The following is a 57,671-nucleotide window of genomic DNA, read 5'->3' as shown; positions in this document are numbered from 1 at the left end:
CAGAGCCGCCGGCATGCCGGTCAGCCGCTGGGTGGCCAGCCTCATCCAGGAAAAGACGCGTACCGAGTGGCCCGAATCGATCAAACAGCTGGCGGGCAGCTGGACCGATTTTCCGGATTTGGAAACGTTGCGTGGCAAGCCGATTCCCGATGCCCGCCGGGAACCACTCTGAATGTACGCCCTGGATACCAATACCCTGATTTACTTCTTCAAGGGGATCGGCAACGTGGCCCGGCGGTTACTGGACACCCCGCCGGCCAGCATCGCCATCCCGGCCGTGGTGCTCTATGAAATCGAAACCGGGATCGCCAAATCGAGCCAGCCGGAAAAACGCCAACAACAACTCGACCCGTTGCTCGACGCCGTCACCCTCCTGCCTTTCGATCGTCTCGCCGCCAGCCAGGCCGCCACCCTTCACGCCCGGCTGGAACAAAGCGGGAGCCCCATCGGCCCGCTGGACACCCTCATCGCCGGCACCGCCCTCGCCAACAACACCATCCTGGTCACCCACAATACCCGGGAATTCAGCCGAATCCCCGATCTGCAGCTGGCAGACTGGTACGAATAAGACAAAGCCGATAGTCGCAGTCAGCAGCTTCTGCCGGATGGCTTTTACAGGAGGCGGTGTCATCGGCGACCGGGTGTGCCATTTTTCCCTGGTCGCGGCTGAAAGCCCCTCCCACAACAAACAGCACTCAGCACTCAGCACTCAGAACTCAGAACTCAGAACTCAGAACTCAGAACTCAGAACTTAGAACTCAGCTTGACCCTGTCCCAATACTGGACTATATTTTTTATATGCACATAGCACACATAGTGAGGTTGCCGATGTCTCAACTCCATTTTTACGTTCCCGATGAGATAGAGAAAAAACTGCGTGAGCAGGCCCGGCAAACCGGCCAGCCGCTGTCGCGCTATCTGGCCAACCTGATCCAGCGACAACTGGCTGACAACACCGACTGGCCTCCGGGTTATTTTGAAACGGTCTATGGGGGCTGGGAAGGTGAAGAGCCTCTGCGCCGAACCACTCAGGGCGATTATGAACAACGTCCGGGACTGGAATGATGGTTCTGCTGGACACCAACGTCTGCATACACTTCCTCAACGGCAACCACCCCCGTATCCTGCAACACTTCCAGTCACACAGTCCCGACGAGATTGCCCTGTGCAGCGTCGTGAAAGCAGAGCTGCTCTATGGCGCGCAACGCAGCGCAAGAGTGGACGCCAATCAACAGCGATTACGCCAGTTCTTTGCTCCCCTGCGCAGCGTTCCCTTCGACGATACCTGTGCCGAACACTATGCCCTGATTCGCGCCGATCTCGCTGCCCAGAGCACCCCCATCGGCCCCAACGACCTCATCATCGCCGCGACAGCCCGCGCCCACAACCTCACCCTGGTCACCCACAACACCGCCGAATTCAGCAGAGTCGCCGGACTAACAACCGAAGACTGGGAACAATAACCCGACAGAACTCTTATATTCTGCCTACTGCCAACTGCGACTGCCTGCTTTCCCACAGCACTCAGCACTCAGCACTCAGCACTCAGCACTCAGCACTCAGCACTCAAGATTATTTCCGTCACACCACAGCAATGCGGGTAAACGGATGATGTTGTATAATCAGATGGAAGTTGATATTTCACAGGTTACACCATGAGCAATCTGGCCTTCCCCTACACATGGAGCAACCCAAACGCCAGCGAGCAGGCGCTTCTGGCCAATGCCCTGTTGCGCCCGCGGTTCGCCGATCTGGTAACTCTCACAAACCGTTTCGGTGAGGAGGCATTGCTTGCAACACTTGAGCGGCTTGGCGCCAATGGTGAGATTCCAAAACCGGTCACCGATGAGCTCAGAGGCATGCTCGCCAATATTTCAAAAGGGATCCATGAGCACCGCCGAACACACGCTCCCCAACCGCAATAGCCTGCCGCCAGCGACCTGGGAGCTCTTTTCACGCCTGAGCCTGGTCGGCGACATCGCCGGCTTCACTCTGGTTGGCGGCACGGCCCTGGCAATCAATGAGCAACACCGCCACAGCGAAGACCTGGACTTCATCACGTCCCACACACGACTCGACCGGCAGGCGATACAAGCCATCGTGGACGAGCTCCACACCCAGGGTTGCACGGTATCACTGCAAGACAACCCGACACAGCGACTGGAGTTCGAGAACGACGGCCTGGACCTTTTCGACTACCACCGCGACTATGTCGTCGATGGCGTCAAACTCAGCTTCTTTACCGCAGACACAGAAACCCGCTGCGCCCTCAAGACGCAAAATTCCACCCAATACGGGCAAATCAGTGTCGCAGACACCTCGACCCTGTTTCGCACCAAAGTGCTCCTGCTAACCAAAAGGGTCACAATGCGGGACATCTTCGACCTGCACTTCCTGCTCATGTACAAGGGTTATACGCTCGACGCTCTGGTTGGCATCCTCAACGAGTGCCATCCTACCTACCCTTACGAGACAGTTCGCTCACGCCTTCTCAAGCAAAGCTTCAGTATCACCGATCCTGGTTTTGATGCACTTGTCGACAAAGATCTCCCTGTCGAGCAACTGACCAAAGATCTTGCCCGGCTTATCGAACAATACGAAGTAGCGCTTACCCAACAACTACTGGAGGATGAGACAAAGTAAACCGCCGCGATATAAACACTATCGCGACCGCAACACCACAGCCGTGCGCGTCAGGCCCCGCCCAAAGGGCATTGCAGGAGCCGAGCCCCTTGACGACCCATCACGACGATCGCACCACCATCAATATTCAAGAAGTCACGGCAGCAAGCCCCTCCCACAAAAGACAGCCCGCAGAACTCAGCACTCAGCACTCAGCACTCAGCACTCAGCACTCAGCACTATTATATTCTGCCAACTGCAAACTGAAGACTGCCAACTTTGTTTATTGCAAACTGATAACTGTCGACTTTTATTACTCCAAAACCAAAAAAACGGCGCCAAGCGCCGCTCATCAATTCAACATTCAAAATTAAAAACTCAAAATTTCAGCCTTCTGTTTGCTCAGCACTCAGAACTCAGAACTCAGAACTTTAATCTATACCCGCTGTACCGGTCCCGGATAACACGCAACCTGATCATCATTGGTCAGCAACAACAGCCCTTCCATCTCGGCCTGCGCAACCAGCAGCCTGTCGAAGGGATCACGGTGAATGGCGGGTAAGTGGCTGACAGCCATCGCATGCGTGCTGGTGATCGGTAATTCAGCATAGTCGTGCTCCACCAGCCCCCGGCGGAGCAACGCTGGATCGACCCGAAAGTCGGATCGACCCAGACCATGTTTGATCACAACTTCCCAGATACTCACTGCACTGAAATACAGTTTGTTCTCGGCTTGATTAATCAGCTCCACCGCCTCAGGTGACAGCCTGTCCGGCTCGCCGGCCGCCCACAACAACAGATGCGTATCAAGCAGCAGATTCATCGTCATCCAGACCGAATTGCGAAAGAATCGCCGCCTCGCCCATGCGATCAAAATCGTCCGGCACCTTAATCTGCCCCGCCAAAAAACCCAGGCGGTTTACCTGGCCCGGCTCGGGCGCATCAATCCGGGTCACCCGGGCGATCGGTTTACCCGCCTTGGCAATAATAAACGGCTTGCCCTGACTCACCCCTTCCAGCAGCTTCGAAAGCTGACTCTTCGCCTCATGAATATTTACAATTTCCATGTGAGTATCACCCAATCAGATTAACTTAGTCTGATTAGTCTAGTTCACTATAACTCAAGGATCAACATTATCTATATTTTTTATATGGTATTTAATCATTCAAAAACACAAAATTGCAGCCTCACTGCCATCATAATACTAAGAATTCAGAACTCAGAACTCAGAACTCAGAACTCAGAACTGTTATTTTCTGCCAACTGCAGACTTTTATTAATACCCAAACAAAAAACGGCGCAAAGCGCCGCTCATCAATTCAACATTCAAAATTAAAAACTCAAAATTCTGGTGTTTCTGCCAACTGCAATCTGCCAACTATGATTTAACAGTGCATAACGCCATCACTTCCCGAATCACTTTACAAGTCAGTTCGATTTCGGCATCCGTCAGCGTCGGATGCACCAGAAACATCAAACTGGTCTCACCCAGTTCTTTGGCCACAGGCAACCGGCTCTCCGGCCGCCAGCCGGTATTGTCGAAGGCTTTTTCCCGATAGATTTCAGAACAGGACCCGGTAAAACAAGGCACGCCCCGTTCGTTAATCGCCTCGATAATGCGATCACGATGCCATCCGGACTGCAGTTTCTCGGGGCGAACGAACACATAGCATTTATACCAGGCATGTTCGATATCCTCCGGAACAGTCGGCACCCGTAACGCGTCACAGGTCCGGGCAGCGTCCAGGATCATTTCAGCATTGCGCTTGCGCGACGTGTGCCAATCACGCATCCGTTTTAACTGAATGCGCCCGATGGCCGCCTGCATTTCCGTCATCCGCCAGTTCGTCCCGAAGGACTCATGCAACCAGCGAAAACCCGGCGGGTGCTCGCGGTGGTAAACTGCGTCATAGCTCTTGCCGTGATCCTTGTAGGCCCAGGCGCGCTTCCAGAGGGTTTCATCATTGGTGGTGAGCATCCCCCCTTCGCCACCGGTGGTCATAATCTTGTCCTGACAAAAAGACCACGCGGCGACATGCCCGAGGGTACCGACCGGCCTGCCCTTGTAGATTGCACCATGAGCCTGCGCGCAATCCTCAATCACAGACAGATCATGGCGATTGGCCAAATCCATAATGCCGTCCATATCGCACGGCCAGCCGGCCAGATGCACACAGATCACAGCGCGCGTGTTCCGCGTCAAAACGCGCTCAATACTCTGTGCGGTGATGTTCTGTGAGTCCCGATCCACTTCCGCAAACACCGGCGTCGCGCCCACGGCCACAATCGCACTGGCCGAGGCGATGAAGGTGCGTGGCGTCACCACCACCTCGTCTCCCGGTCCGATACGCAATGCCTTCAGCGCCAACTCCAGGGCCACCGTGCCGTTGGCCAGAGCAAGCGCATACCGTGCACCACTCCAGTGCGCAAACGCCTGCTCAAAGAGCCGGCCCGCTTCGCCGGTCCAGTAATTAACCCGGTTTGACAGCAGTACCTGCTGTACTGCTTCGGCTTCCTCCTGGGTAAATGAAGGCCAGGGAGAGAATGGTCCGTTTAGCATAGGTAATCTTTTATCAGCCGGTCAGAGTCTGCCAGATATAGCGGATATCGCCTGCCAGACTCCAGTTTTCGATGTATTCACGATTGATTCGGACTTTGTCCGGAAAAATGACCTCACGATTATACGCTTCCGGGTCCGTTTGACGGGCGAGAAGGGTCTCTTCATCGCGATACTTCAACGTCGCCGGACCGGTGATGCCGGGGCGAATCGAAAGCACCACCTTATCCTCATCGGCCAACCTGTCGGCAAAACCCGGCACGTCCGGCCTCGGACCCACAAAGCTCATATCCCCCAAAAGCACATTGATTAGCTGAGGCAGCTCATCAATCTTTGTCTTGCGCAAAATTCGACCAACGCGGGTTATTCGGGGATCGGCGCCCGTCGTCACTGTCGTCTCTACACCGGCCACATTGCGCATGGTGCGGATCTTGATAACGTTAAACAGTCGCCCGTTTCGCCCGACCCGCTGCTGGGTAAAGAAGCCGTTCTGCCGGGTATCAATCGTCGCCGCAATCCAGGCCGGGACAATCAGCCAGAAGGTCAACACCAGGCCGCACGAGGCGCCCAGCAAATCAAAGGCGCGCTTGGTCGCCGCCTGTCGCGTGGACAGTGCCATCAAACGTACCCGTAACGCGCCAGCGTTTGATGGACCAGCCCCTCAAGCCGCTGTAGCGCGTCGTCATTCAGGGCCGCCCGCCCCTTGCCGATACTGTCCGCCCGGACACCCGCGACCGCCTGTTTAACCTGCTCCGAGGGCGACTCAATGCCCAGAAATTCAATAACGCGGGCAAACTCCCTCTCGGGTTCACGGACAAAATCCTCATAGGCGATTTCCAGCCAGCGATCGGTCGGCATGGCCGCAAAGGCGTCGGCCGCCTTATCGACGCAAGCCTGCCACTGCAGGGCGCAAACTTCATCCAGGGGATGTTTTACCAACAACTCATCCATCCCCTCAAGTTGTGGCCCCCAGAAAGCCAGGCGTTCTTCCCGGGAAACAAGCCGATAGAATCGATTCCAGAGATATCGACCGCCGTAGTACGGCAGATCGGAAAGCGGCACAAACCGAGCCTTGCGCATCAGATACGGAATATCCAGCTCCGCTTTCCAGCGTTTCATGGCGGAACCGACCGCATCCAGTCCATCGCGCCGGATAAACAGATATTTGGCCTCAGGGAGCACGGCATCCACAAACGGCACACGCAGTGAATTGGCACAGGTCTTCTCAACAACAAACTCGGCTTGATAGTTGCGGGCCACCCAATCGAACTGGCGACGGATAGAGTTCGTAACAGCAGGCCGGGCCATGTCAGGCGTAAACACATCGGAGTCGTGACGTACGTTGCCGTGGCGCCAGATATAGTTGATCTCGTCGCACGGCCAAGTTGCTACATCCGGCAGAGTACATAAGATTTCACGTAGCATGTTAGTGCCGGAACGGGGGGCACCCACGATCACGACCGGAGTCCAGTCAGGACCAGAGCATATATGCTTTAATTGCCCCATGAATCCAGCAGCTCTTTCCATTGAAACCCCAGCGCCTCATAGGTTCGGTATTGTTTAAGATAATCCAGTCCGGCTCTTCCCAGGGCATCACGTTTATCCTGTGTCAGATCGCGCATTTTAACCACAGCTTTTGCAATTGCCTCGCTGTTTTCTGGAGGCACGTGAAGTCCCGCTCCTGCCTCAGCGATCACGCTGTTCTCCGCGCCCAAGGCATGCACCACTGGTCGAGCGGCTTTAAGGTACTCAAAGACCTTCGTGCTGTCGCTACCAATCGCAAAGGACGGGATATCCAACAAACCGGCATAGGCAACATCAACCACACTAAGGAAAGCGTGCAATTGCGGCTTCGGTATCCAACCCACAAACGTGACATTGTCAAGCCCGGTAGCCTGTTCTCGTAACCACTGCTCGTCTCCACCGCTCCCGGCTAATACGAAATGCACTCTCTGACCACACAGAAGTCTCGCCGCACCCAACAAATACTCCAAGCCATAGACACGACTCAGACTCCCGGCATACCCTACCCTGAACACATCGTCCGACGGCAGGCGCTCACGGATGGAAGAACTTAGCGACTCATGTGCATTATCCGCTTCGAGCGATACTCCATTGGGGATGGCATGAAATTTCCCCTTTGCCAAACCGCGCCGTTCCATAGTTTTACGTGCTTCCTGATTGACCGCCACCACGGCATCAGCACTGCGATATGCGATTCGTTCAGCAAGCATCATCAGCCACACAGCGGGGTTCAGGATCGCGGTACGCCTGGTCTCCAGAATGACATCCGGCCAAAGATCACGACACTCGAAAATGAGAGGAATCTCCCGTTGCTGCGTAAAATGCCGACAGGCCCAGATCCAGTAAGGCGGTGGAGATGAACACACCACAGCATCAACCGGCTCAGGGACGATAGCGTCAAGTCGACGCAGCCGCATAGCGAATTGTGCATAGTTCCACAGCCGCTGTACGCTGGAGCGGTACACCGGCATCTTCAGCCAAATCATCCGTACGCCATCGACATCCTCCACATGCGATTCGCCCTCAATCACAGGCAATTTCGTCAGCTTGTGACTAAATCCCGAACAGACGATAGTAACCCTGAACCCGTGCTCGAGTAGCGACCGAGCAACGTAATACGAACGAAAATTTGGCCCGTGATGGACGGAGCCCGCATTGTGATTAACGATAAGGATATGTCTCATGGCATCACCATCATTGGAAGCTGAACTCAGTTAGCAAAACGCCGGGCTCCCGAATTTCGATTTCCAGAACTGGCAGTGGGGTTTTACACATGTAATAGCGGGACTCCCAACCCATAACCAACTCGCACCGTACAATTGGCACGTCGGCTTTCACGTGCAACATGCTGCCCTCTCCCTCAACTCCATACCCCGAGATGCGCCACTTTCCAGGACGCAGCCGCCAGCGCAGCACGGCAGTTTTGGCAAAGCCGTCAACCTGGTCGCGAACGTGCAACGCTCCGGGACTTAGGGACACGGCCCTATGATGGCGGGCACCGAGCCAGTCACGATAGGCAGCAGCTACCTTCACCGTCTCACCAAGGGTCCTAACGGGCTCTAGATCATCGACTTGCAACCACTCGGCCCGCAAAAACCGTCCCGCGCGCGGCATCTGATCTCGACCGTCAAATTCCACTGTATTGTGAGCTGCGGTAGACGGGAAATAGTCATCCCAAGCCGCATCGCTGTTATAGCTGTAGGAGCCGCCATCACGCAGCCAGTTGACACCATCACACCACAAATCAATGTGCAGTGCATCGGAGTGCCGGGGTCTAAATCGATAGCGTGGGTAATTCAGATAACAGGATACGCCATCAGAACGCATTACCGCATACCCCCCATCATCGAACTGCGCCGAACCACATGCATCAAGTCTCCCATCAGGCTTGGCAATACCAAACATGCGGGCAAGCACATCATGCTTTTTGTCCGCCGGAAAAACCCGTGCAGAACAAAAAAGGTTACTGGCCCATTCTAAATCAGGACGAAAATCCCGATGATCAGCATCTGACAATGGCAATAGCCGTGCACCATCGTTGGCACCAATGTTTGGTGGTTCACCGTTAATCGGATTCACAAAACATACTAACCATCGGGTCGCGGCATCGGCTCGTTTATAAAACCGTTCCGACATCAACGGCAACTTCAAATGTCGTCGCCATGTCTCAGCAGCACACAGGGTACTCAGCGCCAGTCGGTGATAATTCGTTGAATATTGGCTAAAACTGCCATCGGGGGCAAAGAGCGCTCTGACTCGTTCCTCGAGAACACGACGACCTTTAGTTGCCCAACGCCAGGCCCGACGGTCTCCTGCAACGTAGTACAGCCAACTCCCCCCGATAAAAAGTGCTGTTGCTTCGGAAATAGCATGGTTATTCGCTTGACCCAAGGCATAGGACAAGGTAGGTCGTATCCGCAGAAGGTGAAGGCGTACCAAGTCCATGATGCCTTTCGATGGTCGTTCGATCTGCTCTAATAGTAAAGCAGCGAACGCCAAATGAATAACCCGGATAGAAGCCTCCTGCCCACACTTCCAGTTTGGCCCCAGGTAAGGCGGATTGGTTTGCAACCAGTCGGATAACCAGGCGTTCAGTGTCACCGCTGCACCTAAGTCACCATGCTGTAAACGCTGTGCAAGCAGTGTCACCCAGTCGAAACGAGACAGTTCCCAGATCGCCTTGATGTCGCCTATCTCATCAGAAAAATCGGGGATTTCCCACCAGGGACGACCCGGCTCAGGTACACGCACATGAGCCTGAATACTATACAGCCAATCCGGCGGGTCACCTTCCAAGGGTATGTCATGCCATCCGAATATTCGCCAGGGGGGCAGGTCACATAGGGCCACATTCAAACGCAAAGGTTTAATATCGCTCGAGAAGAACGGGCCGTTCGGAATATCGGCTTTTAGTCGGCACACCGAGTGCAGACAAGTGCGCAAGCCCAAACGGTAGACCAAAACCCGCAAGACATTACGAAGACCCAATTGCCTGAGCAATACAGCACGTCTACGTAAAAAACGCATCTTTATAGCACCACTCAACACACCATCAAAGTAACAGTTCAAGAGCAGCCACAATTCGCTCGCCGGTCTTGCCGTCCCATAATGGCGGAATGGTTCCGGATTTCCACTGGCCCGCGAACAGCCGATCCAGCGCGGGCTTGAGCTTGTCAGGAGCGGTGCCGATCAGCTCGTTGGTACCCAGCGTGATCGTCTCGGGCCGTTCGGTCGAATTGCGCAGGGTCATGCAGGGCACCTGCATCACTGTGGCTTCCTCGGTAATCCCGCCCGAATCGGTAATCACGGCTTTGGCGTGTTTGACCAGGTAATTGAATTCCAGATAGGGCTGCGGTTCGACCAGGTGAATATTGTCGGGCAAGTCCAGCACCTCACGGAGGGTTTTCGCGGTCCGGGGATGCACCGGAAACAACACGGGCAACCCTCTGGCGCCCTTGCTGATGGCCGTCAGCAACTTTGCAAAGCCCTGCGCCTCGTCGACATTGGCCGGTCGATGCAGGGTCACAACAAAATACTCCCCGGCCTGTAACGCCATCTCATTCCAGAAGTCAGGCGGCTGCAGGCGATCCATATTGATCAGCAGCGTATCGATCATGGTGTTGCCGACAAAATGAATCCGCTCCTCCCCCACACTGGCATTGCGTAAATTGTTATTGGCAATTTCGCTGGTGGTGAAAAAATGGTTGGTGATCGAGTCGGTCACCATGCGGTTGATCTCCTCGGGCATGCTCCAGTCTCCGGAGCGGATCCCCGCCTCCACGTGCGCCACCGGCACGCACAGTTTTTGCGCCGCTATCGCACAGGCCATGGTGGAGGTCACATCCCCCACCACCAGACAGAGATCACTGCGCTTTTCTAGCAGCAACGCCTCATAGCGCACCATAATAGCGGCGGTCTGCTCCGCCTGGGTCCCGGAACCCACTTCCAGGTTCACATCCGGCTCGGGAATTCCCAGCTGGGCAAAAAAATCGCCCGACATGCGGGCGTCATAGTGCTGGCCGGTATGCACCAGCCGATATCGCAGCGGGCCGCCGGATGCTTCGCGCAAACGCAGTGCCTTGATAATCGGCGCAATCTTCATAAAATTCGGCCGGGCACCAGCGATAATATCAATAATTTTCAAAATATATCCTTTAGAGAAACTTTTATGGTTTTATCAGCGTATTCAACTGAAAATGGGGTCATCCATAGATTACTTCCATCTCCCGGGCCACCAGGGAAAAGGACCTGTCCGTACTGAAAATACTTCATTGACCAGATATCTTTTTTAAACCGGCGCACAACCTGCCAGTTTTCCCCATCCGCCGAGCCCCATACCTCTGCATGACGCGTCGTATTAACTTGACTGGGTTCAACAGCAGTAGAAAAGAAAAGATACTCCCCCACCTTGCACCCATAAAAAACGGAACTTTCAACTGCCGCCAGCTTTTCCACATTTTGCCCTTTGCGATCCATGCGATAAATATAGTTTTTTTCATCAGGCGCATCCGAACCGAAATAAATATACTCATTAGTAAACAAAAGCTGCACAGCTCGAAACCGCTGACTGCCTCCGGCGACTTTTCGCAGCGTACAGAAATCGTCATCCGTGCGCCAGATACCAGCCTCATGGTCCATATCACCCGTAGTCACCCACAGGGTGTTTTCGTATGGGTCATGAAATACCCCATGAACGTGGCGAATACCGGAAAACCGCCAAACATTTTGCCAATGCTTTTCATATTCTCTAAGCTTCCAGATATGCACCGGCGAGCGTTCCGGGTTAGAACGATATTCTCCGTAATAAAATGCATTGTTCGTCGAACAAAGAGAAAGTGGCCTGGAACCATTCAAGCGCCCCAAATTGCTTGTGACCCCGGCCTGAGAATAATAAGTATTTCGATTTGCCACAATCAGCATGCATGAATCTCTAATCGCAAGATGATGCACCCCTTTCCTCAACAGTCTGCAAAAAAGCCTGGAAGACATAATCGCCTTCTCATAATGACTCATGGGCAAGTCAACCACTTGCTTCCATGTAGCTCCGCTGTCTTTGCTCTCAAAAAACAGAGAGCCCCGGGCAGCAAGAATCCTTTCGCCTGAAACAAATACCACACGACCTGGGATCATTACATCGCTCGGCATGTCTGATTAATCCTGAAATTCCGATATAAAATATATGGCCGGGTGGCAAGGGTAATAAGAATCCGTCCAGTCTGTAACCAAAGCCAATTCTTGAGGTTAAGTCGATAATTCCGATGATCTTTTATGTAACCCCCATGGGCAATTGCTTGGCCGCAGCACTTCTCGACAAGCAGAATCTCCCTAGGATGCAGTTCATTTATCCATTTTTGCGTGTTTTTAGTTAGAAGAGGTCCAAGGGTTTCTTTTTTCCAACTCATTTCCTTGTCTGTAACCAATCTTTCAGCGGCCTTATCGAAAGAGAGCATTCTTTTGTCGTAGCCAAGGCCTAGTTTCCGGCACAAATTGAACAGCACTTTTTCAGGAGAAGACAAAAGTTCTTCATAACAAATCTCATGATAGTTGTTGCCGAACAGTTTAGGACCTAGTTTAGTACCGATGGAAAATTGCACCCTATTGGCAAAAACATGCTTCCATACGTGGGATTTTTGGGACCAAGCTGCCTTTTTCTTGGATGCTAGCACGTCCCTGGGATCACGAAACACATGGATTACATGTGTATCAGGCAAGATTTCAGCCAGAAGCGGTAGAAATTCCACAGCCCTTGGGTCCTTGTCTCCAACCCAGTTCATGTCTTGCGCATACGAGAATAGCATCTCTCTGTACACAGCCGCATCAAGGGGACCACCGCTTTCTTGTGCCAGAACAAGAAGGTTTGATGCATCAAGACCAGTCCTGGCAAAATACTCATCTTCTGTCAAGACCTTTGAGGCGGCATGTACTCCATGCTTTTGGTAAATCGTGTTAAGTTGATTGGTGAAAACCATACGCCGAATAAAAGAGGTTTCTGGCAAACAAGACACCTTGGGGTGAGCCGCAAACATGCTTTGCACAAGCGAAGTCCCCGAACGACCAACACCCACAATGAAAAGCTTAGATATGGTCATAAATTAGTGCTTTGCTTCAATGTTATTTCTTCGAACGTCCGCGCATGAACCTCAGCCATATGTTCTATTGTATATTCCTCCTTGGCCTTTGCCTGCAGATCTTTTCCCCATTTTTTCAACAAAGAAGGTTTGGCATGCAGTAATTCTATAAATTGGTCCAATTCTTGGATATCATTGAAAGAGATAAAAGGCTGGCCGGTTTCTTTGGCCAGAAATAACTCAGGGCCATGATAACTATCATTATCAATAACTATACCTTTCCCATGACGAGCAGCATTCATAATCAATAGGCCGACATTTCCCGGGGATACAACTATATCAGCCCAATCAAAATGAGAATCGAGTTCGTGTCCTGTAGTCCTGCCGTAAACCGAAAGTTTACCTGCTTTAGCCAATTGTTTATAACCAGTTAATTTTTCCATGCCGGGCCCAACAATTCGGATTTTCACGTCAGTCCTACGATCAGCAAGCTGTATTAATCGCTCGAGTTTTTTACGTGGTTTATATGTGCCGACAAATAACATTTTTATTTCTTGTTTTTTTTTATCATATTTTCCATGCCTGAATTCAGATTTTGATACCTCGCTATTGTTAAAACTTACCCCTGCAACAGTGCATTCTTTCTGTAGCCGTACCACAACTGCTTTTGTGTGAACGAGACAACAGGCAGAGTGTTTGAATAGTTGTTTTCTAATGACTCTGACAACCCCTGATTCAACCTCGCCAAAGATAAGACCCCACCATACCCATCGCTTCCAATAATACGGACTAATCAGATAGAGGACGATTCTAGACACATGTCTTAAATTGGCACTAACGCATACAATATCCCACCTACGACTACGAATTATCTTAGCAAGGCCGGGTTGCCATACGAGACCAAAATATTTAACAGAACTAATTTCTATATAATTATATCCCACCCTTTGCAGAGGCGGGCTTAAACCGGCAGGATCACAAGGCTGAGCAACAACTGTCAAATCGATATTATTATAGGCACTAAGCTCCCGCAAGAAAGCTTCCCTATAATCAGGCGCGTAATTTAAAATCATCAAAACTTTCATGATAAAATAAACGTAACTTCAATTGTTAATATGTGCAAATCAATTGCTTTGGCAAGAAGGCGAGTCCAGGACATCTACATGGATTCTCTCACCGCAAAGTTAGAGAAGCATGTATGTAATCATATGCTCAGCTCTCCCTCTCACTAACCAGTGGGGTTAAACTTGCAAATTGGTTTCGCTTTTGTATAAAGACAATGAATCAGATATTTTTCGGGTTTAGCTGTGATTTTGTACTAACATTAAACAGCTTAGTATTATAATAAATAGCATGTATCAAAACAAACAACATCATCACATGATGAATTGAAAAAACTCGTGCGACCAGGCTAAATACTAAAAGCATGGAGACAATAGAAATCAGCCCATCTATTAGACTATCAGGATATATTTTTTTGGAAATGAGTCGGAATAAAAAATGAAAAAACATTGAATAAAAAAGCAACGTACCAAATATGCCGACCCCCATTAATAAATCAATGTATGTTGTATGAGAATATGCGCGCATCCCAATCCTATCCTGATATATCGAATAACTCGCATCCAAACCCTTGCCAAAAAAAGTCAGATTATGGCGAAGATAGTCAATTCCTTCATAAATAAGTATGAGGCGAAGTCCTGCGGCGCCGGTATTTTGAATTTTATAGCCTTCGGTCAGAACTTCATTAGCAGTGGAAATATTACGGTCGATTCTATCAGTTAACTTTGATGAGCTATTTATAGTTATAAGAATTAACACAGATATTAATGCTATAATAGAAAAATTCTTGCTGAAAGAAAATAATTGAAGCCTCACCAGTTTACGCGCAGTCCTTATTAAGCCATACATAGCAAGCACGCCTAATATCAATACAAAACCTCGAACAGACCCTACTGCAACAATTGGAGATAAAAAAAGCGGGATCAATAATAACCATTGCTTTTTTTGATTGATCAGCCATCCAAGAAATGAGAAAATTGCTGCAGTACCATAAGTAAATGCCACGGCACTAGATGAAACACCAAGAAATTGGCGCTCAGCTGCAGACCAGTTAAAGAAAAAACCAATCAATACAGCTGAAGCTGCGGTTATTACATAAGTAAGTATAAATTTATTGATCCGATCCACAGATGAGCAGTACAACCAGATACCTGGTAGCACCATAGCAACTGCAGCAACACGTACGGCTCGACTGAATGTAACGTCTGGGTCTATACTCCAGCCAATCGATGCCAAACAAAAGATTGAAAATATTATGTAAAGAACCACATATATACTCAAATGTACTCGCTTTTCGCTTAGAGCAACTAATATGGTAGCATGTGAAAAAAACCATGCTGGCAAATATGAATAAGCGAAATACCGACCATGAAGTAGCATTGGCGCATAAAATATCGACAACATATAAACAACTAATAAAGTGTTTAGAAGCACGTTAGCCTTAATGGCGTGCAAACCATCTGGATATTCTGAATTAGTTGTTATTTCACGGTAAATCAAAATTGCTACTCTCTTCCCTTTATTGCAGATATGAGCTGAGCTGCGGCAACATTCCAGTTTCTATCATCTAAAAACTTTTCCGATTTTTCTGGCTGCCAAGATTTTAATAGCGTCTCTAGCCAATTCTCGTTTTCACATGACGATTTTAAAGGTGAAACACCTCCCAACTCATAACAATCAATCATTTCAGCCAAGAATGTTCCTTCTTCAGTAACAATAGGCTTTCTAATAGAAGCAGATACATACACACTATAAGATACTGACAAATCATCAAGTGCGCGATAAAAAAAATCTATATCATTCTTGAGATACTGTTCTCGAACTGAAATTGTCTCGTCCAATAATACAATATGTTCATGGTTAATAATTTCATTTCGTGCCCACTGAAAACGTTCGTCATGAATTAACCCAATAGCACCAACTACCACAACACCCACAATTACGCCAGCATGATTATAACGGTCTACAAAATTACTGACAGTTAAAAAATGTATACATTTAGTACTTGGTGAACTTACACACAAACCAATATAAACTTTTTTCTCAGGATTATTTAATTCCAATTTGTAACGAAGAGAACGAATTGCATCTTGCACTTTTAAAGTTTCCCTATTTACGGGCAAATCAGATGGCCTGCCAAAACAAGTCCAGTCTATATTTTTAGTATCAGATATTTCTTTTTGTGCATATTTTAGAAGCAACGGATCCGTAACGAATATGCATGTTGCAGCATTTTTTATACATAAACGCCGAATGTTTGTTAACGTCTTATAGTGACACGATGATTCTTTGTCCACATTATGGGCAATCCAGATGACATGCCCACCAAATATTTTAACAAGCAGAATCGTGGCTAACTCGGACAACAACCTAACAATGGTTTTAGGTAATGATGGATAATCATTAAGGTAACGAAATATATAACCATTGATAGGCTTCTTTTTTATAATCATCCATAAAATCAATAATGGAGCTTTAATCGGTGAGCCGGTTATTGCCGTAGTTTCAATTCCATATTCATCAAGTCCTTTAGACCACGCTCTATATTTGGTGTCATTTTTCTGAAAAATATACATTACATGTCACGCAATCACTGGCGCCCACTAGGTTTTAGCAGCGAATCCCATGCCATCATCTGGTTTTTTGAGGCCAACACTTTCATACTCTCTCGAGCGGCCGATCCAAAATTTATTCGCAAATTAACATCCTCAATCAGTTTCTGTATTTTCTCTGCTAGATCTGATGTGTCTCCATTGCGAAATACGAGTCCTGTTACTCCATCCTCAATATGCTCTAATGCTCCAGGTAAACTGTCTGAGACTATACATGGTAGTCCAAACGCCATAGCTTCAAGTAGTGCATTTGGTGTGCCTTCATATGTCGAAGGAAAAACAAATATCCCTGCAGATAGGTAAAATGGGGACGGGTCATCTACGAGACCATGAAAAAGGACCCGATTTTGCAAACTGTGCGTGTAAACGAGTGAATTCAAGTTATTCCGCTCCGGGCCTTCTCCCAGCAAGTCGACAGTCCATCCACCTAGTCCTTCCCCCAGCAGCGCGATAGCTTCAATCAACAGTTCCTGGCCTTTATGTGATTTCAGGCTACTTACATTGAGGATCTTGGTAGACTGCTTTAAGTGAGCGGAAGAATCTGGTACGACTACTGGATTGGGAACATAGGTGAGTTTATGTCCCGGAACATAATCTCGCATATACTCCAATGCTATTTGAGAATTTGCTGTAACAATATCCGCATATCTATAAAGCATTCTACGTAACCAGGGCCAAGGCCAGCCAAAAAGTTGTCGCGAAGGGTCATTACGTTCAGAAATAATGACTCTTTTGCCAGAACCAAAGCATGCTAGTATAGTTCTTATGTTTGTACGAGTTTGGAATGCAAGGATAATTTGTGCATCAGATTGTACTAATGCACTTCGCAACCGTAGAACTCGGGGGATATTATTCAGCAACCCAAAGATTTTGTTACGTGATTTAGCAGTACCACCAAGTACAATACGCTGTGCATTGGAAGGCACCGTATAGAAATCATGTTCAGGACCACGCATCGTAACCAACTGGACTGTTCTACCTTGTTTAATCCAATAATCTACCAGGTGTAATGCGACTCGCTCTGCACCACCTCCGCCGAAGCCGGAATCAAAAACTATGACAATATCAGCCATATATTTCTCATTCTAGATAGCGAGAGGATTCATTACGTTACTTTGTAACAATAACGCGTAAAAACAAGCTTCGTTTTTTTTCGGTTTTTGTAGATCTCGCTCGATAGCATCATGCAGTTGGGATTGATACGTGCCTATTTTGCATTCTCTTTGATCTCCTTTACCAAACCGTCTCGGAATCGTAATAAAACGGCGATGTACTCTATTACAATTTCTTGAACCGAGAGAATAAAGGGTTTTCACCGTATCAGAATCAAAAATTTTGGTTATTTTTGAAACTGTTCTTGGTGTATAGTGTCGGACTCCATGCCAAAGAAATGTCATCTGACATCCAGCAGAAGGCATTAAATGAACTTGAATAACAGGCTTACCAGCGCTATTAATATAATCGGAAATCTGACGAAAAAAAGTTAAATCTTCATCAAAATGTTCCAAGGCACTCTGGGTAATAATTAAATTTGCCGATTGTAAGTACTCAGACATAGAAGACGAATCACCTACAACGAATTTAAACCTATTGTCTTTGGATAATTCACGCCAATCCTTATGGGGCTTAATATCAATTCCAATATATTCAATTAACTTATCCCCCAAGCACTCCTTCAACAAGCTACCATAACGTCCGCTTCCACAACCCACTTCAACTGCGCTCACCTGACTCCCGAGCTCCATTGCTAACTGCTCCCATGGTAGCTGAAGCCAAAAAAAATCACTCATACGTCTTGCGGGTGACGCAATTGAACTTACTTTTTGCCAATTATGGTCAGGATTTTCAAGATCAAATGTCTTGACATTGAGATTTGGATCCAAGTTTCGCTGTGGCATGCTATTGTTGATAATATTATATATCATCCACCGAATTTTCTCTATTTTGCTTAATCCGCGATCTGCGTTAAGGGAGTGCCAAGATGATGATTTACGCATTATAGCCCTTTTTTTAAATCCACAACATATATACTAAATGTGATTCTTGATTTACTACCAACATAGTATTCAAGACACTTATAAACAGATGGGTTATATTGTCTGATGTCATTCACGTTATAAACATGCAGATGCTAGCCAGACAATATATAATTCACTATTCTTTGACGGGTAAGGGAAACAAAATATTATCAGTAGATATCCTAACAGATAATTAAATTATAATTTTTTACGTATTACAGCGAGTGCTCTTACACCAGACAATCCCTGACTCATACTATCGTAAAACTCTATAGATTCTACTGTATTCTCAATTAATTTCTTCTCATCTTCTGTTGCAACCGGAGAATCCCATACACCAGTGCTTCGCAATTTTTCAAGGTAATCGATAGTTTTACCTATAGGATGTAGTTCTTCTACCCAACTCGGCTGAAAATGCAAATCCTCAATAATATAAAACCCTCCAGGCTTGAGCTCAGAAAACAGGAAAGAAAATGTGACTTGCTGATGATAGGATGCATGTAATGCGTCATCAATTACCACATCAAAGCCGCCATCAGAGGATGATATCTTCGCAAGATCTTCCCTGTTACTTTGGTCACCTCTATATATCTTCGTCCATGCACCATGAGCATTAGTAAAGTCCTTATCATCAAACCCATACACATTAGCTGCGGGAAAGTACTTGCTCCACATATCGAGAGAAGGTACAGAAGAAAATTTGTTACCCCCAATAATGTTTTGAACTGAGTGACACAGAAGCCCAATTTCCAGTATACATTTTATTTTTTCCCTTTCTTTGTCAAATAAATCATCATAAATACGAGTATATAAATGCTTTTTCGTACCTTTATCAGATCCTGCACTATCTGATAATACTGTTAATCGATTTTTTCGTAGCTCATCTCTGGCCCATAAATTTATATTTACAAATGACTTTGGAAATAAAAATGCGAATTGTAGAATTTTTAATAACTTTTTAACCATATGTTCTCAGCCTTATACTTTTATATGGAGCCATGTTTTCAATAAACACATCTGATCACAGCTCTTGATGCTCTTTTGTGTAATCCAATAGCCGTTTCAATAACCTAATATGCCCAGCTATTCTTACCTTTTCTGGATAATAGCTATAATCAATTTCGTCTTGCTCAAACCCAGAAACAGAATTCTTAACCACCCACTGCAGGTATTGCCTAACAGCAGAAGTTAAATCCTTCTCATTGTGCGTAAGATTTATCTTATTAATAGCAGCAGAAATATCATTTTCATTGCTCGCTATGAAAACACCCGGGGCACTACGATACGAAGGGTTGCCAAATGCAATTACAGGCGTCCCTCTAGTAAGGGCTTCTATGCCCACAATACCCGTTAAAGTACAAACAGCGACGGCATTATCAATTAATTGAAACGTATCCTCTTCAAGAGGAAGAAGGAAGGTATTCGTTAAGGCATCGATATCAGAATAAAAACCTTTATGCCGGTATCGCTCATCAGTTATATTCGTGAAGGTTGATGGATGCTCTTTCACATACAACCTATATCCTGGAGGTAAAGCGAGAGAAATTGCCCGTATTGCATACCATTGCTGTGAAAAACTCATCCCTTCTGGTAAAGAAGTTCTCTCTGGTTGGCGATGCATGAAAAATACTAAATACGGGGCATCTATCTCTGTAGTATTAACAAATTGGTAATATGACTTAAATAGTCGCCATTTTTTTAATAGCGATACTAAGTGAAACTTATGGTCAGATATTTCTTTTCGCCATGACCAATATTTACCTCCCCTTGCCTCTATACGCTCTTTTTCATAATATGGAATCGCATCTTTATAAGATTGGTTTTTGTATTTTATAAATTGCTCAACTTCAGCTGACAATGTGCTGGTAATTTTATTTTTTTTATCTACTTCGAACAAAGGCACACACTTACGACTATCTATCCCGGATATCAACCAATATCTCCATGGTATTGGTGCTTCCTCTACTATATATACAGGTATACTAATATATTCAGCCGCCATTGCAAGAGCCCATACTCTAGGGTGGTGCGGCGTAGAAAAAAGTAATAGAAATTCTGGTTTTTTACTATTCAAGTAAACAAAAGAACCATATAACATTTTTTCTATACGACGTAGTTCATTAAATAAGCTTACCCCATACCTTCTATTGCGGCATCGCTCACAAAGCAATAGCGTACGATGATCATTTATCAATGAAATTAATTTATCGATATACACATCTGGAAGATATTTTTTATTAGATTGAACAACCTCTTCGATTTCGTCATACGAGGTACTTATTTCAGGAAAATTATTTTTACTCCATCGCGATTTATTCCTAGGACGCGCATACACCACACTGACATCATGTGATATTTCATATTCTGATATTATTTTCTCTAATTCCTTCGCTGGTATATACCCTGGATCAATTATAAATTTTACTTTTTCTACACTCATACATTTATAACCTGAATTCAATTTGTATATGCAATTCAATTAGTTTGGCGCGAGGCAAGCCACATTAGACTATATGACTTCGCTCACCGCTCAAGGTTTGAGAACACACATGAGCAATACACGCAGCTTACCCTGCAACAACAGCATCAATTTTGCGCACTATGAAAGTTGGTTCTTACTTAAACAAAGGTCGATAATTCTATCGGCGTATATGTAACCACCATGAGGTATGCGTTGCACCGCAACCAGGGATATCGGAAATACCTCGCGCACAGCCCATCGCTTCTGTCTTCAGCGCTCATACGGTCAAAGTTTGACCTCACACCGATAATGCTACCTGGCGCCTTGTTCGCCAGCTCCTGTGCGAAGACTGGAGTCCCGAGAATATCTGTTGTTGTCTAGCTCAGGAAGCCGATCTGTCAGTCACAAGCCCATTTACCAATATATCCATCGCCGATTAGCAGGCTGACGGCCACTCAATCGGCATCTGCGTTGCCAGAAGCAACGCAAGAAGCACTTTGCTCCCTATTCATTTCGCCACCAGATCCCGAACAATGTCTCTCCATCCACCGACGAAGGCTATCGTCGAGTCACACCGCTATTTCGGCGATTGGGAATTCTATACCGTTATCGATAAAACACCATCAGGCACTGGTAACGCTGGTAGAACATAAATCACGCTTTAAGCAGCTCGCCAATGTGGCGCGGAAGATAGCTGATGCCGTCTACGAAGCAATACCTCAATTACTCAAACCTCTGGCACACTGGGTTCATACGATCACAGTCAATAATGGCCGGGAATTTTCTCAGCATCAAAAAAAATCGCCAAGGCACCCAATGCGTAATTCTACATTGCCCATCCCTTCGCTTCGTGGGTATGTGGCTTGAATGAAAATACGAATGCACTCACTCCGCTAGCATTTTCCCAAGAAGCATAATTTTACGAGAATCACTCAACAACATGTTGACTGCGTAATGGATAATCCCAATAATCGCACACGGTAATGCATTAGTATCGAAACCACGAATCAGGTATCTTTCGTGATTAAACTTGATGATGCACTTTCAATTTGAATACGCGACTTTACAAAGGAAATTCATAATCAAAATGTCTAAAAACATTAGACCAGATTTCCTCTACCAGAGCTTTAGACTCATCATCATATATATCTCTTATATTCACTGGAGAATTTTTTTTTGTATGCGGAAATGGTATCACTGACGGAGGAAGCTTAATAATATTTGAAATTTTTTCAATATCAGCCTCAAGCGTCTCAAACCTACCGATATAATCTACTGCTATATCACCATCAATCATGTAGATTTTATCTCCAGGGATTTCATAATTTCGCTCAGGCAGTGAGTTCTGTTGTATGCCCTTATTGCGCTCATATAATACCCCCCTCAAAAAATTCTTGAATTGCCCATTACTATTACTATTATTTTCAAACAGTTCATTTTCTTTGCCGGCTGCAAGAGACCATGCAGATTCATTAAATCTAAAAAAAGAAACCGCATGAGTATACGGATTACGCAAAAAAGCGAATTTAAAATAATTACTCCACTCCTCCGGAGCATATTGTGCAACCTGGATAGCAGCAGCATGCACGCTCTCTGTTCCCAATTTCTTCGCTATATTCTTTCTAAGCGCATAATCGAGAACTGGCCTTTCAAATAATTTGCCATCATTTTCCCTGCGCTTCAGCGCCTCAGAAATCATTTGCAAGCCGTATTCATTGTTAATCTCTCTAAAAACTCTTTTGTTGTATGGAATACGATTATTCAATGCGTCATTCCAAGCATCGAGCATCAAGTCGTCATCACCAAGAAACTGACTCAAATAGACAGCAATCGATGAGCCAGCGACCTTAGGGGTATGCAAAAAAATATATTTATATTTATGACTGATTATCATGAAAAACCTTGTCTAAAATTCTTGAATCATACAAATTGATTCATATATAGCTTTACCTTGTATAGTTACTCTCTTTACTATGTTAATGAGGATAGATTAACTTCTGGCTTGGAACGCTGGCACGGGAACAGGCCCCTCTAACCACTCTTTAGGATCAATACCATTATTTCGAGCCTCTGCAATACGTTTGAAGCCATGAGCGAAAGCAGAAAGCACTATGTTCACTGCAGCTTCATCTAGTGCTGCTGAAATATTAAACGTAGTTAACATCAGTACTCCTCGACGCGTAACTTCCTGTAACCAAAGAGCTTTTGTTGCCGGGTCATCTTCGCCATTTTCGTTAATGAATGCAAATGTCGCCCAATGTGGATGTCCCTTTAAGATGAAGGTATCTTTTAAACCCGCCGCTTCAGCCATGATCCGTGCGCCATCAAATAGTTTGGTACCAGCAGCAGTCATGCGTGCATATGCATCACCGTGTTCAAGAATATCAAGGACTTTCAATGATGCAGCCATAGCAGACACGTCACCAGCAAAAGTAAAGCTCACGAAAGCATCTTCGAAAACTTTCATAACATCACGGCGTCCTACGATGCAGCTAATTGGCCAGCCATTACCCATAGCCTTTCCGAAGGTAGCCATATCAGGCGTTACGTCGAATATCTTTTGTGCGCCACCAAGCTGAAAATGGAAACCGGAACATATTTCATCAAAAATAAGTAAGGCACCATGCTTATGCACAATCTCTTTTACCTTTGCCAGGTACTCACGATCAGGCCAGTTAAAATTGACCGGTTCCATTATCACGGCAGCGAACTCTCCGGATTTGCTCGCTAGTAGCTCCTCAAGTGCATCAAGATCATTATAAGGGAATGGGTGCGTCAGTTCCTGGACAGTTTTTGGTACGCCTGCGTTGCGTGAAGTAGAACCAATAAACCAGTCTTGCCAACCATGGTAACCACAAACTGCGACCCGATCTCTTTCGGTATAAGCTCTAGCTGCTCGTATTGCACCTGACGTGGCATCAGAACCGTTCTTTCCATATCGAACCATCTCTGCGCAAGGGATCAGACTGCAGAGCCTTTCTGCAAGCTCCACCTCAATGGGATGAGGCAATGTGAAACAGTGGCCATGAGTTGCTCGTTCATAGGCAGCGCGATCTACTTCATCATGTGCATACCCTAAAATATTAGGCAATAAGCCTTGGACAAGATCAACATATTGGTTACCATCCACATCCGTGACAACCGCGCCTTTGCCGTTTTCCAGAAAGATTGGCGTTACACCCCTGATGTGATGACGCCAACTCTTTGAGTAGGTTTGTGCACCACCCGGTATTACTTGCTCACTGCGTTCCAACCAAGCAAAGCTTTTGCCCAAAGATAGCGGCGGTGCGGCTTCAGCAGTAGCGGTGTTGAATATTGACAGATAATAACCCTCATTGATTATCGCTTTTCCTGGTTCTGCACCACTTTCAGTAACGGTTGACATGATTTCCTCGAAGTTGAAGGGTCCTGGACCACGCCGGTCTAGACAAGCCCACACTAATCGTACAAATTCAAGATCGTCCGGATGGTCAACAGACCAACGCATTGATGGGTTAATTGGCGGCTGGTGTGATACATCCAGTTTGACTACATCAGGATTTCGACGAATCCATAAGGTAACATGCTCAAGATCAGGTTCATCAACTGCGAAAGTTGATGCCAGATTCATAACCGATGTAGTAAACACCTCCACATCCTGACCATCGGGCCTTGTGTACGGGTTTGTATTACTGGCATATTCTGCATTTGAATCAAGGAAAGTATACACTACTTCATCGACGGTATCCGGCGAGTGCAACGGACAATCACCAGTAACTCGCACCACGATATCGGCTTCAGATGCGTCAGCCGCTTTGATATAGCGACTAAGAACATTTTCTTTAGATCCACGGACGACCCGATAACCTAGATTCCGACCAAATTCGGCAATGACGTCGTCAGCCGGTTCGCTACTGGTTGCGATGACTATTTCATCAAGAGATGTTGCGCCTTGAAGTTGGCGTAATAGGCGTTCCAATAATGGGACTCCCGCGACATCCATCATGGTCTTGCCAGGCAACCGGCGAGATCCCATGCGCGCCTGTACAATTGCTACTACTTTCCCTGATTTTTTCATAATTCTACTTTGCTGATGTTTGAATAAGGGGATACTCGGCAATAAGCTCTCTTTCTTCCATATACCAACGTGTCTCATGGATGAATTTCATGCTACGTATTTCGGTTGATGCAATTGTTATGTCACTGAGTTCTTGCATTAAACTCGCAAGATCCGAAAATCGTCTCACCCCTAATGGTTCAAGAATTCGTCCTAGTGGAACATGCGCCCAAGCAGACTGCTTTTTCGGCATGAAAGATATTTCCGATTTGAGTCTAGTGCGCAAGCGAAATATTTCGGCATTTTTGTCAAATCCTCTAGCGACGACACAACCATCTGGATTAATTTGTATACCGCCAATAATAAATTTAAAGACGGAGGGCTTCAATGCTGTCAATGTTGTTTCAATACTAGATTGCCAACTATCATGCCAATAGTCGTCTGGCCATTTAAATACGCAATATTCCAACCCGAGGTTTTGTGGCAAGACCCAGTAGTGCAAGCTATCCTTAAGGATTTTTGATATTTCCTTTTGAACAGAAATCAGCGCTTCCGTGAAATCTTCTTCGAAGGGTAATCCAGATAATAACGCATAAACTTCTTGTGCTTTGGGTCGTGGATTTCGTGACTCAAGGCTTTCCGGATTAAAAAGGGATCTGGAAATTTCGAGTTGTGTTTTATCAAAATCTGATGCAAGCCATGTACGCTTTCCAACAGATTGATATGCTTCTCTGAGATCAGAAAAATGCTTGTTCAACTTATACATTTATTTTTATCTCTTTCACACAACAAACTGGGCACGAACCAACCGTATACTATATTAAGCTTGAAAAACTAAGAATATTGGCTACTTCTTCTTCAGTCAAAAGGTCCTGATCCGAGCGTAACGGGGCATTAAGGCGTGGAAAGTCATTGTACTTACTATACTCATGACGTGTTTCATCTGACATAAGATCTACTGTATCAGGTAGAACGACATAAACGTGATCATCATATACAGTGCGAGGCGCTTCATTTTCTGTTACCAACTCTTCATAGAGTTTTTCGCCCGGCTTTACACCAATTTCTATAAATTCAGGTGACTCATCACCACTTACAACTCGCGCAAGTGTCATTATATCATTACTACCCATATTCAATACAAAAATTTCACCACCCAACATCTCAGATGCTGCATACAAACAAAGATCTACCGCCTGTTCCATAGTAATGAAAAAACGAGTCATCTGTTTTGATGTTATAGTAATTGGTGAACCATTTTCGAGTTGTCTTTTGAAGATTGTCAAGACTGAGCCGTTCGAATTAAGAACATTGCCAAAACGCACACAGGAGAATCGAGTTTTATGTTTTCCAGCGTGATGGTTAGCCGATACAAACAAACGCTCCCCCAAAAGTTTACTTGCACCCATTGTGCTGGTTGGATTAACTGCTTTGTCGCTACTTGTAAAAATCACACGATCGACATCTGCAGCAATGGCCGCCTGAATCACATTGTGCGAACCTTCAATATTCGTTTGCATCGCCTCGAAAGGGTTATACTCCGATAAATAAACATGCTTCAAGGCAGCGCAGTGAAAGACAATATCAACACCTTCAAAAGCCATTCTAAGACGGTACTCATCTCTGATGTTACCTAAGAATGAACGTAAACGACCTTCAGCTATTTCATTGAGCTCCTGATCAAGTCTAAAAAGACCATCCTCACTTTGATCAAGAGCACAAACAGTATGCCCCAAGCTTAGAAGACGGCGTACTAGTTCTGACCCTACGGATCCACAAGCACCTGTTACAACAATTCTAGAATTAGTTGAAATCATACTCTCTATCATAATAATACCAATATTTAGAGTTTATTCGACATCAGCCCATTTTAAGCCTGCTCCACACGCAACATTTTTGAGCAGTCTTTTACCAACTAGCTTATGGATTTCGAACGGTGCAATTGAATCTGACGGACAAGGTCTCAACACAGTCAGATCATTTAATTCAATTACCTTCCCCATCTTAAGATCATGCGCAGCCCTAACACATCGGCGCTGTACAATTGCTGTTTCACGCTCATTCGTCTCGATTTTCTTAGTTCCATCACCCAAGGAGGCTTCAAGCTCTCTTGTTCGGTCGACCATTTCTCGCCAGGATTGAGGGTCCATAGCAAACGAATGGTCCGGTCCTTCTCGCTTATTGGAATCCGTGAAATGCTTTTCAATCACGCGCGCTCCCAAAGCAACGGCACCTAGCACCGAAACATGGCCCGGCATGTGATCACTCAGCCCTAATATAACTCCGGGGTACATCTCCGCATAAGTTCGTAACACATTTAGTTGAAGATTGGAATAGTTATCGAGTCCAGCTGTATAGTTTGTATTGCACTGCATCAGCACCAAATCCGGTGTATTCTCTAAAATCACATTAACTGCGCGTTTGACATCAACTATGTCCGAGGCTCCTGTCGCAAGTAATATAGGCTTTTCCTTAAAAGCTATATGCTTGATAATATCTAGCCACGTTATATCTCCTGATCCTATTTTATATGCAGGCACAAATGTATCCACGTAATCTACAAGCTCAAGCGAGTAGGGGCTCGTCAAGAAGGAAATGCCTACTTCATCACATGTTTTTTTTAATTCAGCAGTCCATTCTCTATTCAATGAAGCATCTTCATAAGTCTGATATACAGACTTTTTCCATGCCGCTTGATGAGATTGTTTTTCACCCAACTCTTTGAATCCATAGTCACTTACTAGTGAGCCTGCCGTGTAATGCTGAAACTTAGCTGCAGCAGCACCAGCCTCTTTCGCCATATAGATAAGTTCTTTAGCCCGATTTAGATCGCCGTCGAAATTTGAGCCTATTTCAGCAATAAAGTAAACAGGCTCAGAATTATCTATTTTTATATCGTCAATAAGTATTGATGTACTAGGTGTATGATTCATTACTTCACCTTCTTAATTATCATGAAACAGTAAAAAGTACAGACGGTTGTTATATAGTATCCATTTCCCGGAAGATCTGATTTTCATCAATGAGCTGTTCGTAACTTCCATGCGCTATTACTTCACCACCCTGAAGAAGATAGATCTGTTCGCACTGGCGCACGGTACTAAGCCGATGGGCAATCATGATGATGGTCTTGCGGTGACCTAGGTTGTGCACCGCGTCCATCACCGCCCTCTCGGTGAGGTTATCCAAGGCGCTGGTGGCCTCGTCAAATACCAGTACTTCCGGATCGTGGTAGAGGGCACGGGCAATGCCAATGCGCTGACGCTGGCCGCCAGAGAGGCGCACACCGCGCTCGCCCACCACGGTGTCGTAGCCCTGAGGCATCTCACTGACCACGAAGTTGTGCAATTCGGCGATGCGCGCGGCGTTCTCCACGGCGACGGGGTCAATCCGCTCTGGTGGCAAACCGAAGGCGATATTGGCCGCCACGGTGTCGTCAGTAAGGAAGATGCTCTGAGGTACGTAACCTATGTTGCGCTGCCAAGCGCGCAATTCTTCGCCACTAATTGGCTGGTCGTCGATCTTCAGGTGACCTTGTTGCGGCTCCAGTAGGCCAAGGATGAGATCGACGGCGGTGGTCTTGCCTGCGCCGGTGCTGCCCACCAAGCCGACGGTTGTGCGTGCCGGGATGGTAAGACTAAGGTGGTTCAACGCGGGCTGTTCGGCCTGCGGGTAGGTATAAACGATGCCGTCTAGCGTGATGCGCTCCTTCAGCGACAACACTTCCTCTGTCTCCGTACGCACCCTAGCAGTGGGGAGGGCACCAACTTGCTCTGTCTCTACCAGATCACGGTGCAATGCCTCCAAGGCGGGTTGGCCGAAACGCAGCTTGGCAAGGGCGCCGTAGATTTGTTGCAGGGCTGGCATCAGCCGCATGCCGGCAAAGGCATAGAGAGTAATAAGGGGCAACACGTTGCCCAGTTCGCCCTCCTCCACTGCCAGCAGGACCAGCAGCAGTACCAGCATGCCGCCTAAAACCAGCGCTTCTAAGGCAAAGCGAGGCACTTGATTTATGATCTGATTTATGGCCTGGACACGAGCAAAACGGCTGGCCGGGCCAGCGAATCCACGGATGTAGCCGTTCTCCAGCCCGAGGACCTTGACATCCTTGATGCCGCCCAGTGCCTCCTGGGCGATCTGGAAGCGCTCCTGGTTTGCCTTTACACGCTCAGCGCCGATGCGGCCAATGTAGCGGCGCAGTACGCCATAGATGAGGCCGTATACGCCACCGAGGACCAGTACCGCGACCATGGCAACCATCGGATTCACCATCACCACCAAAGCAATAAGAAAGAAGGCGACAATACCATGGGCCAACAGGTTCACCGCTGGCAGTAGAACGACACTGATAACCTGTTGGACTTCGGAGAGTATCGATTTACCGAGATCGGCGCTATGACGGTTCAGAAAGAAGCTGTAAGGGCGCCCGAGGTAGCCGCGCAGCAGGCGAATGCTGATAGTGTAGTTGCGCATGTGAGTGAAGCGCGCCATAGCCCAGTGTGTCAGCGCCTTGAAAATGAGACTGCCTACTACCAGCACAAAGACAACTCCACCGAGGAAGAGCAGGAAGGTATCGGTACTAGTAAAACCAAGGCTAGTGTAGACGGCATTGAGATATAGATTTGTCTCCACCACCTCCGGGTTAGATACCACTGATATAAATGGCATAATCGAAGCGACGCCAATGACATCCAGCAAGCCCATGACCAGCATCATGCCGAACAACAGCACGGCGTTGCGGCGCTCGCGGGCGTCAAGCAGATCACGGATTTTGCGGTAGGTATCAAGCATTGAGGTAGTGATTCAGTTAAAGTTTTTTCGCCGAGGGGGCTCGGACAGAAATAAAGTTCTTAGTTCTTAGTACCTACGCATGTTATAAACGTAGGTCACACTCTTCGGGAGGCAGCAGGTATTTGATGTCGTACAGGACATGGTTTTCTTTCCCGAGTGAGCGTATGGCCTGCGGTCCCATTTTTTTGAACTGGTCATGGGCGACGGCGATGATGATGGCGTCGTAGGGGCTGGACTCCCCCTCTCCCTGGCCCTCTCCCCCGGGGGGAGAGGGAAGTTTTGTGAGTAGTTCGAGGTTGTATTCGTGCCGGGCTTCATCCGCATCGACCCAGGGATCGTGGACATCCACCGTGGCGTTGTACTCTTTCAGCTCCTGTACGATATCGATGATACGGGTGTTGCGCAGATCGGGGCAGTTTTCCTTGAAAGCAAATCCCATAACCAGTATCCGGCTGCCCTCGACCTGGATGCGTTTTTTGAGCATGGCCTTGACCAGTTGCGAGACGATGTGGGCGCCCATGTTGTCGTTGAGCCGGCGGCCGGCCAGGATCATCTCGGGATGGTGGCCGACGGTCTGGGCCTTGTGGGTAAGGTAATAGGGATCGACACCGATGCAGTGGCCGCCGACCAGGCCGGGACGAAACGGCAGGAAGTTCCATTTGGTGCCTGCAGCTTCAAGAACCTGCAGAGTATCGATACCCAGTTTATTAAACAGAATGGCCAGCTCGTTGATCAGGGCGATGTTGACGTCGCGCTGGGTGTTTTCAATGACCTTGGCCGCTTCGGCCACCTTGATGCTGGACGCCTTGTGGGTGCCGGCGGTGATGATGCCGGCGTAGAGGTTATCGACAAACTCGGCGATCTCCGGGGTGGAACCGGAAGTGACTTTTTTAATGGTGGTCACGCGATGTTGTTTGTCGCCGGGGTTGATGCGTTCGGGGCTGTAACCTAAATAAAAGCCGGCAGTTGGTTGAGCGTAGTCGGCAGTTGGCAGTTGGCAGTTGGCAGCATGGAGATAAGTTAGCCCGGAATATTTTTCCAGAACCGGGGCGCAGTCTTCTTCGGTGCAGCCGGGGTAGACGGTGGATTCGTAGATGACGATGTCGTCTTTTTTTAACACTTTGCCGATGGTCTCGGAGGCCTTGATCAGCGGGGTCAGATCGGGGCGTTTGTGCTCGTCGATGGGAGTTGGCACGGTGACGATGTAGACATTGCATTGGGCCAGGTCATCGATATTACTGGTGAAACTCAGTTGCCCGGCTTGTGACAGTTCGTCGCTATCCACTTCCAGGGTGGCGTCATGGCCGCGCTGCAGTTCCGCGATGCGTTTGGCATTGATGTCGAAGCCGACGACGGGCTGTTTTTTTCCGAATTCCACGGCCAGGGGGAGGCCGACGTAGCCGAGGCCAATGATCGCGAGCTTCGCATTATTAATGCTGAAGCTCGAGTGCTGAGTACTGGGTTCTGAGTGCTGAGTCATATGAATTAGTTCTTAGTTCCGAGTTCTTAGTACTTAGTACTAAGTCGTAAGTCGTAAGTCGTAAGTCGTAAGTCGTTAACTGTAACTGACAACTGCGGCTGCCAACTTTGTTTATATTTTATGATAGTCGCGGTACCAGTCGACGAAGTTTCGGATGCCCTCTTCGACGCTGGTATCGGGTTTGTAGCCGGTGTCGTTGACCAGGTCCTGGACGTCGGCGTAGGTGTCGGGGACGTCGCCGGGTTGCAGGGGAAGCAGGTTTTTTTCGGCTTTTTTGCCCAGGCACTCTTCCAGGACTTCGATGTAGTGTTCCAGCTCGACCGGGTTGTTGTTGCCGATGTTGTAAACCCGCCAGGGGGCCATGCTGGTGCCGGGATCGGGGCTGTCGCCGGACCAGTCCGGGTTGGCGGTTGCGGGTCGGTCGAGTACGCGGATGACGCCTTCGACGATGTCGTCGATGTAGGTAAAGTCGCGGCGGTGCTTGCCGTAGTTGAAGACGTCAATGGGCTCGCCCGCCAGGATCTTACGGGTAAACAGGAACAGGGCCATATCCGGCCGGCCCCAGGGACCGTAGACGGTGAAAAACCGCAGGCCGGTGGTCGGCAGGTTGTACAGATGACTGTAGGTGTGGGCCATCAGCTCGTTGGCTTTTTTGCTGGCCGCGTAAAGACTCAGGGGGTGGTCGACATTGTTATGCACCGAAAAGGGCATGTTGGTGTTGGCGCCGTAGACCGAGCTGGACGAGGCAAACACCAGGTGTTCGACGCCATTGTGGCGGCAGCCTTCGAGGATATGACCAAACCCCACCAGGTTGCTGTCGATGTAGGCCATGGGATTTTCGATGGAATAGCGTACCCCGGCCTGGGCGGCGAGGTTGACGACCCGCTGCGGCTTGTGGGTGGCAAACGCCTCCTCGATCGCCGCCCTGTCCCCCAGATCGATGCGCAAATGGGTGTAGTTGGGGTGGTCTGCATGACGGGCCAGACGGGCCTCTTTGATGGCCGGATCGTAATAGTCATTGTGGTTATCTATTCCCACGACTTCGTCGCCGCGCTCCAGAAGCCGGAGGCTGAGCGCGGAGCCAATGAAGCCGGCCGCGCCGGTTACGAGTACTTTCATTGTTGGCAATCCTTTGTTAGCAAATTCAACACTTTATTAATGTTAAATTTTGAATGTTGGATTTTTAATTTATGTGTGCTTCGCATGCTGAACGGCTTATATAATTTTGAATTTTGAATGTTGGATGTTTAATTTATGTATGCTTCGTCGCATGCTGTTCATTTATATAAAACAGCAATCTCATCAATTAAAAATTCAAAATCAAGCATTCAACATTGTTCTTAATTTATTTTTTCCGGCCGTAGATGTCTTCAAAGCGCACGATATCATCCTCGCCGAGGTAGCTGCCGGACTGAACTTCGATGATCTCCAGCGGGATGCTGCCGCAATTTTCCAGGCGGTGTTTGACGCCCAGCGGGATGAAGGTGGATTCGTTCTCGGTGACCAGAAACTCTTCCTCACCCCGGGTCACCCGGGCGGTGCCGGTGACCACGACCCAGTGTTCCGCCCGGTGATGGTGCATTTGCAGTGACAGGGCCGAGCCCGGTGCAACAGTGATGCGTTTGACCTGATAACGCGTGGCGGCGTCAATGGACTCGTAATTGCCCCAGGGCCGGTAAACCTTGCGATGGGTGAGGTACTCATCGCGACTGGCGCCTTTGAGATAGTCGACAATCTGTTTGACATCCTGCGAGCGGTTTCTGTCCGCGACCAGTATCGCATCGGCGGTTTCCACGACGATGGTTTCTTTCAGGCCGACCGTTGCGATGTGCCGCTGATTGCTGAACAGCAGGCAATCCTCGTTATCCAGGGCGTAGACATCGCCTTTGATGACATTCCCCTCGGGGTCCTTGTCGGAGACTTCCCACAGCGTGGACCAGATACCGATATCCGACCAGCCGGCGGACATGGGCACCACCACGGGAGACAATGTTGTGCTGGCCGACTCCCCGGTGAGCTTTTCCATCACCGCGTAGTCTATGGAATCGCCGGGGGACGCCAAAAAGGCCGTCTTGTCGACGCGGACAAAGTCCCGATCATCCTCGCGGCCGGCGAATGCCTGTTGCACGGCGTTGTATATGGCCGGCGCACAGGTTTCGATCGTGCGGTTCCAGACGCCTGCCTGCATCATGAACATGCCGCTGTTCCAGAGGTAATCGCCGCTGGCCAGGTAGGATTCGGCCGTGCTCTGATCCGGCTTTTCCACAAAGCGGTCAATCGTGCAGGCGACCGGATTGCCGTCAACCGACTCGCCTTTGCGAATATACCCGTAGCCAGTCTCGGCACTGACCGGCTCAATCCCGAAGGTCACCAGCTTACCCTGCCCCGCCTGGGTAATGCCGTGACGCAGACTCGCCTGGAAGCTGGCCTGGTCCAGAATCACGTGGTCCGCGGGCATGACCAGCATAATGGTCTCCGGATCCTGTTCGGCAATGGCCAGTGCGGCCAGGGTCAGCGCCGGGGCGGTATTGCGGCCCTGGGGCTCGAGAATGATCGCCTCGGGCGGACAGTCGATCTGGCGCAGCTGCTCGGCAATAAAAAAGCGGTGTTCCTCATTGCAGACCACAATCGGCGGCAGCATGGTTAACTCGTCGGTGTCCCGATCCAGTCCCTCCAGGCGGCTGACTGTATCCTGTATCAGGGTCTGTTCGGAGAACAGGGCCAGCAACTGCTTGGGATAATGTTCCCGGGAGACCGGCCACAAACGCGAGCCGGTTCCGCCGGACAGGATAACAGGCTGCAAGGTTGGCATTAGATACGGCCTGCTGCTTTCGAACGGTGCAAAATAAAGGTGACCCTGGAGCTGTGCTTCGAGAAATGGTGAATGTTGAATTTTTGATTTTGAATTGTCATTCGCCTCATCTATCTATTTTATAACAGGCGCTTGATTTGACGATCTTTGTCAATAACCTGACTAGTTGCTCGGATTCATCAATGAGAGATTTCGTCTCATCATCCTGTCTGACCAAATAGCCTGTTTCCACCAGCAAGTCAATCCAGTATTTGGTTTCTCTGGCTTCTTTGCTCGCTATAGCCATTTTGGCAGTAAAGTCATTTCGACTCTGACCGGCCTGAGCCTCATTCACATTGGCACCAATCGACGTCCCGGCGCGTAATAACTGTTTGGACAAAATATACTCACGATTAGCCGCCAATTTTTTGTGTATATTGATCACCCGAACCGCAAACGCGAATGACTTTTCCAGAACGGCATTTTCCTTTGCCATGATAAACCTCCGATGTTGCTATTAATTTTGAATTTTAAATGCTTAATGTTGAATAGTTGTCACGGCTGTTATTTATAAATTCAACATTCAAAATTCATCATTCAGCATTGCCTTCCTCTAGTCGCTGTTAAACAGATCCCGCGTGTATACCTTGTCTGCGACATCGGTCAGGTTTTCTGACCGGCGGTTGGCGATGATGATGTCGCAGGTTTGTTTGAATTCGTTCAAATCCTTGATGACGCGGGAGTTGTAAAAGTTGTCATCTTCCAGCGCCGGTTCGTAGACGACGACTTCGATGCCCTTGGCCTTGATTCGCTTCATCACGCCCTGGATGGCGGAGGTGCGGAAGTTGTCGGAGCCGCTTTTCATGACCAGGCGGTAGACACCGACGGTTTTCTGCTTTGATATCCCCTCTCCCTTGCCCTCTCCCTGAGGGAGAGGGGATGTGTTGTTGAGTCGCCTGAGGATGCTGTCGGCGACAAAATCCTTGCGGGTGGTATTCGCATCGACAATGGCCTGGATGATGTTACCGGGAATATCCTGGTAATTGGCCAGCAGCTGCTTGGTGTCCTTGGGCAGGCAATAGCCGCCGTAGCCAAACGAGGGATTGTTGTAGTGGCTGCCGATGCGCGGATCCAGGCAGACGCCGTCGATGATGTGCCGGGTGTCGAGGTTATGGGTCTCGGCGTAGGTGTCCAGTTCGTTGAAGTAGGCGACCCGCATGGCCAGATAAGTGTTGGCAAACAGTTTGACCGCTTCGGCTTCGGTGCTGTTCATGAACAGCACCGGGATGTCTTCTTTTACCGCGCCCTGCCTGAGCAGGTTGGCAAACGTTTCGGCCCGCTCGGATTGTTCGCCAACGATGATGCGCGAGGGGTAGAGGTTATCGTGTAGTGCTTTACCTTCTCTCAAGAATTCTGGTGAAAAAAACAGACTCACATTTTTCAGGTCGCAATCGGAAGTCGGAAGTCGGAAATCTTCAGACTTTAACCCGGCTGTGTACCCTACGGGTACTGTTGATTTTATGACCATCGTGGTGTCGGGGTTGATGGCCAGGACGTCTGCGATGACGGACTCGACGGTGCTGGTGTTGAAGTAGTTGGTTACCGGGTCGTAGTCGGTCGGGGTGGCGATGATGACGAAGTCGGCGTCCTGATAGGCCTCGTTTTTGTCCAGCGTGGCGCGCAGGTTGAGGTTGTTGTTCGCCAGGTAGTCCTCGATCTCGGTGTCGATGATCGGGGATTTGCGCGCATTGATGAGTTCGACTTTTTCCGGATCGATGTCCAGGGCGACAACCTCGTTGTGCTGGGCCAGCAGGATGGCGTTGGAGAGACCGACGTAGCCGGTGCCGGCGATGGCCACTTTATAGTTCTTAGTTCTGAGTTCTGAGTTCTGAGTCATAAAAGAGTTCTAAGTTCCGAGTTCTTAGTACTTAGTCATAAAAGAGTTCTTTGTACTTAGTACTTGATTATTCACATTGTTTGGCGACTGAGGCTCTCAGGCCAGAGATTATTTTTGATACTTCAACCGAGCTCTCGTACAAGTGTTCAAATATATTCTTGTTTATATATCCTACGTCGAGAGCAACGTATAACTGGGAGCGGACTTCGGCACAGGAGGCTTTGGCGACAACCAGGAATTGGTGAAATTCTTTTGACCCTTTACGCTCGAAACCTTCCGCGATATTCGACATAACCGATACAGCTGCTCGTCGAATCTGGTCGCGAAGGGCAAAGTCTTTGGAAAAACTGCCTTCGCCGGTGGTTTTATAAATTGTGGCAGCCATGTCCCTGGATTTTTGCCAGGCTACCAGGTCTTCGAACCGTTTTATTCCGCTCATTTTTACTCCTCCCTGAATAAAAGATAGTGCTGAGTGCTGAGTGCTGTGTTCTTAGTACTAAGAGCTAAGAACTAAAATCTACATTACCGTTCCCGTGGTCGAGGTTCTTGCCTTTGCGATGAATTCGGCGAAGAAGGCGGCGAAGATGCCGAGCATGAGGCCCAGGATGATGGACAGGGCCATGACCAGGCCGGGTTTGGGTTTGATGGGATTTTCCGGCGATACTATTTCGCCCACCATTTCCGTCTGTTGGGTCCTGGGTTCGCTGAGTGCCTGTTCCAGTTCGGCCAGTCTCTCTTCCAGTTCCGGGGTGGCACGGATGATGTTGCCTTTTTCAATCATCAGCACGGCGGCCTGTACCGGTTGATCGGCGCGTAACCGATTGATCTGCAGGTCCAGTTCATCGAGTTGATGCTCAAAACCGCTCAGGCGGCGCTGGAGTGTATCGCGGCGTTCCTTCACGGGAGAGCTAAGATCATGGAAACGGTTGCGATGCTTGTCCAGCAGGTTATTCACTATCTTGTCGAGCTGTTCCTGGCTGGTTTCTCTGTCAGTATTCGTAACAACCAGGGTTGCCGTGTTATTAGATTTTTTCTCAACAGAATCCAGTACTGGAGATTCCGCTAACAGGCGTTGTTTCATTTCCGAAAATTCCTCAACATCGCCAACACTTCCGACTTGTCCAACCTGAATCATTGCCCTACTTTCATAGACCGGTTTTGTCAGTAGCAGATAGATGACGGCTACGACAATAACCAGTGCGAATACAGCGATCACGATTTTTTTGCGCCGCATCAGGGTGTTCCAGAGATCGATGAGGCTGATTTCGTCGTCAGGGTAGTAGTATTGTTGTGGAGACGGGGGCTGATTCTGGGGTGGTATTTGGTTATTGTTGTTCATTATAAATCCAGTTCTGAGTCAAGAAATAGTTCTTAGTTCTTAGTCGTAGGCCGGACATAGCACCCTTCGGGCATAAACTCCGCGGTGTCCGGCACGAGCTGCCCGATACCGCGTTGCTTTATCGGGCCTACGGGCTATCGGCGACGGTTGTGCCCTTTCTCCCGAGTCGCGGCTGAGTCTCTCACGGCTCACTGTAGAACCCCTTCGGGTTTCATTCAGCATTACTTCGCGTTGCTCAGGTCTTGTCTCATAGAACCCCTGCGGGTTTTATTATGAGTACCCTACCTATCTTCGATAGGTCAGGGCACCATGCCTTCCGCGACAGAGCCCACCCCGCGAGCAAGGCGAGTGTTTTGGGTGTTAGTACATCCATGTACGTCAAGCCCCTCCTACAGGTGCTATCTCGCCGGGACGATGTCGTGGGTTTCGACGGTGACGCGGTTCTGGCGGCCCAGCATGTCCAGCAGGATGATGACCCGTTCGGTGCCGCTGGCTTTTTCAAAAACGCCGTTGAGGCCGGTAAAGGCGCCTTCCACGACCTGAACCTTGTCGCCCGGCCGCCAGGCGGGTTGGTCGCCCGGTTCACCGAGCAGAATCTGTTCCTGCCGGTGGATGGTGTCGATCGCCTGTTGCGAGATGGTCGCCGGTTCGTTGCCGAAGCGGACCATGTTCAGCACGCCCAGGGTCGAGCGAATGGGGGCGAAGTCGTCGATCCCCCGGGCCAGCTGGACGAACAGGTAGCGGGGAAACAGCGGCTCGATAATTTTTTGCCAGCGCTGGCGTCGACGTTTGGCCTCGGCCATTTTAGGGAAATAAGTGGTATAGCCCTGGCGCTCGAGATTCGCCACGGCCAGCGATTCTTTTTGCGGCTTGGTCTGGACCACGTACCAGTGATGCATCCTTACACTTCCCCTTCTTCGAGCGGCTTGAGAGCGGCGACCTCTTCGCGCAGCTCCTTGAGTTCTTCCAGCAGTTGTTCGTGTTCCTGCTGTTTGCGTTTTAAAAAGCGCAGGGTCACCCGCGCTTTCTCTTCCAGCCCCTTTGGGGTCAGAAGATAAGCATACTGCAATTTGTGCGGGTTTTGGCGGAAATTGCCGACCTTGACCCAGCCTTTATCGATCAGCGCCTTGAGGCAGTAATTGGTCTTGCCCAGGCTGATGCCCAGCTCATTGGCCAGCTCGCGCTGGTTAATGTGCGGGTTCTCTTCCAGCCGTTTTAACAGCTTGTAGCGGGTTTCGTCGGTTAGCATTAAAAAGAGTTCTGAGTGCTGAGCGGGTTTGCCCGATACCGCGTTGCTTTATCGGGCCTACAAGCTGAATTTAGAGTCGTAGGCCGGACATAGCGCTAGCGGTGTCCGGCGCGGATTTGCCCGATACCGCGTGTTATATCGGACCCACGAGCTGGGAGCGGGGCATTTGGGCACGCTACCGCCCTGTCGTACAGGTTATTCCCACAACATAATAAAGGTTTCTAGCTTAACTTACGGGCCAGCTTATAAAAATCGCTTTGTTCACCCGTTGAACGTGATAGTAGATGAGTCGCCGGTGAGTGTAAAGAATCATTTACAGAACGGGTATCAGGGTTTTCCCTACCTGCTGAGTTCTGAGTTCTGAGTTCTGAGTGCTGAGTGCTGTTTGTTGTGGGAGACGATTTCCATCGGCGACCGGTTGTGCCCCTTCTCCCGAGTCGCGGCTGTAAGCCCCTCCTACAAAGAACAGTCCTAAGTCCTAAGTCCTAAGTCCTAAGTCCTAAGTCCTAAGTCCTAAGTCCTTATGATAACTGCCAGCTTTTTTTGTGCAAAAAAATGCCCGCCGGGCATCCTTGCCGGGCGGGACTTTGGGTGTGATATCCCTATCACGTACAACGTCCTTGTTGAGAAACAACATAGTGCCCCCTTCCCGAAAAAGCTGTAGGACGGGACCGATCGTGTTGTAGGAATCGGCTGAAAATGGTGTAGGACAAAATCGAAGTTGGCAGATGGCAGATGGCAGATGGCAGAAATTCTAATCGGGATCACGCCCTAACAACTATCCAGTCAACGACTTACGACTTAAGATTTACGACTGCCAACCGCAAACTGCCATCTGCCAACTTTCTTTACCCCGCCGCCCTGGCCTTACGCCCCTTGCCTTTGCCCTTCCCGCCCTGGCGGCGTTCTTTGCGCTGGCCGGAGTCGTCGGGCAGGCCCATCTGGGCGTTCTGGATGTGGTGGATTTGATCGCGCAGGCGGGCGGCGTCTTCGAATTCGAGGTTCTGGGCGTGCTGGAACATCTGCTGTTCGAGGCGCTGGAGCTCTTTGGCCAGTTCCTTGGGGGACATGCTGGCGTACTGGATCTCCTCCTCGGCCACCTGGGCGTATTTGCGCGCGGAGGCGGCGGCCGGACCGTAGGCGCCTTCCATGATGTCGGCCACCGCTTTTTGAATGGTGGTCGGGGTGATGCCGTGTTCTTCGTTGAAGGCGATCTGTTTGGCCCGGCGGCGCTCGGTCTCGTCCATGGCGCGCTGCATGGAGCCGGTGACGTTATCGGCGTAGAGGATCGCCTTGCCGTGGCTGTTGCGCGCGGCGCGGCCGATGGTCTGGATCAGGGAGCGCTCGGAGCGCAAAAAGCCCTCCTTGTCGGAATCCAGGATGGCCACCAGCGAGACCTCGGGGATATCCAGCCCCTCCCGCAGCAGGTTGATGCCGACCAGCACGTCGAAATTGCCCAGGCGCAGATCGCGGATGATCTCGATGCGCTCGACGGTGTCGATATCCGAGTGCATGTAGCGCACCCGCGTGCCGTGTTCCTGCAGGTAGTCGGTCAGGTCCTCGGCCATGCGCTTGGTCAACGTGGTGACCAGCACCCGCTCGCCCACGTCGGCGCGCAGCTTGACCTCGGAGAGCAGATCGTCGACCTGGGTGGTGGCCGGGCGGATCTCGATCTCGGGATCGACCAGGCCGGTGGGCCGCACCACCTGCTCCAGCACCGCGCCGGAGTGATTCAGTTCGTAGTCGGCCGGGGTGGCGGAGACGTAAATGGTCTGCGGCTGCAGGCGCTCGAACTCCTCGAACTTGAGCGGCCGGTTGTCCATCGCCGAGGGCAGACGAAAGCCGTATTCGACCAGGTTCTCCTTGCGCGAGCGATCGCCCTTGTACATGGCGCCGATCTGGGGAATGGTCACGTGCGACTCGTCCACCACCAGCAGCGCTTCCTCGGGCAGGTAGTCGATGAAGGTCGGCGGCGGCTCGCCGGGGTTGCGGCCCGACAGATAGCGGGAGTAGTTCTCGATGCCGGAGCAGTAGCCCAGCTCCTGCATCATCTCGATGTCGAAGCGGGTACGCTCTTCCAGGCGCTGGGCCTCGACCAGCTTGTCGTTGTTGCGCAGCTGCGTCAGGCGCTCCTTGAGCTCCTCGCGGATCTGCTCGATGGCCTTGACGATGGTCTCGCGCGGGGTGACGTAGTGGGTCTTGGGATAGATGGTGGTGCGCGGCACCTTTTGCAGCACCTCACCAGTGAGCGGATCGAAATAGCTGAGGTTTTCGATCTCGTCGTCGAACAGCTCCACCCGCACCGCGTCGCGATCCGAGTCGGCCGGGAAGATGTCGATCACCTCGCCGCGCACCCGGTAGGTGCCGCGCTGCAGCTCCACGTCATTGCGGCTGTACTGCAGCTCGGTCAGACGCTTGAGCAGATCGCGCTGATCGATGCGATCGCCGCGCACCAGGTGCAGCAGCATCTTCAGGTAGGCATCGGGATCGCCCAGGCCGTAGATGGCCGAGACGGTGGCGACGATCACCACGTCCTTGCGCTCCAGCAGCGCCTTGGTGGCGGAGAGGCGCATCTGCTCGATGTGCTCGTTGATCGAGGCGTCCTTCTCGATGAAGGTGTCCGAGGACGGCACATAGGCCTCGGGCTGGTAGTAATCGTAATAGGAGACGAAATACTCCACCGCGTTCTCCGGGAAAAAGTCCTTCATCTCGCCGTAGAGCTGGGCCGCCAGGGTCTTGTTATGGGCCAGGATCAGGGTCGGGCGCTGGATGTCCTGAATGACATTGGCGATGGTGAAGGTCTTGCCCGAGCCGGTGACCCCGAGCAGGGTCATGCCCGCCTCGCCGGCGCGAATGCCCTTGATCAGGCCGTCGATGGCCGCGGGCTGGTCGCCGGCGGGCTCGAATTGGGATTTGAGTTGAAATTTTTTGCTCATGCGATTCAGTCAGGAGAAGGTTTCCAGTATATTACACGCCTTTGTCAAGCAACGCTGTCGATGAGGCCGTACCATTGGATATCAAGCTCTCCGCCCGGGTTCAACGCATCAAACCCTCCCCCACCCTCGCGGTCACCGCGCTGGCCAACGAACTGAAGGCCCAGGGCAAGGACATTATCGGGCTGGGTGCCGGCGAGCCGGATTTTGACACCCCCGACCATATCAAGGCTGCGGCCATCAAGGCGATCCAGGACGGCTTTACCAAGTACACCGCCGTGGACGGCACGCCCGGCCTCAAGCAGGCGATCATCACCAAATTTATCCGCGACAACCGGCTCGATTATGGGCCGGACCAGGTGCTGGTCTCCTGCGGCGGCAAGCAGAGCTTCTACAACCTGGCCCAGGCGCTGCTCGATAGCGGCGACGAGGTGCTGATCCCGGCCCCCTACTGGGTCTCCTACCCGGACATGGTGCTGCTGGCCGACGGCAAGCCGGTCATTATGGACACCACCATCGACCAGCAGTTCAAGATCACCCCCGAGCAGCTGGAAGCGAGCCTCAACCACAACACCCGCCTGCTGGTGCTCAACAGCCCCTCCAACCCCACCGGCATGGCCTACACAAAGGCCGAGCTGGAGGCGCTGGGCGCGGTGCTGCGCGCCCATCCGCAGGTGCTGATCGCCACCGACGACATGTACGAGCACATCCTGTGGCGCGACGAGCCGTTCAGCAACCTCGTCAACGCCTGCCCGGACCTCTACGAGCGGACTATTGTCCTGAACGGCGTCTCCAAGGCCTATTCGATGACCGGCTGGCGTATCGGCTACGCCGCCGGCCCCGAGCCGATCATCAAGGCGATGAAGAAAATCCAGTCCCAGAGCACCTCCAACCCCACCTCCATCGCCCAGGTGGCGGCCCAGGCCGCGCTGGACGGGGACCAGAGCTGTATTGGGGAGATGCTGCAGGCCTTCAAGACCCGCCACGATTACCTGGTCGACGAGCTTAACCGGATCGACGGCATCAGCTGCCTGCCCGGCCAGGGCACCTTCTACGCCTTCCCCGACATGACCGGCCTGATCGAGCGGATCGAGGGCGTCAACGACGACATCGGCCTGGCCGAGTTCCTGCTCGACAAAGCCGGCGTCGCCATGGTCCCCGGCTCCGCCTTCGGCAGCCCCGGCAACATGCGCCTCTCCTTTGCCACCAGCCTGGATAACCTGCAGGAGGCGGTGAAGAGGATCAAAAGCGTTAGTTAAATAGTTCTGAGTTCTTAGTTCTTAGTTCTTGGTCTTTCCTCGTCCCTCGTACCTCGGCCCTGTCCTTCAAGCGCCAGCGCCTGAAGGACCTGCAGGAGCGGCTTCGCCGCACTTTATACTGCTAACTGCGACTGCAAACTGCCAACTTCTCTTTTGTAAGATTTTTCCTACATAAATTTCAGCCGATCCCTACACGAACTGGCTGCGTTATCCTACAGGCCCGGCCTTCCGCCCGGCGGGAGTATGGCGTAAGTTAATTTTCAACAAGGATGTGGGGGCTGACATGGATGTCATACACGCCAAGTCCTGTTGCCGCATGGATCGCGGTGGCGGGCATTCAAATTTCACTATCCCGGCCCGGGGCTTCACGCTGCTGGAGCTGATCGCCGTTATCGCCGTGATGTCGATTCTGTTCGGACTCGGGGTGCCGGCACTGGGCCAGTTCCAGGCCTCGGAACGCGGTCTCGCCCGGATGAACGATCTGGCCATCAGCCTGGCGCTCACCCGCTCGGAGGCGATCAAGCGCAACCGGCAGGTCGTCCTCTGCAAAAGCCCGGACGGGGAATATTGCCGGCGCAAGGACGCCGGCTGGCACGACGGCTGGATCATCTTCATCGACCGGGATCACGACCGCCGGCGGGACGACGACGAGCCGATTCTTCACACCCAGGGTCCTGGCAGCGCTGGTCAGACACTGACCTACGCCGCCTTCGGCTCCAGCCACTATGTCACCTACCGCCCCAGCGGCATGACCCGCACCAACGGCACTTTCACCCTGTGCGACGAACGCTATCCCGACAACGCCCGGGCGCTCATTCTGATGAAAACCGGCCGGGTACGCAGCAGCCGGGTCAAGGCCAATGGGGAACCGTTAGAGTGCTGAGTGCTGAGTGCTGAGTGCTGAGTGCTGAGTTCTGAGTTCTGAGTTCTGAGTTCTGAGTTCTGAGTTCTGAGTTCTGCAGTAGCGTAGGCCGGATTACTCATAGGTCTACCTGACAATCGACCCGAGAGAAGTTGGCAGTCGCAGTTTGCAGTTGGCAGGCAGCCAAAATAAGGGGCTAGAATCTAAATAAGCGTTCCGAATACCAGTCCAGAGAGATTGCTTCGTCACGTTGTTCCTCGCAATGACCCCAATATTTTCGGTCATTGCGAGCGAAGCGAAGCAATCTTTTGAAGCACGTGACCTGGTATTCGGAACGCTTATTTAGTCACTAGCACCTGGGATCTGGAACCAGCCAACGAAGCCGCCATAACGTGAGGGCAACCGGAATATTAATATGAGGAAGGATCGAGCAGGTTAGGAAATGGCTCCCCGGCTCTCAGGGGCTAGTTTCTAGGACCTAGCAGCTAGCACCTGGAATCGACCAACGAAGCCACCATAACGTGAGGGCAACCGGAATATTAATATAAGGAAGGGTCGAGCAGGTTAGGAAATGGCTCCCCGGGACGGGCTCGAACCGCCGACCCAGTGATTAACAGTCACTTGCTCTACCAACTGAGCTACCGGGGAACAGGCCGCGTATCTTACTGGCCCGACCCCGGCGGGTCAAGTCCGGGATCAGTTGGCTAACTGTCTAAATTTCCAGCAATTTCAGGCCTTTCGGGCGATGCCCGAAAGGCAGGGACGAGGGACGAGGATTTTCTCCTCTGATCCAGTGAGCAACCTGTGATCCGTGCGCAGAAAGACTCCTTCGCCGGAAAACGAGTAGGCCCGATATAGCGATAGCGGTATCGGGCAAAATTCGCCGGATCCCGCGGAGTTTATGCCCGCAGGGTGCTTTGTCCGGCCTGTCGCCCAAAGAAAGTTGATAGTTCCCAGATGACGGTTAGGTAGAGTGCGTTCTACGCACCGATCAACTGCTCATTCAGCGGCACTGCTCCAGAGAGGGGAAACTGATTTTTATCCCCTCCCATGCCCTTCGGGCAGGTACTAGGTACGAGGGACGAGGAGCTAGTTTTTGTATCCCCTCCCCCTAACCCCCTCCCTGTGGGAGGGGGGACTGATTCTTCGCTATTAGCAAGACATCCCCTCCCCTTCCAGGGGAGCATCCGAGGGCATAAAGGTTAGGGAGGGGTGATATAAAATCAGTCCTGGCAAACCCTCCTCGTACCTCGTTACTCGTCCCTCGTCACTGCCCGAAGGGCCAGGGTGGGGTGTTATAAAATCAGCCCTGGCAAACCCTCCTCGTACCTCGTTACTCGTCCCTCGTCACTGCCCGAAGGGCCAGGGTGGGGTGTTATAAAATCAGCCCTTGCAAACCCTCCTCGTACCTCGTTACTCGTCCCTCGTCACTGCCCGAAGGGCCAGGGCGGGGTGATATAAAATCAGCCTGGCAAATCCCCTGGACCCGGAATCGTCACATAGGCTTCGCCAATGTGACCTACGGCTACGATCTGGCGGATGACTTCCTCGTACCTCGTACCTCGGCCCTGCACATCAGCTCAAGAGCTGATGTGCTTGACGTAGTCGAGCAGATAGGCGCGGAAGTCGTCTTTGAGTTCGGGATGTTTGAGGGCGTATTCGACGGTGGCTTGCAGGTAGCCGAGTTTGCTGCCGCAATCGTAACGCTTGCCTTTAAAGGCATAGGCGAGGACCTGTTCGTCCTTGAGCAGGTCGGCGATGGCGTCGGTCAGCTGGATTTCACCGCCGGCGCCTTTTTGTGTGTTCTCCAGCAATTCAAAAATGTGCGGGGTGAGGATATAACGGCCGACCACGGCGAGGTTGGAGGGAGCTTTGTCCGGCGCGGGTTTTTCGACGATCTCTTCGACGCGGGAGAGACGATCTTCCAGCGCGGTGGATTTGATCACGCCGTATTTGAAAGTCTCTTCGATCGGTACTTCTTCCACACCCAGGATGCTGCTGCCGTAACGGGTGTATTGTTCCACCATCTGTTGCATACAGGTTTTGTCGCCGCCGTCGATGAGATCGTCGGCCAGAATCACGGCAAAGGGATCGTCCCCTACTACCGGTCGGGCACACAATACGGCGTGGCCCAGGCCGAGTGCTTCGGCCTGGCGCAGGTAAATGCAGCTGACATGATCCGGGACGATGTTGCGAACGATTTCGAGCAGCTTGGTCTTGCCCTTTTCTTCCAGTTCGTTTTCCAGCTCGTAAGCTTTATCAAAATGGTCGGGGATCGCCTGTTTGCTGCGGCCGTTGATAAAGATCATCTGTTCACAACCGGCGGAGATCGCCTCCTCCACCGCGTACTGGACCAGCGGCTTGTCAACCACCGGCAGCATCTCTTTGGGACTGGCTTTGGTCGCCGGCAGAAAACGGGTGCCGAGACCGGCAACGGGAAAAACCGCCTTTTTGATTGACTTCATTAGCGCATGACACCTTGAGTTATCCGGTGCATACGATAGCAAAGACGCCATCGTTCGGGCAACTCATTCAGTGCTGAGTTCTGAGTTGAAAGTAAAGTTAGCAGTCGCAGATGGCGGTTTGCAGCTTATGGTGCGTGGAACGCGCCTTATTTCTATTATTTCCGATCATTTTCCTCGACATGCTGAAGGCAACGCCACAGTCGTAGGCCGGACATAGCGCGAGCGGTGTCCGGCACTCCTGAGTGCTGAGTGCTGAGTGCTGAGTGCTGAGTGCTGAGTGCTGAGTGCTGAGTGCTGAGTGCTGAGCAACAGTATAGGTCAAGCTGCATATAGCGCTATCTGACAATCGGTCGCGGGAATCGTCACACAGGCTTCGCCAGTGTGACCTACGGATTTTGAGTGCTGAGTTCGGAGTTCTTAGGACTTGGGACTTGGGACTTGGGACTTGGGACTTGGGACTTAGGACTTAGGACTTAGGACTTAGGACTTAGGACTTAGGACTTGGGACTTAGGATTTGGGACTTAGGACTTCCGACTGCCGTCTGCCAACTTTCTTTCCCATAAAAAAGGCGCACAGATGTGCGCCCTGGTGTCAGGACTCATTGGTTTATCGTGGACTGTTATTCCTCGTGACCGAGGGCGGCCTGTTTGGAAGCCAGTTTGAGGTTCTCCCGGTTTTTGGCGAAGATGCCGGGACCGACGCCCTGGACCTTCATCAGATCCTCGATCTGTTTGAAGGGACCATGTTCCTCGCGGTACTTGATAATCGCCTCCGCTTTCTTTTGACCGACACCGTTGATGTTGGCGGACAACTCCGCGGCAGTGGCGCTGTTGATATTCACCGGCTCAGCAAAGGCGAAACCGGCGGACAGCATGCTCAGGGTAAGGACCAGGGTTTGGATCAGTTTTTTCATGTTGAGACTCCTTTCTCGGATGGTTTGTCTGTCCTGACGATGATCAGTATTGTCGGCCCGACCCGTGGAATCAAGCCGCGGGGTGTCAGAATTTTCGGAAAGGTTTGTAGGACAAGTCCTACACGGCAATTTTGAATGTTTAATGTTGAATTTTTAATTAGTTGGCGTGGCTGTGCCACACCAAAATTAAACATTTAAAATTCAACATTCATAATTTTTCTATCAACTGCTAACTGCCAACTGAAGACTTTGTTCTATCTCGTCCAACGCCTGCATCGGATCGTCAGCCTGGGTGATGGGGCGGCCGATGACGAGGTAGCTGCTGCCGGCGGTCATGGCGTCGACCGGGGTCATGATCCGGGTCTGATCGCCGCCGGCGCTGCCGGCGGGCCGGATGCCGGGGGTGACAAGCTGGAAGTTTTCGGGCAATTGCTGGCGTAACCTGCTGACTTCCTGCGGGGAGCAGACCACGCCGTCGAGTCCGCTCTGCGCCGCCAGCGCGGCCAGTCTTTCGACATTCTCCATGGGCTCGCCGGGCAGCCCGACTTCATGCAGATCGGCCGATCCCATGCTGGTCAGGATGGTCACACCGATTAACAAGGGCTGGCTGGCGGATCCGGCAACCGCCTCGCGGGCGGCCTGCAGCATTTTCGAACCGCCCAGGGTGTGTACGTTGATCATCCACACACCCAGATCAGCGGCGGCGGCACAGGCTTTTGCAACGGTATTGGGGATGTCGTGAAACTTGAGATCCAGAAAGACGTCGAAGTCGCGCCGGACCAGTTCGCGGACCAGTTCAGGTCCTTCGGCGGTGAACAGTTCCTTGCCGACTTTCAGACGGCAGCGTTCGGGCGAGACCTTGTCGACGAACGCCAGCGCGTCGCGGGCATTGGCGTAATCGAGCGCCACAATCACCGGTGATGTACAGGCCACCTTATTCTCCTTCTACTCCGTGAATCGGTCTGATGGTGTTCCAGTGTTTGCAACTGGGACATTGCCAGTGCAGGGATTTGCCGCTGAAGCCGCAGTGCTGACAGGTGTACACCGATTTATTGGCGAGGATCTGATCGGTCACTTCCTTGAGCACATGCAATTTGTCCCGCACGGATTCACTGGCCTGGCCCATATTAAGTTCAATCAGGCGATCCATACCGCGCACCGACGGGCGCTGCTTGAGAAAACGGGTAATGAACTCGGTAGCCGCCTGCTCACCGTCACGCATTTCGATCAAATCCGCCAGCACCAGCATGCAGGAAATCCCGGCATACTTCTCCAGCAGGGTGTTGAAATAATTGATCGCGTCATCGGTACGTTGCAGCGCCCTGTAACATTCGAGCATCGGCTGGATGACTTCGGAAAGATATTCGGGGTCCTGCTGTTCGATCCGCTGATAGGCCTTGAGCGCGGCTTTGTAGTTGCCGGCGCTGCGCTCGATATCGCCTTCCATGATGCTGGCGCGGACGCACTGGCGATCCTCGTTCATGGCCCGGCGCAACAGTTTCAGCGCGCGTGACGGTTCGCCCTGGCGCAGTGCCTGGTCAGCCTGCTCGCAGTAAAACTGGGCCACCATGTACGCGAGATTAAGCCCGGCGCTCTGTTCCAGTCGTTGCGCGGCCTTGATCGCATCGCCCCAGTCTTTCTCCTGCTGATAGATTTCCACCAGATGATGCAGGGCCGCCTCGGAATGGGGGGCGCTGTCGACCAGTTCGCCGAACAGGGATTCGGCGCGGTCCAGCAAGCCGGCACGCATGTAATCCTGACCCAGTTCAAACAGTGCCAGAGCACGCTGGGACTTGTTCAGGGTCGGTCGGGCGATCAGGTTCTGATGAATGCGGATGGCGCGATCGACTTCCCCGCGACGGCGAAACAGACTGCCCAGGGCAAGATGGGTTTCCACGGTTTCACTGTTGACATCCAGCATCTGGATAAAGAGGTCAATGGCCTTGTCCTGCTGCTCATTGAGGATGTAGTTCAGTCCCTTGATATAGTCGCTTGGCAGCTCCAGGCCACTATCATTCTCGCGCTGGATCCGGCCACGCCGTCCCAGCCACCAGCCGGACAGCGCTGCCACCGGCAGCAATAAAAAGAGGATCTCAATACCCATCAATGATCGTCGCGCAGCGGAATCGAACGCAGATTGTTGATTTCTTTTTCAGACATGTCCACCGCCTTGCGCAGGCGGGCGATCTCCCGTTTGTGGCGCAGAATCACACCGGTACTGGCCAGTACGCCCAGAATTGCACCGATAATCATCGCCACCAGCATGGACAACGAGAGGGGAATGGAGAGCGTGTCAAAATAGTAATTGAACGCGACCGGTTCGGCATTGAGCACGGCAAACACCAGTCCGGTGATCACCAGAAGCACAATGATGGCAATATAAATGATCTTGAGCATCGCTTATCCTCATTCATCCCGGTTCTGAGTTCTGAGTTCTGAGTTCTGAGTTCTGAGTTCTGAGTTCTATGCATGTAGGCCCGATAAAGCGGAGCGGTATCGGGCAAAATCTGCCGGACACCGCGGAGTTTATGCCCGAAGGTTGCTATGTCAGGCCTACCTTCTGGCCCTTCGGGCAGATACCAGGGACGAGGAGCCAGTTTTTTATATCCCCTCCCCCTAACCCCCTCCCTGTTGGGAGGGGGAACCGATCTTCGTTATTAGCAAGATCATCCCCTCCCCTGCAAGGGGAGGGTTAGGGAGGGGTGATATAGAATCAGCCCCGGCAAAATCTCCTCGTCACTCTTACCCAGTCCCTCGTCCCGGGCCGAAGGCCCTTGAAACTAAAAAGGCGGCAGGAGCCAAGCTCATGCCGCCTTTGGTGTTATAGCCAAAACGGAATAACAGTTCAACCTGGCTGGATTTCAACCCGTTCCATGCTCTCGTTGACCCGCTCGCGCAGCTCCTTGCCGGGCTTGAAGTGCGGGACATATTTGGCTGCCAGTTCGACCGAATCCCCGGTTTTGGGGTTACGGCCGATACGTGGCGGCCGGTAGTGCAATGAGAAGCTGCCAAAGCCACGGATTTCGATCCTTTCACCATTCGCCAGTGTAGTACCCATATGATCCAGCATGGTTTTCACGGCCAGTTCAACATCCTTGTAGGCTAATTGACTTTGTTTCTGCGAGAGAATCTCAATCAATTCTGATTTTGTCATAATCCGTCCTTCAGGCCAGGCTACCAGCCATCCCGGTTGTCGCGTTATTCGTTATTGTCCATCTGTTCCTTGAGCAGATCACCCAGGGTCGTCGTAGCGCCGCTGCCGCTGCCGCTGTAATCTTTCACAGCTTCTTTTTCGGCATCGGAGTCGATAGCTTTAATCGACAGCGAGATTTGACGGTTCTTGCGATCCACGCCGGTGAACTTGGCTTCCACGGTTTCGCCTTCCTTGAGGACGCTGCGGGCGTCTTCAACGCGGTCCTGGGAGATTTCCGAGGCGCGCAGGTAACCTTCGATGCCGTCACCCAGGTCGATCACCGCACCCTTGGGATCCACTTCGCCGATGGTGCCCTTGACGATACTGCCCTTGGCATTCTCGGCCAGGAAGTTGGAGAAGGGATCCTTGTCGAGCTGTTTGACGCCCAGGGAGATGCGTTCACGTTCCGGATCCACGGAGAGAACCACGGCTTCGATCTCGTCGCCCTTCTTGTAGTTGCGCACGGCATCCTCGCCCGGCACGTTCCAGGAGATGTCGGAGAGATGGACCAGGCCGTCGATACCGCCGTCCAGCCCGATAAAGATACCGAAATCGGTGATGGACTTGATGGTTCCGCTGACCTTGTCGTTCTTGTTGTGCTCGGCGGCGAAGGCTTCCCAGGGATTTTCCTGGCACTGTTTCATGCCCAGGGAAATACGCCGGCGCTCTTCGTCGATATCCAGCACCATGACTTCGACTTCGTCACCCAGCTGCACGACCTTGCTCGGGTGGATGTTCTTGTTGGTCCAGTCCATTTCGGAGACATGCACCAGGCCTTCGACGCCCTCTTCGAGTTCGACGAAGCAGCCGTAGTCGGCGATGTTGGTGATCTTGCCGAACAGGCGGGTCCCTTCGGGATAACGGCGCGAGATATCGACCCACGGGTCGTCGCCCATCTGTTTCAGACCGAGGGAGACGCGCATGCGCTCGCGATCGAACTTGAGCACCTTGACTTCGATCTCGTCGCCGACCTGGACGATTTCGCTCGGATGCTTGACCCGCTTCCAGGCCATGTCGGTGATGTGCAACAGGCCGTCAACACCGCCCAGATCGACAAACGCGCCGTAATCGGTCAGGTTCTTGACCACGCCCTTGACCACGGCACCTTCCTGCATGTTTTCCAGGATGGCGTCGCGTTCGGCGCCGCCTTCTTCCTCGACCACGGCACGGCGGGAGACCACAACGTTATTACGGCGCTGATCCAGCTTGATAACCTTGAATTCGAGATCCTTGCCTTCGAGATAACTGGTGTCCCGAACCGGGCGGACATCGACCAGTGAACCGGGCAGGAAAGCGCGGATGTGATCCAGCTCGACGGTAAACCCGCCTTTGACCTTGTCGGTAATGACACCGGTCACGGTCTCGCCGGCTTCATGAGCGGCTTCGAGTTTCTTCCAGGTTTCGGCGCGTTTGGCTTTCTCGCGCGACAGACGGGTTTCACCAAAACCGTCCTCCACGCTGTCCAGGGCCACTTCGACGTTGTCGCCGATGTTGACCTCGAGTTCGCCGTCTTCACCGGCAAACTGGGAAAGGGGAATGACACCTTCGGATTTGAGTCCGGCATTGACCACCACAAAGTCGTCGCTGATATCGACGACGGTGCCGGTAATGATTGCGCCGGGGCGCATCTGGGTCTTGTTTAAACTTTCTTCAAATAACTCTGCAAAGCTTTCGCTCATGTTGGATTAAACCTCAGGTCACCGCGTGACCTTGTATCGTGCAGTCGAGACTGCGGGGTTGATTAAACACACAGACGAAACCCCGGGGGCTTCGTCCACTCTGGTTACCGGACGTTGACGTCAAACCGTTCTCGACACTGCTCCAGCACCTGATCGACCACCTGATTGATATCCAGTGAGGAGGTGTCCAGCACAAGGGCATCGGTGGCCGGTTTCAGCGGCGAGGAGCGGCGCTCGGTATCACGCGCATCACGCTCGGCGATCTCCCGAAAGAGGTCGGCAACACTAGCACTTATTCCCTTTTCTTTCAACTGTTTATAACGCCGTTCGGCGCGCACTTCGGCGCTGGCGGTGAGGTAGATCTTGAGCCCGGCGTCGGGGAACACCGTGGTCCCCATGTCCCGCCCGTCGGCCACCAGACCGGGGGGGCGGCGAAAGTCGCGCTGGCGCTGCAGCAGGGCCTCGCGAACCGGCCCCAGCGCCGCCACTTTGGAGGCGTCGTTGCCGCACTGCTCGGTGCGAATCGCGTCCCCGACCGCCTCGCCGTCCAGCTTGGCCAGCACCTCGCCGCTGTCCGGCTGTACCTCGAAAACCACATCCATCTGCAAGGCGTAGTCGGCCAGGGCCGCCTCGTCTTCCATGGGAATCCCGCGCCGGGCGGCCCCCAGGGCAACCAGGCGATACAGCGCCCCGCTGTCGAGCAGGTGCCAGCCCAGGGTGCGCGCCACCCGGCTGGCGATGGTGCCCTTGCCCGAGCCGCTGGGCCCGTCCAGGGTCAGTACCGGCACCTCGCTCATGCCCCGCCCTCCTGACTGATGGCCAGACCGGCCCCGGCCGCCCGATCCACAAACCCGGGGAACGAGGTGGCTACATTGGCGCAATCGCGAATCGTAATCGGCCCGCTGGCGCGCAGCGCCGCCATGGCAAAGGCCATGGCGATGCGGTGATCCCCGTGGCTGTCCACGCTGCCGCTGCCCAGCGTGCCGCCGCGGATCCGCATGCCGTCTTCGGTGGGTTCGGCGTCGATGCCCAGCGTCTGCAGGCCGTCGGCCATCACCTGGATCCGATCGCTCTCCTTGACCCGCAATTCGCGGGCCCCGGTGAGCACCGTTTCCCCCTCGGCGCAGGCGGCGGCGATAAACAGAGCCGGAAATTCGTCGATGGCCAGCGGCACCTGCACCTCGGGGATGGCGATCCCTTTTAATGGGGCGCTGCGCACCCGGATGTCGGCCACCGGCTCGCCGCCGACGCTCTGTTCATTGTGCAGGGTGATGTCCGCGCCCATCTGCTGCAAGATCGTGATCACCCCGAGCCGCGTGGGGTTGATCCCCACGTGCTCGAGGGTGATATCCGAGTCCGGGGCGATGCTGGCGCCGACCATAAAAAAGGCCGCCGAGGAGATGTCCGCCGGGACGTCGATATCCCGGGCAACCAGCTTGCCGCCGCCGTCGAGGCAGGCGCTCGCCCCCGCATGCCGCACCGGATAGCCGAAACCCTGGAGCATGCGTTCGGTGTGATCCCGGGTCGGTGCCGGCTCAGTGACGCAGGTTTCGCCGTCGGCGTACAGCCCGGCCAGCAGCAGAGCGGATTTGACCTGGGCGCTGGCCACCGGCATGGCGTAGTGAATCCCCCGCAACGGCTGCCCGCCGTGGATGTGCAGCGGCGGCGTCCCCGCCTCGCTGGTGTCGATGCGCGCGCCCATCTCCCCCAGTGGTTCGGTGACCCGTTTCATCGGCCGGTTGCTCAGGGAGGCATCGCCGGTCAGGGTGCAGTCGAACGGCTGGGCCGCCAGCAGGCCGGCCAGCAGGCGCATGGAGGTGCCCGAATTGCCCAGATCCAGCGGCGCGGCCGGCGCCCTGAGCCCGTGCAGTCCCACGCCGCGAATCACCACTTCCCCGTCGTCGGGTCCGTCGATTTCGACCCCCATGGCGCGAAAGGCGTTGAGCGTGGCCAGATTATCCGCCCCCGACAGAAAGCCGCTGACCCGGGTGGTACCCTCCGCCAGGGCGCCGAGCATGATACTGCGGTGGGAGATCGACTTGTCGCCGGGCACACGAAACTGGCCAGCCAGTTTGCCGCCCGGCGCGACGGTAAACCGGTCCGGTGAATCACTCTGGGTCATGGAAATGAACTCGCAGTCCTGAATTATTTGTTACAAAAGGCATCCCGCGCCTGCTTGGCGCGTTCAAAAGTCTGTTTAATGGCATCGCTGTCCGCCTGCTCGATGGCCCGAGTCAGCTGTTCCAGATCGCGGATAAAGTGCTGCAGGGCCGCGACCAGCGGTTCACGGTTGGCCGCGCAGATGTCATGCCACATTTGCGGATCACTGGAGGCGATGCGGGTGAAGTCGCGAAAACCGCCGGCAGCATAATCGAAGATCTCCCGGCTGTCATCCTGACGCGCCAGGCTGTCGACCAGGGTGTAGGCCAGCACATGGGGCAGATGGCTGGTCGCCGCCAGCACCGCGTCGTGATGAGCCACTGCCATGGTCATCACCTGGGCGCCGCAGGCCTCCCACAGCTGGCACACGGTGGTCACGGCCGCCGGATCGGTGGCCGCCTCGGGGGTGAGGATCACACGGCGTTGGTCAAACAGCTCGGCGAACGACGCTTCCACCCCGCTCTGCTCGGTCCCGGCGATGGGATGGCCGGGCACAAAGCGCGCCGGCAGGCCGTTGAATATCTGCCCGGCATCGCTCACCACGCTGCCCTTGGCGCTGCCGACATCGGTGATGATCGTGTCCGGGGAGAGGGTCGGGGCGATCTGCTCGAGCACCGCGCGCATCGCGCCCAGCGGCACGGCCAGCACCACCACGTCCGCTCCGGCGCAGGCTTTGGCCAGATCGGTCTCGGTGCGATCGACCACCCCCAGTTTGCGCGCGATTGCCAGCTGATCGGCATTGCGCCCGGCGCCGACCAGGGTCGTTACGGCATTGGCCCGGCGCAGGGCGCGGGCCAGCGAGCCGCCGATGAGGCCGACGCCGATGATAGTCAGTTGGTTGATCACGGGGGTGCTCATTCGCCTGCCTGCAGAATCTCGTCCAGGGCGTCGATACAGCGCCGGTTCTCTTTCTCGCTGCCGATCGAAATGCGCAGATGTTCCGGCAGATCATAGTTGGCGACCGGGCGCACGATGATCCCCCGGCGCAATAACTGCTCGTTGATTTCGGCGGCCGGCCCGACCCGCACGGTGACAAAGTTGCCCGCCGAGGGAAAGTAATCGAGCCCCCGCTGATCGAACGCCTGGTAATACTGTTGCAATCCCCGGACATTGAGCGCGATGCCGCGTTGCAGATGGGCAGTGTCGGTCAGTGCCGCGCTCACGGCCGCCAGCGCCAGATGATTCACATTAAACGGCTGGCGCACCCGGTTGAGGTAGTCGGCCACCTCGGGATGGGAGACGGCGTAGCCGATCCGTAGCCCGGCCAGCCCGTAGGCCTTAGAGAAGGTCCGGGTCACAATCAGGTTGGGGAACGTCGCCAACCACTGCAGCCCGTCGGGGTAATCGGCGATGCCGGTGGCCGGATCGGCGGCATATTCATAATAGGCCTCATCCAGAACCACCAGCACATGGGGCGGCACCTGCTCCAGAAACGCCTGCAACGCCGCCCGGGTCAGCCAGGTACCGGTCGGGTTGTTCGGGTTGGCGATAAATACCAGCCGGGTGCGATCGGTGATCGCGCCCAGTATCGCTTCGAGATCGTGCCCCCCCGCCCTGGCCGGCGTGACCACCGCCCTGGCGCCGATGGCCCGGGTCACCAGCGGATACACGGCAAAGGCGTGTTGCGAGAAAACGACCTCATTGTCCGGCGTCACAAAGGCCCGCGCGATCAGTTCGAGTACATCGTTGGAGCCGTTACCCAGGGTGATCTGCGCGGCGTCCAGATCAAAATGGTTGCACAACGCCTGCTTGAGAATAAAACCGTTGCCGTCCGGATAACGGCTCAGTTCCGCCAGGTTATCCCGGATCGCCGTCAACGCATCGGGCGACGGACCCAGCGGATTTTCATTGGAGGCCAGCTTGATCACATCCGACAGCCCGTATTCCCGCTCCAGCTCCTCGATCGGCTTGCCCGGCTGATACGGCGTCAGCTCCCGCACACCCGGGGCAGCCAGATCACAGACATCAAATTGTTCGGTAGAGATCGTCATATTCCGGAACATCACTCTTTTAAGGAATCTTATTTAACCGCGGAGGGCGCAGAGGTGCGGAGCCGCGGAGTTCTGAGTTCTGAGTTCTAAGTTCTAAGTCCTAAGTTCTAAGTCCTAAGTCCTAAGAGCAAGTGTCAGGTAGCGCTACGCGCAACCTGACCTACAGCTAGAACCTCGCCCCTTCTCTTGTGGGAGGCGATTTCATCGGCGACGGTCGTGCCCCTGCTCCCGAGTCGCGGCTACAAGCCTCTCATATGATAAACAGATCCAAGTCCTGAGTCCTAAGTCCCAGGAATTTAGTTGTAGGTCACATTGGCGGAGCCTATGTGACGCTTCCCGAGCTGCGATCTCCGCGTTTTTCCAGAGAGCCTGCTTTTAGTCGGTTGCCGGACACCGCTATCGCTATGTCCGGCCTACTCAGCTCAGAACTCAGAACTCAGAACTCAGAACTCAGAACTCAGAACTCAGAACTCAGAACTCAGAACTCAGAACTATAATACCGCCCGCGGATAAGACCCGAGAATTTTCACCAGACTGGCGCTTTCTTCGAGTTCATCGATGGCCTGGCGGACATTGTTGTCTTCGATATGGCCCTCGATATCGATAAAGAAGGCGTAATTCCACATCCCCTGATGCGAAGGCCGTGATTCGATGCGTGACATGGAGATGTTGTGTTGGGCGAAGGGCGCGAGCATGGTGTACAGGGCGCCCGGCTTGTTCCGGGTGTAGACCAGCATCGAAGTCTTGTCGTTGCCGCTGGGCGGTGTCTCGCGCTTGCCGACCACCAGAAAGCGGGTGGTGTTCTCGGGATGGTCCTCGATATTTTTCGCCAGATAACCGAGCGCGTAAATATCCGCCGCGCTCTCGCCGGCGATGGCCGCCGATTCCGGATCGGTACTGGCCAGGCGGGCGGCTTCGGCGTTGCTGCTGACGTCGATCTGCTGCACTTGCGACAGATGCATGTCCAACCATTTGCGGCACTGGGCAAGGGATTGCTGATGTGAGTAAACCCGGTGAATGTTGCGAATGTCCGGGTTTTTACTCAGCAGATGGTGGTGAATGCGCAACTCCACCTCGCCGCAGATCGACAAGGACGAATTCATGAATTCGTCGAGCGTATGATTAATGACGCCCTCGGTGGAGTTTTCCACCGGCACCACGCCATAGGAGGCGTTACCCGACTCCACTTCGCGAAACACATCACCGATGGTGCCCAGCGGCAGGGTCTGCACCGAATGACCAAAATGTTTCAGCGCCGCCGCCTGGGTGAAGGTCCCCTCCGGGCCGAGAAAGGCGATGTTCATGATCCGCTCCAGCGCCAGGCAGGCGGACATGATCTCGCGGAACAGCCGCGCCATCTCCTCGTTGCTCAGCGGCCCCTGGTTGCGTTGCATGACGCCGCGCAGCACCTCGGCCTCGCGCTCGGCGCGATAGAAGACCTCCTCCCCTTCGGCCTGCTTGGTACGCGCCACTTCCTCGGCGAGGCGGGCCCGCTCGGTGATCAATGCCTGGAGCTGTTCGTCCAGTTCATCGATCCGCTGGCGCAGGGATAGAAGGTCGTCGCTCAAGTTCCGCTCCCGGGTGTCAGTCGATCAGACGCACTTTTAACACGCCACCAATACTGCACAACTGTTCGTACATGGTGTCATCCACATTGCCGTCGATATCGATCAGATTATAGGCGAGATTGCCGCGTGATTTATTAAT

54 protein-coding genes and 1 tRNA gene (2 of these 55 only partly in view) are annotated in these 57,671 nt (G+C 52.1%); 8 read left to right on the top strand and 47 right to left on the bottom strand.

What is annotated here, in order from left to right; translation table 11 throughout:
- From EDC23_RS05280 to EDC23_RS05260, 6 genes are all read left to right on the top strand, one after another.
- On the top strand, positions 1 to 172 hold the 3' portion of the coding sequence (locus EDC23_RS05280) for a CopG family transcriptional regulator (RefSeq protein ID WP_134081893.1). 59 nt of this gene lie to the left of the window's left edge; the window shows 172 of its 231 coding nt (coding positions 60-231); its start codon lies off the left edge, out of view; its stop codon occupies positions 170 to 172.
- On the top strand, positions 173 to 568 hold the full coding sequence (locus EDC23_RS05275; protein ID WP_134081891.1) for a type II toxin-antitoxin system VapC family toxin: 396 nt from the start codon (positions 173 to 175) through the stop codon (positions 566 to 568).
- A 260-nt stretch (positions 569 to 828) separates the two neighbouring features.
- Positions 829 to 1,065 carry a hypothetical protein gene (locus EDC23_RS05270; RefSeq protein WP_134081890.1) on the top strand — a complete coding sequence of 79 codons (237 nt, stop codon included), beginning with the start codon at positions 829 to 831 and terminating at the stop codon, positions 1,063 to 1,065.
- The gene (gene vapC, locus EDC23_RS05265; protein WP_134082538.1) at positions 1,065 to 1,463 is read left to right on the top strand and encodes a type II toxin-antitoxin system tRNA(fMet)-specific endonuclease VapC; all 399 of its coding nucleotides are present in this window, start codon (positions 1,065 to 1,067) and stop codon (positions 1,461 to 1,463) included. Before EDC23_RS05270 ends, vapC begins: the two co-directional genes overlap by 1 nt.
- Before the next feature lie 192 nt (positions 1,464 to 1,655).
- Positions 1,656 to 1,925, top strand: coding sequence for a hypothetical protein (locus EDC23_RS14090; protein ID WP_166668776.1), 270 nt, complete (start codon positions 1,656 to 1,658; stop codon positions 1,923 to 1,925).
- A complete protein-coding gene (locus tag EDC23_RS05260; RefSeq protein ID WP_166668775.1) occupies positions 1,888 to 2,643 on the top strand; it encodes a nucleotidyl transferase AbiEii/AbiGii toxin family protein in 756 nt (251 codons plus the stop codon). Before EDC23_RS14090 ends, EDC23_RS05260 begins: the two co-directional genes overlap by 38 nt.
- A 415-nt stretch (positions 2,644 to 3,058) precedes the next feature.
- Here EDC23_RS05260 and EDC23_RS05255 read toward each other — a convergent pair whose 3' ends face one another.
- From EDC23_RS05255 to uvrB, 33 genes are all read right to left on the bottom strand, one after another.
- Positions 3,059 to 3,445: a type II toxin-antitoxin system VapC family toxin gene (locus EDC23_RS05255; RefSeq protein ID WP_134081886.1), complete on the bottom strand. Its 387-nt coding sequence runs from the start codon at positions 3,443 to 3,445 to the stop codon at positions 3,059 to 3,061.
- The gene (locus tag EDC23_RS05250; RefSeq protein ID WP_134081884.1) at positions 3,429 to 3,689 is read right to left on the bottom strand and encodes a type II toxin-antitoxin system Phd/YefM family antitoxin; all 261 of its coding nucleotides are present in this window, start codon (positions 3,687 to 3,689) and stop codon (positions 3,429 to 3,431) included. Before EDC23_RS05250 ends, EDC23_RS05255 begins: the two co-directional genes overlap by 17 nt.
- Before the next feature lie 312 nt (positions 3,690 to 4,001).
- Positions 4,002 to 5,183, bottom strand: a complete 1,182-nt coding sequence (locus tag EDC23_RS05245) for a DegT/DnrJ/EryC1/StrS family aminotransferase (protein ID WP_134081882.1) — start codon at positions 5,181 to 5,183, stop codon at positions 4,002 to 4,004.
- 13 nt (positions 5,184 to 5,196) lie between these two features.
- Entirely contained in the window at positions 5,197 to 5,799 is a 603-nt protein-coding gene (locus tag EDC23_RS05240; RefSeq protein WP_134081880.1) for a sugar transferase, read from the bottom strand.
- Positions 5,799 to 6,686: a sulfotransferase family protein gene (locus EDC23_RS05235; protein ID WP_134081877.1), complete on the bottom strand. Its 888-nt coding sequence runs from the start codon at positions 6,684 to 6,686 to the stop codon at positions 5,799 to 5,801. Before EDC23_RS05235 ends, EDC23_RS05240 begins: the two co-directional genes overlap by 1 nt.
- Entirely contained in the window at positions 6,674 to 7,888 is a 1,215-nt protein-coding gene (locus EDC23_RS05230; protein ID WP_134081875.1) for a glycosyltransferase family 4 protein, read from the bottom strand. Before EDC23_RS05230 ends, EDC23_RS05235 begins: the two co-directional genes overlap by 13 nt.
- 10 nt (positions 7,889 to 7,898) lie before the next feature.
- Complete coding sequence (locus tag EDC23_RS05225) at positions 7,899 to 9,731, bottom strand: heparinase II/III family protein (protein ID WP_134081873.1); 1,833 nt, start codon at positions 9,729 to 9,731, stop codon at positions 7,899 to 7,901.
- A gap of 25 nt (positions 9,732 to 9,756) precedes the next feature.
- The gene (gene wecB, locus EDC23_RS05220; RefSeq protein WP_134081871.1) at positions 9,757 to 10,848 is read right to left on the bottom strand and encodes a non-hydrolyzing UDP-N-acetylglucosamine 2-epimerase; all 1,092 of its coding nucleotides are present in this window, start codon (positions 10,846 to 10,848) and stop codon (positions 9,757 to 9,759) included.
- Positions 10,845 to 11,849, bottom strand: coding sequence for a hypothetical protein (locus EDC23_RS05215; protein WP_134081869.1), 1,005 nt, complete (start codon positions 11,847 to 11,849; stop codon positions 10,845 to 10,847). The genes wecB and EDC23_RS05215 overlap by 4 nt, the downstream gene beginning before the upstream one ends.
- Entirely contained in the window at positions 11,834 to 12,793 is a 960-nt protein-coding gene (locus EDC23_RS05210) for a sulfotransferase family protein (RefSeq protein ID WP_134081867.1), read from the bottom strand. Before EDC23_RS05210 ends, EDC23_RS05215 begins: the two co-directional genes overlap by 16 nt.
- Positions 12,790 to 13,857 carry a glycosyltransferase gene (locus EDC23_RS05205; protein WP_134081865.1) on the bottom strand — a complete coding sequence of 356 codons (1,068 nt, stop codon included), beginning with the start codon at positions 13,855 to 13,857 and terminating at the stop codon, positions 12,790 to 12,792. Before EDC23_RS05205 ends, EDC23_RS05210 begins: the two co-directional genes overlap by 4 nt.
- A gap of 199 nt (positions 13,858 to 14,056) precedes the next feature.
- Positions 14,057 to 15,334 carry a hypothetical protein gene (locus EDC23_RS05200; RefSeq protein WP_134081863.1) on the bottom strand — a complete coding sequence of 426 codons (1,278 nt, stop codon included), beginning with the start codon at positions 15,332 to 15,334 and terminating at the stop codon, positions 14,057 to 14,059.
- Positions 15,335 to 15,339: 5 nt separating this feature from the next.
- Positions 15,340 to 16,410, bottom strand: a complete 1,071-nt coding sequence (locus EDC23_RS05195; protein ID WP_134081861.1) for a hypothetical protein — start codon at positions 16,408 to 16,410, stop codon at positions 15,340 to 15,342.
- Positions 16,411 to 16,424: 14 nt separating this feature from the next.
- The gene (locus EDC23_RS05190; RefSeq protein ID WP_134081859.1) at positions 16,425 to 17,519 is read right to left on the bottom strand and encodes a glycosyltransferase family 4 protein; all 1,095 of its coding nucleotides are present in this window, start codon (positions 17,517 to 17,519) and stop codon (positions 16,425 to 16,427) included.
- A 12-nt stretch (positions 17,520 to 17,531) separates the two neighbouring features.
- Entirely contained in the window at positions 17,532 to 18,443 is a 912-nt protein-coding gene (locus EDC23_RS05185) for a class I SAM-dependent methyltransferase (RefSeq protein ID WP_134081857.1), read from the bottom strand.
- 219 nt (positions 18,444 to 18,662) lie between these two features.
- Positions 18,663 to 19,430, bottom strand: a complete 768-nt coding sequence (locus tag EDC23_RS05180; protein WP_134081855.1) for a hypothetical protein — start codon at positions 19,428 to 19,430, stop codon at positions 18,663 to 18,665.
- A 55-nt stretch (positions 19,431 to 19,485) separates the two neighbouring features.
- Positions 19,486 to 20,904, bottom strand: coding sequence for a capsular polysaccharide export protein, LipB/KpsS family (locus tag EDC23_RS05175; RefSeq protein ID WP_134081853.1), 1,419 nt, complete (start codon positions 20,902 to 20,904; stop codon positions 19,486 to 19,488).
- A gap of 1,084 nt (positions 20,905 to 21,988) precedes the next feature.
- A complete protein-coding gene (locus EDC23_RS05170; RefSeq protein WP_134081851.1) occupies positions 21,989 to 22,819 on the bottom strand; it encodes a sulfotransferase family 2 domain-containing protein in 831 nt (276 codons plus the stop codon).
- Positions 22,820 to 22,915: 96 nt separating this feature from the next.
- Positions 22,916 to 24,982 (bottom strand): aminotransferase class III-fold pyridoxal phosphate-dependent enzyme, encoded by a 2,067-nt coding sequence (locus tag EDC23_RS05165; RefSeq protein ID WP_166668774.1) that lies wholly within the window; start codon positions 24,980 to 24,982, stop codon positions 22,916 to 22,918.
- 4 nt (positions 24,983 to 24,986) lie between these two features.
- Entirely contained in the window at positions 24,987 to 25,727 is a 741-nt protein-coding gene (locus EDC23_RS05160) for a hypothetical protein (protein WP_134081847.1), read from the bottom strand.
- Positions 25,728 to 25,776: 49 nt separating this feature from the next.
- On the bottom strand, positions 25,777 to 26,778 hold the full coding sequence (locus tag EDC23_RS05155) for an SDR family NAD(P)-dependent oxidoreductase (RefSeq protein ID WP_166668773.1): 1,002 nt from the start codon (positions 26,776 to 26,778) through the stop codon (positions 25,777 to 25,779).
- Between the two features lie 33 nt (positions 26,779 to 26,811).
- Positions 26,812 to 27,894, bottom strand: coding sequence for an N-acetylneuraminate synthase family protein (locus tag EDC23_RS05150; RefSeq protein WP_134081843.1), 1,083 nt, complete (start codon positions 27,892 to 27,894; stop codon positions 26,812 to 26,814).
- Between the two features lie 49 nt (positions 27,895 to 27,943).
- Positions 27,944 to 29,752, bottom strand: a complete 1,809-nt coding sequence (locus EDC23_RS05145; RefSeq protein ID WP_208321285.1) for an ABC transporter ATP-binding protein — start codon at positions 29,750 to 29,752, stop codon at positions 27,944 to 27,946.
- Between the two features lie 82 nt (positions 29,753 to 29,834).
- Positions 29,835 to 31,232 carry a Vi polysaccharide biosynthesis UDP-N-acetylglucosamine C-6 dehydrogenase TviB gene (gene tviB, locus EDC23_RS05140; RefSeq protein ID WP_134081841.1) on the bottom strand — a complete coding sequence of 466 codons (1,398 nt, stop codon included), beginning with the start codon at positions 31,230 to 31,232 and terminating at the stop codon, positions 29,835 to 29,837.
- A 111-nt stretch (positions 31,233 to 31,343) separates the two neighbouring features.
- A complete protein-coding gene (locus EDC23_RS05135) occupies positions 31,344 to 32,351 on the bottom strand; it encodes an NAD-dependent epimerase (protein WP_134081839.1) in 1,008 nt (335 codons plus the stop codon).
- Positions 32,352 to 32,577: 226 nt separating this feature from the next.
- The gene (locus EDC23_RS05130; RefSeq protein ID WP_134081837.1) at positions 32,578 to 34,044 is read right to left on the bottom strand and encodes a mannose-1-phosphate guanylyltransferase/mannose-6-phosphate isomerase; all 1,467 of its coding nucleotides are present in this window, start codon (positions 34,042 to 34,044) and stop codon (positions 32,578 to 32,580) included.
- A 106-nt stretch (positions 34,045 to 34,150) separates the two neighbouring features.
- Complete coding sequence (locus EDC23_RS05125) at positions 34,151 to 34,519, bottom strand: four helix bundle protein (protein WP_134081835.1); 369 nt, start codon at positions 34,517 to 34,519, stop codon at positions 34,151 to 34,153.
- 117 nt (positions 34,520 to 34,636) lie between these two features.
- A complete protein-coding gene (locus EDC23_RS05120) occupies positions 34,637 to 35,920 on the bottom strand; it encodes a nucleotide sugar dehydrogenase (RefSeq protein ID WP_134081833.1) in 1,284 nt (427 codons plus the stop codon).
- 67 nt (positions 35,921 to 35,987) lie between these two features.
- Positions 35,988 to 36,359: a four helix bundle protein gene (locus EDC23_RS05115; RefSeq protein ID WP_134081831.1), complete on the bottom strand. Its 372-nt coding sequence runs from the start codon at positions 36,357 to 36,359 to the stop codon at positions 35,988 to 35,990.
- A 78-nt stretch (positions 36,360 to 36,437) separates the two neighbouring features.
- Complete coding sequence (locus EDC23_RS05110) at positions 36,438 to 37,259, bottom strand: Wzz/FepE/Etk N-terminal domain-containing protein (protein WP_134081829.1); 822 nt, start codon at positions 37,257 to 37,259, stop codon at positions 36,438 to 36,440.
- A 398-nt stretch (positions 37,260 to 37,657) separates the two neighbouring features.
- A complete protein-coding gene (gene rfaH / locus EDC23_RS05105; protein ID WP_134081827.1) occupies positions 37,658 to 38,158 on the bottom strand; it encodes a transcription/translation regulatory transformer protein RfaH in 501 nt (166 codons plus the stop codon).
- 2 nt (positions 38,159 to 38,160) lie between these two features.
- Positions 38,161 to 38,508 (bottom strand): MarR family EPS-associated transcriptional regulator, encoded by a 348-nt coding sequence (locus EDC23_RS05100; protein ID WP_134081825.1) that lies wholly within the window; start codon positions 38,506 to 38,508, stop codon positions 38,161 to 38,163.
- 848 nt (positions 38,509 to 39,356) lie between these two features.
- Positions 39,357 to 41,444: an excinuclease ABC subunit UvrB gene (gene uvrB / locus EDC23_RS05095; RefSeq protein ID WP_134081823.1), complete on the bottom strand. Its 2,088-nt coding sequence runs from the start codon at positions 41,442 to 41,444 to the stop codon at positions 39,357 to 39,359.
- 74 nt (positions 41,445 to 41,518) lie between these two features.
- On the opposite strand from uvrB, the gene EDC23_RS05090 reads away from it, so the two are divergent.
- Together EDC23_RS05090 and EDC23_RS05085 are read left to right on the top strand one after the other, a co-directional pair.
- Complete coding sequence (locus EDC23_RS05090) at positions 41,519 to 42,700, top strand: pyridoxal phosphate-dependent aminotransferase (RefSeq protein ID WP_134082532.1); 1,182 nt, start codon at positions 41,519 to 41,521, stop codon at positions 42,698 to 42,700.
- 283 nt (positions 42,701 to 42,983) lie between these two features.
- Positions 42,984 to 43,583: a GspH/FimT family pseudopilin gene (locus EDC23_RS05085; RefSeq protein WP_134081821.1), complete on the top strand. Its 600-nt coding sequence runs from the start codon at positions 42,984 to 42,986 to the stop codon at positions 43,581 to 43,583.
- A gap of 551 nt (positions 43,584 to 44,134) precedes the next feature.
- On the opposite strand, the gene EDC23_RS05080 is transcribed toward EDC23_RS05085, so the two are convergent.
- The 14 genes from EDC23_RS05080 to EDC23_RS05015 all read right to left on the bottom strand — a co-directional run.
- Positions 44,135 to 44,210 (bottom strand) — tRNA-Asn (locus EDC23_RS05080).
- Between the two features lie 932 nt (positions 44,211 to 45,142).
- Positions 45,143 to 46,027, bottom strand: a complete 885-nt coding sequence (gene galU, locus EDC23_RS05075; RefSeq protein ID WP_134081819.1) for a UTP--glucose-1-phosphate uridylyltransferase GalU — start codon at positions 46,025 to 46,027, stop codon at positions 45,143 to 45,145.
- A 620-nt stretch (positions 46,028 to 46,647) separates the two neighbouring features.
- Positions 46,648 to 46,941 carry a ComEA family DNA-binding protein gene (locus EDC23_RS05070; RefSeq protein ID WP_134081817.1) on the bottom strand — a complete coding sequence of 98 codons (294 nt, stop codon included), beginning with the start codon at positions 46,939 to 46,941 and terminating at the stop codon, positions 46,648 to 46,650.
- Positions 46,942 to 47,163: 222 nt separating this feature from the next.
- Entirely contained in the window at positions 47,164 to 47,874 is a 711-nt protein-coding gene (pyrF, locus tag EDC23_RS05065) for an orotidine-5'-phosphate decarboxylase (RefSeq protein WP_134081815.1), read from the bottom strand.
- 1 nt (position 47,875) lies between these two features.
- Entirely contained in the window at positions 47,876 to 49,045 is a 1,170-nt protein-coding gene (gene lapB / locus EDC23_RS05060; RefSeq protein ID WP_134081813.1) for a lipopolysaccharide assembly protein LapB, read from the bottom strand.
- Positions 49,045 to 49,338, bottom strand: coding sequence for a LapA family protein (locus EDC23_RS05055; RefSeq protein ID WP_134081811.1), 294 nt, complete (start codon positions 49,336 to 49,338; stop codon positions 49,045 to 49,047). The genes lapB and EDC23_RS05055 overlap by 1 nt, the downstream gene beginning before the upstream one ends.
- 448 nt (positions 49,339 to 49,786) lie before the next feature.
- Positions 49,787 to 50,095 carry an integration host factor subunit beta gene (locus tag EDC23_RS05050; RefSeq protein WP_134081809.1) on the bottom strand — a complete coding sequence of 103 codons (309 nt, stop codon included), beginning with the start codon at positions 50,093 to 50,095 and terminating at the stop codon, positions 49,787 to 49,789.
- Positions 50,096 to 50,139: 44 nt separating this feature from the next.
- Complete coding sequence (gene rpsA, locus EDC23_RS05045) at positions 50,140 to 51,813, bottom strand: 30S ribosomal protein S1 (RefSeq protein WP_134081807.1); 1,674 nt, start codon at positions 51,811 to 51,813, stop codon at positions 50,140 to 50,142.
- Positions 51,814 to 51,917: 104 nt separating this feature from the next.
- Positions 51,918 to 52,610, bottom strand: a complete 693-nt coding sequence (gene cmk, locus EDC23_RS05040; RefSeq protein ID WP_134081805.1) for a (d)CMP kinase — start codon at positions 52,608 to 52,610, stop codon at positions 51,918 to 51,920.
- Positions 52,607 to 53,935 (bottom strand): 3-phosphoshikimate 1-carboxyvinyltransferase, encoded by a 1,329-nt coding sequence (aroA, locus tag EDC23_RS05035; protein ID WP_134081803.1) that lies wholly within the window; start codon positions 53,933 to 53,935, stop codon positions 52,607 to 52,609. The genes cmk and aroA overlap by 4 nt, the downstream gene beginning before the upstream one ends.
- Positions 53,936 to 53,958: 23 nt before the next feature.
- The gene (locus EDC23_RS05030) at positions 53,959 to 54,831 is read right to left on the bottom strand and encodes a prephenate dehydrogenase (protein ID WP_243830718.1); all 873 of its coding nucleotides are present in this window, start codon (positions 54,829 to 54,831) and stop codon (positions 53,959 to 53,961) included.
- Positions 54,828 to 55,964: a histidinol-phosphate transaminase gene (gene hisC / locus EDC23_RS05025; RefSeq protein WP_134081801.1), complete on the bottom strand. Its 1,137-nt coding sequence runs from the start codon at positions 55,962 to 55,964 to the stop codon at positions 54,828 to 54,830. Before hisC ends, EDC23_RS05030 begins: the two co-directional genes overlap by 4 nt.
- A gap of 491 nt (positions 55,965 to 56,455) precedes the next feature.
- Positions 56,456 to 57,532, bottom strand: coding sequence for a prephenate dehydratase (gene pheA, locus EDC23_RS05020; RefSeq protein WP_134081799.1), 1,077 nt, complete (start codon positions 57,530 to 57,532; stop codon positions 56,456 to 56,458).
- A 16-nt stretch (positions 57,533 to 57,548) separates the two neighbouring features.
- Positions 57,549 to 57,671, bottom strand: the 3' portion of a protein-coding gene (locus tag EDC23_RS05015) for a phosphoglycerate dehydrogenase (RefSeq protein ID WP_134081797.1). The gene runs 1,044 nt beyond the window's last position; the window shows 123 of its 1,167 coding nt (coding positions 1,045-1,167); its start codon lies beyond the right edge, outside the window — the gene reads right to left on this strand; the stop codon is at positions 57,549 to 57,551.

Origin of the sequence: Thiohalophilus thiocyanatoxydans, from assembly GCF_004366735.1 — a bacterium.
Taxonomy (GTDB): domain Bacteria; phylum Pseudomonadota; class Gammaproteobacteria; order UBA6429; family Thiohalophilaceae; genus Thiohalophilus; species Thiohalophilus thiocyanatoxydans.
The sequence above is the reverse complement of the archived record's forward strand: the minus strand, read 5'-3'. Positions and strand labels throughout refer to the sequence as shown.

What these genes read in the sequence shown, in the direction of transcription:
- EDC23_RS05275 (WP_134081891.1), top strand. Translation starts at nt 173, where the DNA reads ATGTACGCCCTGGATACCAATACCCTGATTTACTTCTTCAAGGGGATC.
- EDC23_RS05270 (WP_134081890.1), top strand. Translation starts at nt 829, where the DNA reads ATGTCTCAACTCCATTTTTACGTTCCCGATGAGATAGAGAAAAAACTG.
- vapC (WP_134082538.1), top strand. Translation starts at nt 1,065, where the DNA reads ATGGTTCTGCTGGACACCAACGTCTGCATACACTTCCTCAACGGCAAC.
- EDC23_RS14090 (WP_166668776.1), top strand. Translation starts at nt 1,656, where the DNA reads ATGAGCAATCTGGCCTTCCCCTACACATGGAGCAACCCAAACGCCAGC.
- EDC23_RS05260 (WP_166668775.1), top strand. Translation starts at nt 1,888, where the DNA reads ATGAGCACCGCCGAACACACGCTCCCCAACCGCAATAGCCTGCCGCCA.
- EDC23_RS05255 (WP_134081886.1), bottom strand. Translation starts at nt 3,445, where the DNA reads ATGAATCTGCTGCTTGATACGCATCTGTTGTTGTGGGCGGCCGGCGAG.
- EDC23_RS05250 (WP_134081884.1), bottom strand. Translation starts at nt 3,689, where the DNA reads ATGGAAATTGTAAATATTCATGAGGCGAAGAGTCAGCTTTCGAAGCTG.
- EDC23_RS05245 (WP_134081882.1), bottom strand. Translation starts at nt 5,183, where the DNA reads ATGCTAAACGGACCATTCTCTCCCTGGCCTTCATTTACCCAGGAGGAA.
- EDC23_RS05240 (WP_134081880.1), bottom strand. Translation starts at nt 5,799, where the DNA reads ATGGCACTGTCCACGCGACAGGCGGCGACCAAGCGCGCCTTTGATTTG.
- EDC23_RS05235 (WP_134081877.1), bottom strand. Translation starts at nt 6,686, where the DNA reads ATGGGGCAATTAAAGCATATATGCTCTGGTCCTGACTGGACTCCGGTC.
- EDC23_RS05230 (WP_134081875.1), bottom strand. Translation starts at nt 7,888, where the DNA reads ATGAGACATATCCTTATCGTTAATCACAATGCGGGCTCCGTCCATCAC.
- EDC23_RS05225 (WP_134081873.1), bottom strand. Translation starts at nt 9,731, where the DNA reads ATGCGTTTTTTACGTAGACGTGCTGTATTGCTCAGGCAATTGGGTCTT.
- EDC23_RS05215 (WP_134081869.1), bottom strand. Translation starts at nt 11,849, where the DNA reads ATGCCGAGCGATGTAATGATCCCAGGTCGTGTGGTATTTGTTTCAGGC.
- EDC23_RS05210 (WP_134081867.1), bottom strand. Translation starts at nt 12,793, where the DNA reads ATGACCATATCTAAGCTTTTCATTGTGGGTGTTGGTCGTTCGGGGACT.
- EDC23_RS05205 (WP_134081865.1), bottom strand. Translation starts at nt 13,857, where the DNA reads ATGAAAGTTTTGATGATTTTAAATTACGCGCCTGATTATAGGGAAGCT.
- EDC23_RS05195 (WP_134081861.1), bottom strand. Translation starts at nt 16,410, where the DNA reads ATGTATATTTTTCAGAAAAATGACACCAAATATAGAGCGTGGTCTAAA.
- EDC23_RS05190 (WP_134081859.1), bottom strand. Translation starts at nt 17,519, where the DNA reads ATGGCTGATATTGTCATAGTTTTTGATTCCGGCTTCGGCGGAGGTGGT.
- EDC23_RS05185 (WP_134081857.1), bottom strand. Translation starts at nt 18,443, where the DNA reads ATGCGTAAATCATCATCTTGGCACTCCCTTAACGCAGATCGCGGATTA.
- EDC23_RS05180 (WP_134081855.1), bottom strand. Translation starts at nt 19,430, where the DNA reads ATGGTTAAAAAGTTATTAAAAATTCTACAATTCGCATTTTTATTTCCA.
- EDC23_RS05175 (WP_134081853.1), bottom strand. Translation starts at nt 20,904, where the DNA reads ATGAGTGTAGAAAAAGTAAAATTTATAATTGATCCAGGGTATATACCA.
- EDC23_RS05170 (WP_134081851.1), bottom strand. Translation starts at nt 22,819, where the DNA reads ATGATAATCAGTCATAAATATAAATATATTTTTTTGCATACCCCTAAG.
- EDC23_RS05165 (WP_166668774.1), bottom strand. Translation starts at nt 24,982, where the DNA reads ATGAAAAAATCAGGGAAAGTAGTAGCAATTGTACAGGCGCGCATGGGA.
- EDC23_RS05160 (WP_134081847.1), bottom strand. Translation starts at nt 25,727, where the DNA reads ATGTATAAGTTGAACAAGCATTTTTCTGATCTCAGAGAAGCATATCAA.
- EDC23_RS05155 (WP_166668773.1), bottom strand. Translation starts at nt 26,778, where the DNA reads ATGATTTCAACTAATTCTAGAATTGTTGTAACAGGTGCTTGTGGATCC.
- EDC23_RS05150 (WP_134081843.1), bottom strand. Translation starts at nt 27,894, where the DNA reads ATGAATCATACACCTAGTACATCAATACTTATTGACGATATAAAAATA.
- EDC23_RS05145 (WP_208321285.1), bottom strand. Translation starts at nt 29,752, where the DNA reads ATGCTTGATACCTACCGCAAAATCCGTGATCTGCTTGACGCCCGCGAG.
- tviB (WP_134081841.1), bottom strand. Translation starts at nt 31,232, where the DNA reads ATGACTCAGCACTCAGAACCCAGTACTCAGCACTCGAGCTTCAGCATT.
- EDC23_RS05135 (WP_134081839.1), bottom strand. Translation starts at nt 32,351, where the DNA reads ATGAAAGTACTCGTAACCGGCGCGGCCGGCTTCATTGGCTCCGCGCTC.
- EDC23_RS05130 (WP_134081837.1), bottom strand. Translation starts at nt 34,044, where the DNA reads ATGCCAACCTTGCAGCCTGTTATCCTGTCCGGCGGAACCGGCTCGCGT.
- EDC23_RS05125 (WP_134081835.1), bottom strand. Translation starts at nt 34,519, where the DNA reads ATGGCAAAGGAAAATGCCGTTCTGGAAAAGTCATTCGCGTTTGCGGTT.
- EDC23_RS05120 (WP_134081833.1), bottom strand. Translation starts at nt 35,920, where the DNA reads ATGACTCAGAACTCAGAACTCAGAACTAAGAACTATAAAGTGGCCATC.
- EDC23_RS05115 (WP_134081831.1), bottom strand. Translation starts at nt 36,359, where the DNA reads ATGAGCGGAATAAAACGGTTCGAAGACCTGGTAGCCTGGCAAAAATCC.
- EDC23_RS05110 (WP_134081829.1), bottom strand. Translation starts at nt 37,259, where the DNA reads ATGAACAACAATAACCAAATACCACCCCAGAATCAGCCCCCGTCTCCA.
- rfaH (WP_134081827.1), bottom strand. Translation starts at nt 38,158, where the DNA reads ATGCATCACTGGTACGTGGTCCAGACCAAGCCGCAAAAAGAATCGCTG.
- EDC23_RS05100 (WP_134081825.1), bottom strand. Translation starts at nt 38,508, where the DNA reads ATGCTAACCGACGAAACCCGCTACAAGCTGTTAAAACGGCTGGAAGAG.
- uvrB (WP_134081823.1), bottom strand. Translation starts at nt 41,444, where the DNA reads ATGAGCAAAAAATTTCAACTCAAATCCCAATTCGAGCCCGCCGGCGAC.
- EDC23_RS05085 (WP_134081821.1), top strand. Translation starts at nt 42,984, where the DNA reads ATGGATGTCATACACGCCAAGTCCTGTTGCCGCATGGATCGCGGTGGC.
- galU (WP_134081819.1), bottom strand. Translation starts at nt 46,027, where the DNA reads ATGAAGTCAATCAAAAAGGCGGTTTTTCCCGTTGCCGGTCTCGGCACC.
- EDC23_RS05070 (WP_134081817.1), bottom strand. Translation starts at nt 46,941, where the DNA reads ATGAAAAAACTGATCCAAACCCTGGTCCTTACCCTGAGCATGCTGTCC.
- lapB (WP_134081813.1), bottom strand. Translation starts at nt 49,045, where the DNA reads ATGGGTATTGAGATCCTCTTTTTATTGCTGCCGGTGGCAGCGCTGTCC.
- EDC23_RS05055 (WP_134081811.1), bottom strand. Translation starts at nt 49,338, where the DNA reads ATGCTCAAGATCATTTATATTGCCATCATTGTGCTTCTGGTGATCACC.
- EDC23_RS05050 (WP_134081809.1), bottom strand. Translation starts at nt 50,095, where the DNA reads ATGACAAAATCAGAATTGATTGAGATTCTCTCGCAGAAACAAAGTCAA.
- rpsA (WP_134081807.1), bottom strand. Translation starts at nt 51,813, where the DNA reads ATGAGCGAAAGCTTTGCAGAGTTATTTGAAGAAAGTTTAAACAAGACC.
- cmk (WP_134081805.1), bottom strand. Translation starts at nt 52,610, where the DNA reads ATGAGCGAGGTGCCGGTACTGACCCTGGACGGGCCCAGCGGCTCGGGC.
- aroA (WP_134081803.1), bottom strand. Translation starts at nt 53,935, where the DNA reads ATGACCCAGAGTGATTCACCGGACCGGTTTACCGTCGCGCCGGGCGGC.
- EDC23_RS05030 (WP_243830718.1), bottom strand. Translation starts at nt 54,831, where the DNA reads ATGAGCACCCCCGTGATCAACCAACTGACTATCATCGGCGTCGGCCTC.
- hisC (WP_134081801.1), bottom strand. Translation starts at nt 55,964, where the DNA reads ATGACGATCTCTACCGAACAATTTGATGTCTGTGATCTGGCTGCCCCG.